This window comes from Chloroflexota bacterium (assembly GCA_034717495.1).
In the GTDB taxonomy this organism is placed as follows: domain Bacteria; phylum Chloroflexota; class Anaerolineae; order JAAEKA01; family JAAEKA01; genus JAYELL01.
In genome coordinates this window covers 1-54,295 of the sequence record JAYELL010000006.1, presented here as the reverse complement: position 1 = coordinate 54,295, position 54,295 = coordinate 1, and the positions used below count along the sequence as shown (strand labels likewise).

The following is a 54,295-nucleotide window of genomic DNA, read 5'->3' as shown; positions in this document are numbered from 1 at the left end:
TCTCGCGTACGAGGATGTTCTGCATTGGTCGACAACCGACGCATTTCCTCGGCACTCTGATTCCATTTCTTGAAGTTGGGTCGTAGCATGCTTTGTTCTCCTTGGCATTTGTTTTTCGACTGCGTTGAAGATTAGCACATTATCGATCCTTGCAAAAGTTATGATCTCGTCGTGACTTCAGTTTAGTCGTCAATGTCCCGTGGCTCCATAAGCAGAAGAATGCCGTCGAGTATCTGTCTCACCCGCTTACGAGAAAGCCTACCTATCCTTTCCACCAAGTCCCCTCTGTCCACCGTGAATATCTGCGTAACATTGACCACGCTCTGCTTGGACAAATTCGCCTCACCCTTCTCCAACAACACATTCCCTGGCGCCTTGGCCCGTTTGAGATTCGATGTCAGCACGCACACCACCACTGTATTGAGCCGACTCCGGTTGAATATGTTGTTTTGAACCACAACGTGGGGATGACGATAGCCTGGCTCTGGCCCTGATGGCTCTTCCAAATCGACCCAGTACACATCTCCCTGCTTGATCACCATTGCCCCTCTACCAATTGTCTGTGCTGCTGACGCATCTGGTGGCGAAGAGAACGTTCTCCCGCATCTGGTAAATCATCGTAAGCATCGTTGATGGCTTCCAGCAGTTTTTGATTTTGGTGACGTTGGATGAACGCCTCGGCTGCCAACGCAAACAAGCGACTTCGAGAGATTTGCAGTTCTTCGGCAAGAACCTCGATTTGTTCGAAGAGAGACTGTTGCACAGAAATAGCCGTCTTGACAGTTGCCATTGGTTATACCATCCTTTCTGTTTTTAGTATAACCCAATGACTAGCGCTTGTCAATACCTGCATGGTGACAATGGGCGGACGGGACAAGAGTTTCATGTGGCGCAGGGCACAACAAATATGTCAACTACTTCGCTGAGGTTCCTCACAACCCTCGGGGATGGCAAGTACGACCGGCAACGATCCTCCTGGATTGGAAGGGAAAAGGTCGCAAACCTTCGCAAGAATGCGTGCAAGAACAAGAAACGGCCGGCCCGAACCAAGGCATCATTGTAGTGTCAGTACGATGACATTGCGGCATGTTGACATGCTGACATCACCCACCAGTGACCGCCTCGAACACCCGCAGGAAATTGAGTCCGAGGATCTTGCGGATGGTGATCTCATCGTGGCCGCGTGCCAGCATGCCGGTGGTCAAATTGGGATAATAGGTCACATCGGGTAAATCCTTTGGCGGTGTACAGCCGTCGAAGTCGGATCCGATCATGATATGATCCGGTCCAGCAACGCTAACCAGGTAGTCGATCTGATCCAACACATGTTCGATAGAGGCTTCTGCCATGGGGTGGTGCAAAAAGGCATTGACAAAGGTCACACCGATCAAGCCGCCATTAGCGACAATACCCTCGATCTGGCTATCAGTCAGGTTTCGTACATGATCGAAGCAGGCACGCGCGTTGCTGTGGGAGGCGACGATTGGATGTTGGCTCGTTTCCAGGACATCGCTGATGCCCGCAGGTGCCAGATGGGACACGTCGATCATCATGCCCAGGCGGTTGCACTCCTCAATGACCTGGACACCGAAACCGGAAAGGCCGGCGGCCTTGGGTCCTTCCATGACTCCATCGGCCACTGCATTGCGATGATTCCAGGTCAGGCCCAGATTACGGACCCCCAATCTGTAAAAAGAGCGCAGCACCGCCAGGCTTCCCTCCAGGGACTCAGCCCCCTCCAGGCCCAGGATTCCTGCTACCTTTCCCTCCCCCTTTGCCCTGCGGATATCGGCCGAGGATGTGGCGAGCACAAGCTCCTCGGGATAGGCTTCAAGAGCTTCGAGGAAGGCATCCACCCGGGCAAGAGCATGACGGGTTGCCCCCCGCCGATATTCGGAAACGGGCACAAAACAGGCGAATATCTGGGCAGTAACGCCGCCATCGAGCAGCCGGGGCAGATCGATATGGCCCTTCTCCGATCGTTCGCCCAGACTTCGAACGCCTTGTTCTACAGCCCCGAGGGTGTCGCAATGTCCGTCGACGATGATGGAATCGATGTGCAGTGGGTCGGCTTGCATGCTGTTCTGAACCTTTCTGTTCTCTTACCAGACTTGCAGACTCTTGTTGGCTTTCCACGGTGTCCTAAGAAATCGTGCAAATAAGCAAATGCAAATGGCCAATGGCTGAATCGGCGGAGATTTCTTTTAACCCTCCGACATTCCGATCCTCCGCCCCTCTGTCCCGGCATTCTGACATTATACGCTTCCGCACCGCGGATTGCCAACCGGTTCACGATGCCCTTACCTCTCTTGTATGGTATAATCAGCGGCATTATGCTTGAAAGCCCGCGTTCACCGAAAGATCGTTTGGACGCCTGCCGGTTATGCCTTGATGCCGGATACTCGGTGGTCTCTCCTCCGATCTTCAGCGGACCGGACAGCGCCAGCTTGATGATCGTCGGACAGGCCCCGGGGCGGGTGGAAACAATGCAGACACGGCTCCCTTTCAGCGGTCCTTCCGGCAAACGACTCTTTCAATGGCTGGCCCAGGCTGGATGGCAAGAGCAGGACTTTCGTGCCACCAGCTACATGACCGCCGTCACAAAATGCTATCCCGGCCCCCACGCCAACGGGCGCGGCGATCGTGTACCCATCCGGGCAGAGCAGCACCTCTGCCGGCCATGGTTGGAACAGGAACTGGCCCTGGTTCAACCCGCGGTCGTGCTGCCCGTTGGCCGGCTGGCCATCACCCGGTTTATTGGTGGCAAGGTAACATTGGCAACGACGGTCGGACGGACGATTGAGCGCCCCGCTGACGATCCTGCGCTGACAGAGTGGGCACGCAACCACCTGCCGGCAGAGACCTGTCTCGTCCCCCTTCCCCATCCGTCGGGTGCATCCCAATGGGTCAATCAACCATCGAACAAGGAGCTTCTCCAGCACGCCATCAAAGAGCTGTCACGGCTGCGCGGGAAGATCCGAAACAGTTGAAATCACACACATCCAACCACTTCAGAAAGGCACACTATGCAAATCCACGTCAAACAAGGTCTGATCCAGGAGGAAGACACCGAACTGGTGGTCGTCAATCTGTTCGAGGGCGTATCGACGCCTGGCGGCGCACTCAAAGCGGTCGACCAGGCGCTCAACGGACTCATCACACAGCTGATTGAGGAAAAAGACTTTAGGGGGCGTCTGGGCGAAACCCACCTGATCTACAGCCAGGGAGCGATGCCCGCGCCGCGGGTGTTGATTACAGGTCTGGGAAAGGCGGAAATTTTTGACCTCGACCGGGCTCGCCAGGCCGCGGCAGCCGCGGCACGCCGGGCGCGAAAGCTTGGCGTTTCCCGCTACAGTACCATCGTCCATGGCGCGGGACAGGGCGATCTCGATTACGGACGGGCCGCCCAGGCAGTCGTGGAAGGCACTTTCCTCGGCCTCTACCGCTTCGACGGCTACGATCGCGATAACAAACCTGAAGAAACGGGATTGGGCGTCAGCCAGGTCACTGTCGTGGAAGTGGACGACTCCAGGCTGGACTCGTTGCGAGAGAATGCCAGCATAGGGCAGGTCTATGGTGAAGCAACCAATTGGGCCCGGGATCTTGCCAACGAACCCAGTAACTTTCTCACGCCAGGAGAATTGTCCCGGCGCGTCAGCGAACGAGGCCAGCAGGCCGGTCTGCGGGTGGAGGTTTTGGGAGAGGCCGAAATGGCCGAGATGGGCGCGGGATCTTTCCTCGGCATCGCCCAGGGCAGCGACCAGGAAGGACAGTTCATCGTCCTGGAGCATCTTCCGAAGGGCAGGAACGCTGGCGACCTCACCACCGTGGTATTGGTGGGCAAGGCCATCACCTTCGATACGGGTGGCATCAGCCTCAAGCCCAAGACGAACATGTGGAAGATGAAAAACGACATGGGCGGCGGCGGCGCCACCGCGGCCGCTCTGGTGGCCACGGCCTTACTCAACCTGCCCATCCACGCGGTGGGGATCATCCCGGCCACCGAGAACATGCCCAGCGGCAGAGCCATCAAGCCCGGCGACGTGTTGACCGCCATGAACGGAAAGACTGTGGAGATCATCAGCACGGACGCCGAGGGACGTCAGGTTCTTGCCGATGCCCTCTGCTACGCGCAACGTTTTGATCCGGCAGCCGTTGTCGATATCGCGACGCTGACAGGGTCGATCGGGATCGCGCTGGGCCGCAAGATAGCCGGTTTGTTCTGTGACAACGACGAGCTGCGCGGCCGCCTGAGCGATGCCGGCCAGCTGGCGGGAGAGCCGCTCTGGCCGATGCCCATCTACAAACCCTACCGAAAGCTGATCGATAGTGATGTAGCGGACATGAAAAACAGCGGCGGTGCCTACGGTGGTGCCATTAACGCTGCCCTCTTTCTGAAGGAGTTCGCTGAAGGTTATCCCTGGGCACATCTGGACGTGGCAGGCGCTTCCTGGCAGGATGAGCAGGGTCCCTACTCGGTGCGTGGCGGCACGGGTTATGGCACGCGGTTACTGATCGAATTGCTGAGAGGTTATGGTCAAGAGTAAAGATTGGAGTGGGAAGCAGGAGGAGGAAAGGTCAGCGATAGCGGTGGATGAGAGCAAAAGCGTGGAACCGTTTCGTTTCAGACAGATCCGGCCAGGCGATTTACCCCATCGGGTCGGTCTCATGACCTCTCCCTCTCCCAGTTTGGGAGGGGGCCGGGGGGTGGGTTAAACCCATAACCTGCATCAGCGAGCCAGCAATAGCATAACATGAGTTATGAACGCTTCATCCGGTCAGATAGTCAAGCACATCCCGGACTGTATAGCTGTGATGGCCAGGTTTGATAAATTTGCCGATGTCTAGCAGCCCATCCCCGGCAGTGATTATCGACGGTTCTACGTAACCATCTTTTCGATGCTGAGGAAAGCCTGCAATGGCGGCTAGACTGTTGCACAGGCAGCCTCTTTCGACTGTATCCTCCAGTTCCCCCCCTTTTGCCAGGTATTGCTCTACCGGTTCGGCCGGACAGCGTAACCCAACCTTTCCATCCGCTCGTTTGTAGAGATGTCGCAGCATCCCGACATCGCACACCCGAATCCGGTCCTGGTAAATCTCCGTATCTGACAGGGTCCCTTCCAATTGGACCACTTTGAAGGGGTAGCCGGTTGGCGAAACGAGGGGATCGGTGCGCACTTCTATGGTTTGATCGAGGACTTCTTGGATAACGCGGTTTTTGAGTGTTTCATCCATGGCCGATTCGGCGCAATAGCCAAAAGCGGTGCCGACTTGAATACCGGTCGCTCCAACATCCAGTGCGTACTGCAGTTTCTCTGGGCTGTCGTAGCCGCCGGCCAGCCAAAAAGGCCGGCCAAGCTGTTTGATCTTGTTGAAGTCTACCGCATCTTTCTTCCCGTAGATCGGCTCGCCCCCTTCATCCAGGTGCATCGGTCCCCTGGGGGGAGCGTTGTGCCCGCCAGCTGTGGGCGCTTCGACGACGAAACCGTCTATCTTGCCCGTTGCCCGTTTGATCAGGGCCTTCCCCAGCACCACCGAGGAGATGATTGGCAAAAAATAGGGGCGGGGCAGCCGGCCTATCTTTTCCACGACGCCGGGAAAAACAACTTGGGGATCAAAGTGAAGGCGAACATCATCCCCCGGGGCCGCGCCCTGCACATCGAGTCGATAGCTGACCGCCTGGTGGTCGGCCAGCTTGTCCAGGATGCCGGGAATTTGCACCGGGATGCCGGCTCCTATGATCACGAAGTCTATCTCCGCCAGCATCGCCCCGTAAAGAGAGGCCATCATCGGCATCTGTAACTTCTCCAACAGGTTGAGCCCCACCGCGTTCTGGTGCCCCTCCTTTGCCAGAAATACCTCGACGAAATTGCCAATGACGGTCAGCTCGTCGAGCGCTTTGGACGGGTTGAGGGTCCACATCGGCGGGTGTTTGTAAGGCGACCGTGGAGTTTTGGGTTCGGGGACAAAATACTTATCCAGAATGCGTTGAACCGGCTCTTGAAAGGGAAAACGACTCAATGCCCGCCGAGTATGCCCTTCTTTATCCCCTTCCATCAATCGCGAAATCATGATCAGGGCAATCCCCGTCCCCGAAACGACTCCCAAATGGCCCTGCATCGACACCGTTCTGGCCAGGTTCCAGTCGGAGATGGCAACGCCCATTCCGCCTTGAATGATCTTCGGTAGTTTCATACAGATGTCAGCGCGATAAACGCCTTCGCTCCTTTTCGATTCTGATTGGATTAGCTCTAACCTGGACAAGCCAGAACAGGTACTTCGGCTTTACTCAGCACAGGTCCCTTCGACTGCGCTCAGGACAACGCTGCAGTTATGGTTTTTTCTTTTTACCGCTGATTTACGCAGACCTTCGGCGCAGAGGTCGCTGATCTTCTAGCTCACGCACCGTCTGCTGACGTCACGCACCACTTGCTGCCTCTCGGCACGCCTGCTGGCGTAGCGTGCTGGCGTGCTACTCTTGTTTGGATTGATCAGCGTCCATCAGCGAGTATCAGCGTTTGTCAGCGTCACACTTCGGCTACGCTCAGGACAGTGCTGCGGCACATCCTTGGGTGGGGCCACATTTTGGTCAGTGTAGCATCTGAGATGGAGGATGTCAACATTTTCCTCCTCCTTGCGAAACCCCCAGGGCTGCCCATACCCTGGGGGTTCGTTTATCCAGATGTTCACGGCCACGGCACGAAGCCCAACATCGTTCGTGGATAGGTGTCGGTTACCAATAGGAAGCCTCGATCATCCAGCCGCACGATGCCCTCCCAGTTGCGCGCACTCATGTCGCCCAGAAGCTGCAGCTGAAGCGGGGGCCTCTCGACAAGCGCTATACCGTCGTCCGCTACTTCGAACTCCAGTAAACGCTCAACGGCAATATTCCGACCATGGCTATATCCCTCGCCATACCTGATCACTAGTGGATCTGGCGCCGGGTCGATCTTGTTGACATCTCCCGGAAAGAAGAAGTTGATGGCCCAGAAGCGGTCCCTGTCATCCAGGGCAGTCGCGTCGGTGACGCGATACTCGACGTTGGGAAAGACAAGCGTTCCTCTATCCTGCAAACCGCTGTCGAACAGATGGGCGGCCGGCTGGGGATTCACGTTGGCGCCATTGGCTTCATAGACCGTTGCAACAAGATTGTCACCGACGACCAGGGTCTCATCGCTGAAATTGCCGATCCGCGCTTGCGGTTCGATGGACACAGCCGATGCCACATCGAGACGCAATTGACTCAAATCGGGCGCGGCGTCGCCCCGAATCAGGTAGCCAAGCATGCCCGACCCCAGGCGCGCTTCGACTGTCACATAGACATTGGAACCATGAAAGCCGATTGCTTCCGTACCCTCGTAGCCGGGAAGCGCGACCAGGCCTGGCGCCAGCAGGGGAATCTGCATGGGTGTCAACGGTTCGCTGGAGCGGCTATCCAGATTCGCCAGAATATCGGCCTTCGAGAGTGCAAACACGCCATCATAGAGATCGGGGTATTGGGGCAACAAAACCAGGGTGTCTCCATACCAGGCCAAACCGGAAAGCTCCGCCCTACGTTCGGAAGCGGGACCAGTCAGAGCTAGCTCCACCACAGCCACCTCGGTGGCTATCGCCGGGGTTACCATGGGCTCCTCGGTCGCGGCAGGTTCAGGCGTGACCGCAGACGCGGGCACCTCCCGTTCCGGTTTGGGCGTTGCCATTGCGGAAAGTGCCCTTTGCCCTACCGCCGGCGCTGCTGTTCCAACTTGACCGGAAGAGGATGGTAAAGAACCGGCACAGCCAGAAACCGCAATAGCCAGAATCAACAACGGAATCATCCATCCCGTCCGTATTGAATGGGGTTTCAATCGATTGCCCTCCTGCAGCGGTCCTGCGGTTCGGAAAGCCCGGGCCACCCCTTCCTCCCGCCTGCCTGGATAACCAGGTTGCGGCAGGAATCCAACTGGGCAGGTACCACTTCCAGACGTGAAGCTCAACTGTGAGACCGCAAATGAAAACGGATTGACGGTCCCGGTATTATGGGTTAGAATGCAGGCAGAGTCAAACTGATTCCTGGAAAGATAATTCATCATGGGTGATTCGCTCACCGTGCAGATTCTACCCGACACCTTTGCCATTTGTCGCCTATCACCCCTGACACCGCTGCCAGAATGGTTCCTGGACAGCGAGTTCTTCAGCGTTACGAAAGGCGAAAAAGAGCTATCGGTGGTTTGCTCTGCAGATATCCTGCCCGAGGGTTTGACCTGTAATAGCGGTTGGCGCTGCCTCAGAGTGGTTGGACCGCTCGATTTTTCGCTGACAGGCATCCTCTCCTCTTTGGCATCGCCGCTGGCCGACGCTGCTATCAGCATCTTCGCCATCTCCACCCATGATACCGATTATCTAATGGTTAAATCGGAACAGTTTGACGAGGCAATCCATGTACTTCAAGACTCCGGCCATCAGATTGCGCCGGTAAAATAAACACCGTTCGCGTCATCTAAGGTAAAAACGAGAAAGCGCTTGAGCGTCATTTCGGAGAAGAAAGGAGCGGTTAGAGATGGTCACCGCGATCAATACACAGAGAAAAATAGGATACCTATCCGACATGGAGGTGTTTCAGGATCTCTCCTCCCGGGAGATGGAAGAGTTGGACCGAATCACGACCATGAGCACCGTCAGAAAGGGAAAGGTCTTCTATCGACCAGAAGAAACAGGCGAGGTGCTCTTCATCCTGAAAACAGGTCGTGTCCAGCTTTATCGCATTTCCCCGGACGGTAAAAAACTGGTCATCGCCTCGCTGGGCCCGGGGACCTTGTTCGGCGAGATGGCGCTACTGGGGCAGCGAATGCACAACACCTTCGCGGAAGCCATGGAGGATTGCCTGATCTGTGTGATGAGTAGAAGAGATCTGGAGCGCTTGATCCTCAACAAGCCTCAGGTTGCCTTGAGGGTGCTGGACATCACAAGCCGGCGCCTTCGGGACGCCGAACAGCGGCTCGAAACGATGGCCTTCAAGGGCATTCCAGCCAGGTTGGCCACCCTACTCCTGCAATTGGCTGAGGAAGACGATACACTTGAGGTCACCGGGTACACCCATCAGGATTTGGCGGAAACCGTTGGTACCTATCGCGAGACAGCAACCCAGGTGTTGAACGACCTGAAAAAGCAGGGCCTTATCGATATCGGCCGGAAGCGCATCGGAATTTTGGACCCCGATGGTCTGTTGATCGTGGCCGAAAGCTAGCTCGATCCACCTCGTTTCAAAAAGCCGGCATCCAGCCTTTTTTCGGCCAGCTGGTCAGGGTTTTCGGCCATCTCTGGAATCTTCTTCGGGGTCGCCGGTTTTTGCCAGGTTCAAGGAGATTTGTGCTGTTTTGCGCGATCGATTCGCTTTTTGACAATTGATAGGACTGCGGGTAAAATCGGTGCGGTTCACCGCACCAGGTGCGGAAACCAGTCGAAACAATCCACATTGTCGTTAGTGGCACACATCCTCACCACCAGGAGGGCGAAGTTTTATGACTCACGTAATCTTTGATCTCTGCATCCGCGACGGGGCCTGCGTTGACGTCTGCCCGGTCGAGTGCATCATTCCAGGCATTCCCGAGGAAGAATGGCCCTGGTTTTACATTGACCCCGAGACCTGCATTGACTGTGGCGCCTGCGTACCCGAATGCCCGGTCGAGGCGATTCTTCCCGAGGAAGACCTGCCCGCCGAGTATGAGCCTTCAATCGCGCTGAATGCAAATTTCTTCACCGAAGGTCCTGGCTACGACGCACTGAACGCGGCCTAGACCAGTCCCTCTCGGCCGGCTGCCCGGTCAACCTACAATTCAGTAAACACGACAGCCCCTGCTTGAGCGGGGGCTGTCGCATTTTTTGACAAGTAACCTTCGCCGGGAGGGCTCACTACCTCAGTCGGAGATCAATCTGGCTCTTCCCTTGTATCGATCTCCGCCAACACTGGATAGTGATCGGATGCATGGGGGTATCTGATCCGAAACGGCTGACCAGCGTAGATCATTGGCACGTCTGCATCGCGCACCCAGCCTACCGGCATGTTTTTGGAATATATGATATGATCGATCCAAACATGATGATAGGTGTTATTGAAAATTGGATCGCGGAAGCTGGTCGTCGACAGGTTGGAAAAGTCCAGCTTCTCCTGCTGCCTCTCCGTCAGAGAGTCGAACAGGGCGTTACCGAGACATAGTTCAGGTTTCCACACTGTGCCCATGAGCCGCTCGACGGCACTGCCATACAAGCGTTTTTCACTGGCGTCAAGTCCCGGGCCATCGTTGATATCACCACAAACGATTATCGGCGTTTTGCCGGTCCTGGTAGACGTCAAATAGGGATCAAGAAACTCCAACCGTAACTGAGTCGCCTGAGCCAGTATCTTCCGGCGGTTGGCGTCCGACATGGACCACCATTTACTCCACTCGTAGGCCTTGAAGATTCCCTTGCTCTTGAGATGAAGGCCAAGAATGCGGAATTTCCTGCCCTCCTTGGGCCTGATCTCAACATAGAGAGGCCGCCGGTCAAAATGATAGTTTTCGGAGATTTCGTCGTCGTCGGTATCCACCGTGAAAGGATCGAAGGCGTCCAGGTTGTTGGTGTCGAAGTACCTGAAGGGTTTATCGTCAAATTTGCCTTGGTCAATACGAACAGCAAGGCCGATGTTCTGGGATTGTCCCTTGGAGTATTGAACCTGAGTTAGCCACTCCCCCTTGATGTCGGTATCGAAAAACAGCTGAAGCTCACCCGTTCGGTTGGGACCCTCGACAATCACCATCAGGTCAGGCGCCAGGTCGTCGATAACACCGGCAAGATTGTTGCGCCGCTCGCGGATGGTTGTCCCGGCAAAGTGGATCGGCTTTTCATCATCTGGCCGAAATGCCGGCGGCAGATTATTGGGACCAAACAAGTCATTCATCCATTGCATGTTCCATACAACAAGCTTTTGTGGTGCCATGTAGTCCTCCGTGTGTGCTTGAAGATGTCACCATGAGATTAACGGTGCAGGAGTCTGTCTATTCTATCAAACGCTCCAAACGGTCGATCATGTCCGACAGTACGGCAAACGCAGCATTGACCGGTTCCGGCGATGTCAGGTCAACTCCAGCCAAAGACAACGCATCCAGCGGGTACATAGAGCCTCCCGCCTTCAAAAAACTGAGATAATCGTCAACAGCACCAGGCTCGCCAGCCCGAATCCGGTTCGCCAGGGCGTGGGCGCCGGAAATGCCCGTTGCATATTGAAAGACGTAATAATCGGCATAGAGATGAGGAAACGTCGCCCAATCGATGCCGACCCGCTCGCGGTCCAGGTGCATCTCGCCGCCAAAAGCCTCACCATACAGATCGGCCAGCAAGGCGATCATGCCGTCGGCCGTCAGGCCCTCCCCATCTTCCACGCGCCGGTGGGCTTCCAACTCAAAACGAGCCAGCGTCGGCATTATCAGGAAGTAGCGGTGGAAATTCTCCATCGCTTCCTCGATGATGGCAATCTCCAGCTCTCTGGAGGGATTGCTGTCGAATAAGTGCCCCCGTACCATGGCCTGATGGAAGTTGGAGGCTACTTCGGCAGCGAAAATGGTATAGTCACCATAAACCACCGGTTGGTTTTCCCACGCCAGATAGGAGTGCATGGAATGTCCCAACTCATGGGCCAGCGTACCCAGACTGGCAGCATCCCCGGTGTAATTCATGACAATGAATGGATAGGTGCCATGGCTGCCCGAAGAGAAAGCGCCCGATCCCTTGCCCTGATTGGGAAAAATGTCGATCCAGCGCTGCTCAAGACAACCGCGGCGCAACGTCTCCACATACGAGTCACCCAGGGGCATCAAGCCCTGGCCTATCCAATCAACGGCTTGCTCAAAGGCAATGCCGGGCGGATTGTCGGTCAGTGGCGCCCAGATATCGTATGGATGCAGCGTTTCCACCCCTAAGGCCTTGCGTCGCACCCGCCAATAGCGGTGCCAGGTGGGCAGATTCTTGCGAAAGGTATCGATCAGGTTGTGGAATACCTCGACAGGGATATTGTCCTCGAAAAGTCCCATCTCCAGCGTCGTCGGGTAATTGCGCGCACGCATCCGGAAAACATTTTGTTTGATCGAGGTACTCAAGTTGGACGCGAAAGTGTTCTTGAATGCCAGATAGGAATCCCGGTAGTTTTCCCAGGCGCTGCGCCGTGCCTCCCGGTCCGTGCCATGCAGGATTCTGTCCAATGATCCCTGGGATAAGGGGATTTCTTTGTCATCCTGGGCAACCGCAGGCGCGAAAGTCATGTCCGCATCGCCGAGTACTGTGTAGGTCACAAACGAGCCGGAGAAGGGATCGCTCACCATGCCGAGCAACTCTTCAACCTCCGCAGAACGAACATGCCCTTTCTTGCGAAAGAGATCATTGAAGTAATGCGCGTAAACGCCAAGACCAGGTTCTTCCGCCATCCATGCTTCAATTGGTGATTGGCCGACTGCTAACAACTCGGCGTCGAGAAATGCTCCCGCCGCCAGACCCTGGCCCATCAACCCCCGGGCCATACTTGACCTCTGAGCCGCTGTCTGATCGGTGCTATCTACAGATTGAGCGATGCTGGCATAGACGACGACCTTCTCAATTCGGTTTTTCAGTTCTTCGAATGTTGCCAGGGCATCGGCCAGCACCGATGGACCCTCGCCAAGCCGTCCCTGAAATCCACGGATTCGATCAAGGTCGCCGGAAAGGGTACGATACTCCTTTCCCCACGCTTCATCCGAGGGAAACACGCTGGCTGCATTCCAGGTAAACTGAGGATCAATCTCACTGCGTTCAGGCACTTGCTGTTCTGTCACTTTTCATCCCTCTGATGTGATAATGAAAAACGTGAGGCAGAGATTCTCTGTCTCACGTTTATTGCCGAGGTAATTTCAGAATGATCTATCTAGCTCCCGGGAATACCAGGAAAGGGAACGACTAGGTGGCTTTCTTCAAAACAGGCAAGCCGTTCTTGCTCTCGGAAACGACGTAGCCTTCGGGAACGGCATCCAGAGCATCATCCTCCCTCACCGTCTTGGCGAAGAAGAAGATTTTCTGCTGGCGCCCGCCCTTGAGCGTGGTTACCTTACTATGAAGGTAATAGGTCGAACCTTTCGAGTTGGTGTAGCTGTAGGCCATAGCATTGCTCCTTTCTCGTAGTTGTCTTACCACCGAGGTGATCTGTGGTAACTATGTTAGTTCAATGGTCATCCCCGGCATTGACGGGAACATTGTACCCTGCTCTGGCAATTCTGACAAACAGAGGTGAAGAAGCGAAAAACAGGCGTTTTTACCGCTTCAGGCGCTTTTATGAGCCATTCAAAAGGCGATGACGGTGGTCTCCGGTCGTTGCACAGCCGGAAACTGGCCGAAACGGGGTTTTTGCCGATGCGGTCACCTCTGAATTGGCTACCCGCTGGCCGATGTCAACGGCAGGTAATATCTCAGATCGCAGGATGAATTGGCAGCCAGCACGGTTTCCGAGTATTGCGTCTCCTGTCCCTGGTTATCAATAGGCATCACACGAAAATAGCAATAGTCGTCGATCAGATCGGAAATATCGATCTCTGTTTCGAAACCACTTTTGTCCACGAGACCGACCGGCACAAATGTGTCGGGGTTGGCGGATAAGCCCGCATCGACCCGGTAAGATGCGATTTCCGTGGCACCATTCCAACTCACATACAAGGTTGAACCCGATCCTGCCGGCAGGTTGACAAGTGTCGGAGACCAGGTGGGCCAACCTTGCCAGGGAACCCGCTGGGCCCGATAGCTGGTAGCCCGGTCAAACATCATCTCCAACGCGGTGCTGCCGTCGGGCCTGAACTCGGTGAGTACGGTAAGGTTGGCACCCCAACCGATGATCAAATTGCCGTTGGGCAATCGCCGCGTGCTGCCCATGCCCATCGCGAAAATATCCGGCGTATGCCGATAGGAGTCAACAACACGCGCCGTTCTGGCAGCTTCGTCCAGCTCGTACTCCAACCCCCGGGAATAGGGCGGATCCAGATCGTTTCCATTATCGAACAACGTGTAGTGTCCATTGGGCAGGACGACGATATCATGCTGGTGGGAAAAGGGCCGATGGTCATTCAGAACCGTGAACTGGTTGTTTTTACCCCCGAATCGCCAGATCATCTCCCCGGTCTGCCGGTCGATCTTGGTGATCTCGTCTAAATTCCGGCTGGAGATGAGTATGTTGCCATCCAGGTCCCTTTCGAGTGCATTTCCATGAACGTATCTGATCGTGGGAGCGGTCAGACTAACAGTGGTGTCAGTGATGTTGAAATGGTCCCAACTGCGCCACTCGAAGACCACGTTGCGTGAAGGATCCAACTCCTGGACAATCAAGCCTATGACCGTCGCCGTGGGTACTCCGCCCGGCACAATCTGGCTCATATCGATCTGCTGCTCGTCGTAGATCAGGTACATGGAGTCCCCGCCAGGTGACAGCCAGAAATCATGGAAATCCCCCCAATAACCGTTGCCAGGCCGGTAGGTGCCTACTTCCTGATAGTCGGCATTCATGACATGATGGAGGTGGGTCACCTGATCATAGTAGGAAAGCATGCCGTTGGGCTGCTTCTGAAAATCCCACAACATCTTGCCGGGGGTTGATGCTTTGTAATAGACCGGTTCACCCTGGTCATCCAGAATCAGGAGAAACGTTCTATCTTCCCAAAATCGAAAGGTCATGTGGCTGACCAGGATCAAGCCCTCGGCAGTATTCGAAGCGGGCACAGTCACCGATATGTTTGGAAAATCGGCGGGTAGGGTCACGTGGGCCGGGGAGGCACTCACTGGCATTCGCTCGACCTCAAGCTGCTCGCCCGGCAGTTCAGATAAGATCAGGTCCTCCATCAGCCTATCGTTTGGCTCGGTCATCCGTTTTGCTGAGACGCTAAACCGCCATGAAAGCCCATGCACGCGTTCCCCATAGATGGTTCTCAGCCCGGATCGCAATGTCACCGAAACCCTCTCCCCCGGCGAAAACGGCTTATCGGGTGCGAAAATCACAGTTCTGCCGTCGTCGGCCAATATCGTTTCCCCATCGAGCAGGCCACTTTTGGCACCTTCAACCTGGAAGAGCCCGTCGATGACCGTTCTCCCGGCAATCGGGTCGCCATGCCGGACCGAGATTGTGGTCTCCCGCGATACCAGCATGGCACCCGGGCGGGGAGAAAGGTATTGCAGCGAGGCCATTTCCCGTGACAGGGAAAGGCTCCCTTGCGAAAGAGAGGCCCACAGCAGCATGACCAACAGCCCGAAGGTGCCAATCGATAAGATGGCACGCCCCGAGGCTCTGACAATGGAAAGCGTCGCAAACGCAGCCTCTTCCTGATCCTGAAATCGACCTGACTTCACCAGCGTGCCAGGCTCGTGCTGAGCATCCGGAACCAGGCCACATTGCTTACAACGGTCATTGCGGTTCATTTGTCCCTCCTTGCATTGATTTGGGTGACAAAAAGTGAGATGTTTCTGCTCGAATTATAGGATGTTCGAACGAAGCTGTCAAGGGTCTGACGCCCACAGTGGATACTTTTTTCCAAGAGTGGTATAATTCGGTACGGAAACATCCCGATCCGCGAAAACCCAGACATCACTGCCAACAATGACCAACTCCTCCTTTCTTTACGGCATCCACGACCCTGGCGGCGAACCGCATATGCTGGATCGGGGCGTGCCAGGTTGGGTATTGATCACCGTCGCCATCGGTCACAATCCGGGTGAACAATCCCCGGGCGACGACACACGTTTTTGGGGCAATTATAACCAGTTGAGCGATCGGGGTCTGGGAGTCATTGTTCGCCTGAACAATGGTTACGCTCCCTCGGGTACCCTGCCCCACGAACGGGACTACGATGGCTTTGCCCAGCGTTGCGCCAATTTCGTGCGCAATTCCCAGGGCGCCAACATCTGGATAATCGGCAACGAACCCAATCATCCCATTGAATGGCCCGGCGCAGACTGGGACTGGAACGCCGTGCCTCCCAGGCCCAAAAACGAGCACACCGCAGGGGAAAAGATCACGCCGCAGCGCTACGCAGCCTGCTACCGCAAGGCACGAGCGTCTATCCGCAGCGTCAGCGGGCACGAGCAGGATCAGGTGCTGGTCGCTGGGGCAGCGCCCTGGAATACCCTGACCACCTACGCCGGCAACGAGAGCGGGGACTGGGTTCAATACTTCTCGGAGATACTCCAGTTGGTGTCTACCACCGGCTGCGACGGGATATCCCTGCACGCCTATACCCATGGCATCCATCCCAGCCTGATCACATCGGACGCCAGGGTGGGTGATGCCCGCTACAACAGCTATCATTGGCACTTCCGCTGCTACCGGGATTTCATGCGAGTCATCCCCGACCGCCTCCGGCGCGTGCCCGTTTATATCACTGAAACCGACCAGGGAGACGATCCCTGGCACAATGAGAACAGCGGCTGGGTGCGGGAAGCCTATAAAGAGATCGATCGCTGGAACCAGGCAGGCAACCAGCAGATCCGCTCCTTGATCCTTTATCGCTGGCCCAGGGTAGGAAATGACCGCTGGTGGATCGAAGGCAAACAGGGCGTGATTGAGGATTGGCAGCAAGCCCTGGAACACCGGTACCAGTGGCAGGAGTCACCAGGCCTGGATCTGGCCGAACTGCGGCGTCAGGTCGAAGAGCTCGCCGCGGCAGTTGCAGTCCTTGAGCCAGCGGTTCTGGACTTCCGCGATCTGGCCCTCCAGGCTTCCGAATTGGAACGCGAGGTCATTGCCCTTACCGACCAGGCAAGTGAAGCGACGTCGTTGCGCCAGGAGGTCTCCCGGCTGACCAGGGAGGTGTCCCGGCTGGAGACCACGGTCCAGACCCTGGTGGCAGGAGACGTTCCCCGGCCTGCAATGACCGACCTGCGCGCCAGTCTGGCCACCCATCCCACAGCCCAGTATCCGACACGACCCCTGGACGACATCCGGCAAATCATCATCCACCACACGGCAACCCGCAGCAACATCCCGCCGGAACAGGTGGCTCAATTCCAGGTCAGCCAGGGTTTTGCCGGCATCAAGTACCATTACCAGATCAATGGCGACGGCACCATCGTCTGGACTCAATCGCTGGACACCGTTACCGAGCAGACAGCCAATGGCGAGCTTAATCGGCTGGGCATCGCCGTGGCCCTTGCCGGAAACTTCAATAATAGGACCCCCTCCACCCAACAGATGGACAGCGCCGCTCAACTGCTGGCGTGGCTCCTGGCCGGTTTTCGCCTGACAAGCGACGCGATCGTCGGGCGAAGCGAAGTCGATAGTTCCGATCCCTCCGGATCGCCCGGCAGGCAGTGGCTGGAAGGGGACCGCTTCGGGGAACAACTGCTATCCCAGGTAGAGACCATTCTTGCCGGGGCAGAACAGGAGCTGGTCGCCCGGCTGCAGGCCCGTATTAGCCAACTGGAATCGTTGATCGTCGAACTGCAGGCGCAGGCAGGTCAGGTCGAACCATTGCAGCAGGAGGTGCAAGCGCTCCGGTTACAGGTTGACCAACAGCAGGCACAGATCTCGCAGTTGGCAGGCGAGAAGGATGCGCTGTCAGCGGAGAACGCCCGGCTCTGGACGACCATTCAGAATATGCAGGGGGGCGCGATCGCTCAGCCCTCCACGGTGGATCTGGTGGATGCTTTGCCCAGGCACCCGTCGCTGCCACCCTATGAACGGCGCACCCATCCCATTTCCCGGGTGGTCATCCATCACACCGACACGCCACTCAACTTCACCGTCGAACAGATTGCCCATTATCACGTGTACGGCCAGCGTTGGGACCAAAATGGAAATCTCGTGAAAGCCCAGTGGCCCGGCATCGGTTATCACTACGTGATCACGCCCGACGGCACGATCCACCAGTCGCAGCGACCGGAGACCCGCTCCTATCATGCCGGCAACGCCAACAACGATAGCGTGGGTGTGAGCCTGATTGGACGATTCCTGCGACGAAATTGGGGCGGCACCCCCATTCCAGTGGAATTGCAGCTCCCTACCGCCGAGCAAATGGGCAGTGCCAGCCATCTTGCCGCCTGGTTGATGCAGGAAAACAATATCACCGCCATCGATCGCATTGTCGGGCACAAGGAGGTTTCCGATACCACCTGCCCCGGAGACCAGTGGCTGCGGGGCGCGACCTGGAAGCAGATTTTGCACGCCCAGATCCAGGCCGTGACCCAGGGTGTTTCCAGATATATCGAGTACACGCTGCTCTTCTGGGACCATGGCCTCTCCTGGGCGGAGGCCGATTGGCGTGGCGCTCAGAACTACATTGCCCACTTCCGACCCACCGTGAGCTTCAGCACAGCCCATGCCTTCTCCGCCAGACACGTCGTGATTATCGGGGGCGACGCGGGTGTCAGTGGCGACGATGAAGCCCGTTTGCGCGCGGCAGGTGTTGATGTCCATCGTCTGGCCGGCGCCGACGAGGCCGAAACTACGGCCATGCTCGATGCCCTGGTCGAGGCCAATACGCCGTGGCCCGGCGCGCCGCCTGATCGCTCGCGACTGGAATCGCTCTTGACTTCCGTTTTGCCACCGCCGAGAGTCCCCGAGGATGGAGAGCCTGATCGCTGGACCGTGCCCGACGACTACCAGCCAGGTCAACAGGAACTGGAGGACGCCAGGAGTCCTGTGCCGCCACACCGAATCAAGGTCGAGTCCCTCTACCCACCAGGTTTCGCCGGTCAAGGCTAATCGCTTGAGGCAATCATGAACAAGTTAGGTTTCTACATCGAAAACAGCACCATCCCCCACTTGCGTGATGCCATTCGTCAGGTCAAACCCCCGACGATTCTCATCCACGCCGGTGATAGAGGCTTGCTGCGCGACATTCGACGGGAATACTCGCCCAATTCATTTATCATCGCCCGGATGTTTGTCGAGCAAGGGGTTCAACGGGCCTGGTTGGACAGTTCCGATCCTGCCGGACGGGGAAGGGCCTTTGCCGAACGGATCATCTATTACGACTTTGGTCTGGCCTCGGAGGAAGGAGCCAACGGACGTCTTCTGATCGACGCATGGATGGGACTCAACGAGCCATTGCGCGGTCCGGCATCCTTCCCCAATGACGAGGTGAATGACGACTTCCGGCGACGTGCCGCTGCTCTGGACAGCTTTCAGGTCGCCTTCCTGGAACGCCTGCGCCAGCAAGGGCTGGAAGGCGTGGCCTTCAACTTTGCCGCGGGCAACTATGTCCGTCCACGCCATTACCTGGACTGGTTTCCGGCGTCCCTGGAAAGCTACACCTTCCTGGGTTTCCATGAATATGGATGGCCCACGCTCATGGAAAACGAGTCGCTTGGCACTGCAACGGCAGCCCTCTTCTACCGCCGTTGCATGACCGGCATTCGAGACCTGTTCGGCGATCAACATGAGGCGATCATTACCGAGGCAGGCCTGGCGCGCATGTATCGCCATCCCCTCGACTCCGCGGGCGATGTAGGTTGGCTTTACCCGGGAGAAACCATCTCCGAAGCCCGGTACTGGGAATCATTGCGCTGGTATAACGATCGTATGGTCGAGGATGCCTATGTCCGGGGCGCCTGCCTCTACCAGGTAGGACATGCGGGCCGCTGGGCAACCTTCAGGCACCTGGGGCAGGATAATCAGAGGAAGCCCATCCTGTTGATCTCGAAGATCGCCACGCTGAACGAGCCGTCGGCACCGCTGCCTCCTGAACCCACCGCGCCATCCCCGACCGAACCCGGCCTGGCTGCCCTCCAGCAACAGTTGGCCGATATGATAGCCATCCTGATGCAGGCCGATCAGCTGCTCGCCGATTACGTGGCCCAACTGGATCGCATTGAAACCATGCTGGACGGCATGACACCTGTGGCAACTCAGGCAGCAAGCCTGCCAGGCGACCTGGAAGCGCTTCTGGAGAGGATTCAGGAAGTCAAGCGGGAACTGGCCGGCCTCCAGGCGGTCGGCAGCGTACGCCCCAGCCTGCTGGAGGAATTGCGCCAGCAGACGGACGACCTGGAAAGCCAGATTCGCTCGTTGCAACCGGGCGCCGATAAGGCCGCAACCCTGGATGATCAGGTCTCCGATGCCCGGCAAGTCTTACGGCCCCTGGCTGAACATGCCGGCGCAGCCCGGTCCTTGCGCTCAGATGTGAACGCACTGTTGATTGAGGCCCGGCGCCTGCAGGAGATCGCCGGCCTGCCACCTGCCAGTCTGGCCCAACCGCCGCTCAATGACGTGCGCCTTTCACTGGGTCCTGTTGCTTCGCCATCTGGCCGGCCTCGAGCTGAACCAGAGGCCTATCCCCTGCGGGAGTTGCAGGACATCAGTCAGATCATCGTTCACCACACCATGACCAAGAGGGATGCCTCGCCAGAAACCATCGATGGCCTGCACCGAAAGCGAGGGTTACCCGGGATCGCCTATCATTTCCTGGTCAACGAGGATGGCACCACCCACTGGACCCAGCCACTTGAGGCAGTTGTGCCCCAATCCAGGAACCGGGAGGCCAACCAAAAAGGGGTTGCCGTTGCCCTGGCTGGTAACTTCTCGCGGTCCTGCCCGGGCGACGCCCAGTTAATGGGCGCTGCTCAGGTGATCGCCTGGCTGTTGAACGAACTTGGATTGAACAGGAGCGATGTCGTTGGCCGGACCGAGGTTGATCCTTCTGTGATTTCGCCAGGCTCCCAATGGCTGCAGGGCGTCTGTTTCAAAGAAGTTCTCCTGGAGATCGTCGATGACATCCTCGCTATTTCCCGTTAGCGCGACGGTTAGCGTTCGCTATCGTGACCTGGACCCGCTGGGCCATGTCAACAACGCCGTCTACGCCAGTTACCTGGAGTGGGCGCGGGTGGCCTACCGCTTGAAGCTGGCAGAAATCGAGGGACGTGAAGTCCCCCGCGAATTGGCCGCAACCGACATCGAATACGTGATTGCCCAGCTCACCATCAATTACAGATCTCCTGCCTTCCTGGGTGAACAGCTGGATATCGGAATCAAGGTCAGTTCGATCGGGCGCACCAGCTTCGTCTACGAATATTCCATCACTGAACGGGACTCGGGCCGTCTGGTGGCAACCGCACGCAGCGTTCAGGTCATGGTAGACAACGAAACAGGTGACAAAAAACCTGTTCCGGATGAATTCCTGAACGCGATAGAAACGCTGGAGGATAGGCCAGTCCCCCGGCATTGAGAGGAGAGATGATCCTAATGCCAGCAGAGATCCGCACAACCCAGGTTGGCCCCTGGGGAATGAACACCTACGTGATCGTCGATCCAGCGGCCGGCCGCAGCGCTATCGTCGATCCAGGCGCAGACGCCGAGACTATTCTGGCCCTGACCGCAGATACCACCGTCGACAAGATCCTTCTCACCCATGCCCATCCCGACCATTGGGGCGCACTTGCCGAGGTCAAAGAAGCAACAAAGGTGCCCGTCTACCTTCATCCAGCCGAAACCGCGGCCTACGATGTACCCTTCGACGTGCCCCTGGCTGGCGGCCAGATCATCGAGTTGGGCGAACTGCAGCTGCAAACGGTGCATACGCCAGGCCATACTCCGGGCATGATCTGTTTCAAGATCGATCATCGAATCATCGTCGGGGACACACTCTTCGTGGGCGGTCCGGGGAAAACCTGGTCACCCGAAGAATTCGTTACCACTTTGCGCACCCTGCAGGAGATTGTTTTCGTCTGGCCCGACGAGACCGAGTTCTATCCCGGACACGGGTCATCGGGCACCATCGGACAGGAACGTCCTGCCTTTGAAGCCTTCGTGGCCCGCGGCTGGCCCGCTGATCTCTACGGCGACGTGACCTGGGAATAAGGGCCAGTGCGACTATTTTCCCTGGATTTGACAAAAAGAAATGCGAAATTCTACCAACTTCGTAAGCGTCCATACTGAAAGCAATGCGAATCGATCTTATACTGTTGTTGGGTTGAGATGAAGTGTATAGTGGGTTTCAGAGAGTTGTGGATGGTTAGTGGGTGTGTGAGTTGAAGCCGCTTCTTCGGAAGCGGCTTCAACGCGTTTCGTACCTGAACGCTTGTTTTCCTGCCCGGCGAAAGAAAGGCATTGCCATGTCCCGGAAATATCCCAGTCATCCCCTGGTAGGAGTTGCAGCCGTTGTGTTGCGCGATAGACAGGTGCTTTTGATCCTGCGGGGTAAGGAACCGGCCAAAGGCCTTTGGGGACTGCCCGGCGGGCTGTTGGAACTGGGGGAAACCCTGGCGCAGGGTGCCCGCCGCGAGATCCAGGAAGAATGCAATATCATCGTCGAACCGGGGCCGGTCGTGGGTGTGTTCGAGCCTATGGACCAGGATGGCGATGGGCGCTGGCGCTATCATTTCGTCGTGGTTGACCTGCTGGCCCGTTATGTGAGCGGCGATTTGCAGGCCGGCGACGATGCGGCTGACGCCCGCTGGGTTGCGCTCGAAGCCATGGACGAATTGCCGATGACCGCCGAGACCCAGGACATTATCTGGAAAGCGGTCGGGATGTCGCCCTCGTCATGACTTCCCAGGTATAGACGATTCGCACGATTCGCTCAGTCAACCTCGCTACAGTATACTGTTTTCCCAACAACCCTGCATTCTGGCGAGGTGACCCAATGACCGTCAATACCCAATCCATTGCGATTCGCACCGGTGGCAACGCCGATATGATCGACATTACCCGCCAGGTGGCCGAGGCCGTTCGGCAATCGGGCCTGCAAGCGGGCACCGTAACAGTGTTTTGCCCCAGCGCTACCAGCGGGCTGACCACCATCGAATACGAGTCAGGGGCCCTGTCCGACCTGGGGCGGCTCTTCGATGAGATCGCCTCACCCGACCAGCCCTACCAACACAATCTGCGCTGGGACGACGGCAACGGTCATAGCCACGTGCGAGCAGCGCTGCTTGGCCCTTCACTGACCGTTCCCTTCGTCGACACACATCTGACCCTCGGTACCTGGCAGCAGATCCTCTACATTGATTTCGATAATCGTGCGCGTAGCCGCGAGTTGGTTGTGCAGATTATGGGGGAGTGAATGGATTCCTCACCCATTGAACTTTTCGGCAGATCATCTTCTGAACCGCTTTCTCTGCGGGAAGTCACTGCGCGGCTCCACCCTGAAGACAATGTGGCCATCGCCAAGCGAAGCCTTCAGGCCGGTCTGGTTCTGCAGACGACCTCCGGCAGGAAGTTGGCCGTGCAGCAACTGGTGCCGGCAGGACATAAGATCGCTCTTCGCGAAATCGGGGCTGGAGATGCGGTCCGCCGCTATGGCCAGACCATCGGGTTCGCCAGGGAGCCAATCTCGCCGGGCCAACACGTCCACAGCCACAACGTGGGGCTAAAGGACTTTTCGAGAGACTATGCCTTTTGTCAGGACGCTCGTCCTACCGCTTACATCCCGGAAGCGGACCGGCGCAGCTTTATGGGCTTCCAGCGGGCGAGCGGGCGGGTCGGCACGAGAAACACCATCGCCGTCATCGGCAGCGTGAACTGTTCGGCCCATGGTTGCCATGAAATCACCCGCCATTTCACCGCCGAGCGGCTGGCGTCCTATCCCAACGTCGACGAGGTCATCGCCCTGACCCATGACGAGGGTTGTGGCGGTGTGCATAGCGGCACCCGGGACTATGCCATGCTACAACGTACCCTGGCTGGCATGGCGCGACACCCCAACGTGGGTGCCACCGTTCTGGTGGGCTTGGGCTGTGAGATCAACCAACTGAACGATCTCATCGAGCGCCAGCAACTGGACGATGAAACCGCTGTGGCGCCAGAACTTGTGAGCCTGGTGATTCAGGACCTGGGTGGCATCGGACCCACCGTGCAGGCCGGCATTGCCGCAATCGATGATCTGCTGCCAGCGGTCAACGCCGTCCAGCGCTCTTCCCAGCCGGTTTCTGAGCTGACCATTGCCCTGGAATGCGGGGGCAGCGACAGTTGGTCAGGCATTACAGCCAATCCCCTGGTGGGGCTGGTCTCGGACGCGTTGATCCGGCAGGGTGGCACAGTCGTGTTGGCGGAAACCCCTGAGGTTTACGGTGTAGAACATTTGCTGACGCGGCGGGCCATCAGCCCGGAAGTTGGCCAGAAACTGCTGGACAAGATCGACTGGTGGCAAGCCTATCTGAGGGATCGGGGCGTCGAGTTCGACAACAATCCTGGACCGGGCAATAAGGCGGGGGGATTGAGCAACATCGTCGAAAAATCATTGGGCGCCATCGTCAAGAGCGGCAGCACCAATCTGGTCGATGTCTACGACTACGCCGAACAGATCGAGCGCCGGGGGTTCGTGTTTATGGACACGCCCGGCTACGATCCCGTGTCGGTCACCGGCATGGTGGCTGGCGGGTGCAACCTGGTGTTGTTCACCACCGGGCGTGGCTCTGTGTTCGGGTTCAAGCCTGCGCCATCGATCAAGATAAGCACCAATTCACCCACCTTTGAGCGCATGCCGGGCGACATGGACTTCGACGCCGGGCGGGTGCTGGAGAAAGATGGCAGCCTGGAAACGCTGGCCGCCGAACTCTTCGACCTTATCGTTGATGTGGCCTCGGGAGCGCCTTCCCGGAGCGAGGCGCAAAACGTGGGCACCCTGGAATTCGTCCCCTGGCGTAGCGGCCCGATTGTCTAGACTTTTCACGAGTTTCACCGCTGTCGTCTATGGACCACTGACCGCCGACATCGAGCGATCGCCCACGAGGCAGCGGCCGACCAGGTTTTTTCTACCCCCATCAAAGCCCGCTACCGGGAAACCATCCAACGCCAACGCGAGGGAAGATTCCCCGCTATTCGTATTTTCGTAGCCCCATTCATCGATGGCCCGTTGCGGAGAGTCGGTCTGGAATGCCCGCATAGTATGATCTACAGTCGGGTCGGACGGTTTACCCCTTGTCAGGAAAGTGGGATGGCACAATTTATGAACAGCTCGAAACCCATATCATTTCCTCCGAGTCGCCGCTCAATGCGCCTCGCAGGAAATCGCCGTAAATTGCCTCCACTTCATAACCGGCCAGGCTCAACAGGTGCTGCATCTCAAACGGAAAAACACAGTGCAATCGAACTGGCCCGCTTTCCCTCCGGTTAACGACCTGTCCCTGTTCATCGATCTCCTGCCAGACCGTCTCGGCAATCGCCGTCTGGCTCGCTGGCTCGTAGGACCAGGCCCGCAAAGTCTGAACTTGCCGGCCTGTTTGCGGATTCTGGAACTGCTCCGCCTCCTGGAAAACGCCTCCCTTGTCCTTGACAAGACCGCCGAGCCAGTCTACGTTTTGGTGATCCAGATGAACGACGAGAATCCCGTCATCGGTGAGATGCCGCCCGATCGATTCAAGACAGGCCAGTTGGTCCTGGGGCGTCACCAGGTTCTGAAAGGCGTGCCCGGGAATGATGACCAGGCCAAAGGTCTGGTCGAGATCAAAGGCTCTCATGTCCCCCTCCACCCAGCGGATCGCTGGCAAAGCCCGGCTCTTTTCCCGGGCAATCGCCAGCATCGCCGGGGACCGATCCAGGCCAACGATGTTGACACCATCATCAGCCAGCCGTAAAGCGATACGACCCGTCCCGCAGGCAACCTCCAACACCGCTCTGCCCTGCGCGCGGGCTGCCGCAGCCAATTCCCGATAGAAATCGACTTCGCCAGGCCAATCTGCGACGGAGAGATCATAGGTTTGAGCGTAAAAGCGGGCGATCTCCTCAGAATCATTGCTGCTCATGGTCTTGGTGCTCCTCCAGCCGTAAACGATCGATGGATGTTCACGCTGCGCGTGCCACAGCGATCAGATGGGTTCCCATATCGAGCGTACCTTCCTCTGCACATGCTTCAAGTTCCGTGCGCAGGAGCTCTGTCCATTTCTCTTCATCGGCCCTGATCTCCTCCAAAAGACTCTCCCAACCCAATGACAGACAATTGGAAGCCGACAATGCCAGCAGGGAAAGGCCTGCCTGCAGCAGCCAGTCACGCAGTTCACCAGAACGGTAAAGATGCATGTAGTTGCCCCGCCCCGGCACCGTGGCCGGCGAGATATCGCCTACCAACACCGTTGCCCCCAGACCGGCCAGCATCATCGTGAAACGACCCGCGCCGGCGCCCACCTCCAGCACACGTGCATCCTCTGGCAGGAACTCCTTCAGATAGTGCGTGTGGATAAACAGACTCACCTCGTCGACCGGAGTCTGGGTGAGCCGGTCCCATTCGCCGATGCCAAACTCATCGAAGTTTCGGGTGATCTCCTCGGCGTCGTAAAACGATTCTTTCATCATGACTCTCCACTCTGCTGGACTTCTGGCCAGGTAGGGGACGAGTTTCCCAGCCCCTACCTGGCATTATACAGGTGGAAGAATGATCGGACAATCGCTGCATCCAGTCCAAAACCGCCGACCGGTGTCAACTTCCTTCGTGCCCTTCGTGCCCTTCGTGCTTCGCATCCTTCGCGTCCCTTCGCGCCTTCGTGGTCCAAACCGCCCCGCGTCCCTTCGCGCCTTCGTGGTCCAAACGCCCCGACCGCTGACCGCCGACCGGTGTCAACTTCCTTCGTGCCCTTCGTGCTTCGTATCCTTCGCGTCCCTTCGCGCCTTCGTGGTCCAAACCGCCCCGCGTCCCTTCGCGCCTTCGTGGTCCAAACGCACCGACCGCTGACCGCCGACCGCTGTCAACTTCCTTCGTGCTCCGTATCCTTCGCGTCCCTTCGCGCCTTCGTGGTCCAAACCGCCCCGCGTCCCTTCGCGCCTTCGTGGTCCAAACCGCGGTCTTCTGTCCGCCGTCTTCTGAAAGCCGTGCCCCTCCAACTTCTTGCCTTTATTACCCGGTGAGACTACAATCAACCCCACGCCCCTGAAATTGGCGGGCAACTAGATGCCATTCCGCCAGGATCACGTTCAGGGACATCTTAACAACAGTCACCCCTATCCGGAAGAATCGGCATGGCTCAAGGATATCTATGAGTTCTCTCCCGTGGCGACGCTGCAATACGAATAACCCCGGCCACCGCCGCAGGAAATCACGGTTCCCTGCACTCAACCAGTCGATACTGGCTGTGCTCAGTATCCTTCTAAGTGTTGGACTACCCGGCAGCGCACTGGCAACGCCGGCCAGGCTCTCCCTGCCAGCTTCGAACGACTCCCCGGAAGTCGTGTATGCAGCGGGAGAGGTATTGGTCACCTGGCACGAGGCCACGCAACTGCGAGACCTTGAACCCCTGTTCCACCAGGCGAATTGGACCGTCGAACACACGATTGAGCCGATACGCACAGCGGTACTGCTCGTGCCGCCAGGCCAGGAATCGAACGCTATCAAGATCCTCCAGGCGGATGCCCGGATAGACGCGGCCGAACTCAATTATCAGGCCACCGCTGCCCCGGCCCAACCCCCCACCCCCGCGGGCGATCCGGCGACTCGTAAAGTACAGCCAGGCGTCGAAGAGATGCCGGCCCAGGAACCACGGATGCGAATCTCTGACGCTTCAGGGATAAGCACACCCGGCATCCAACCCAATGACACCTATTGGCTTGAGCAATGGGGACATCGTCGCGCCTTCGCGCCCCAGGCATGGGAAATCACTACCGGCGAGAGTTATATCGTCGTATCGGTGGTCGACTCAGGTATTGATCTGGATCATCCGGAGTTTGGCGGGCGATTGTTGTCGGGCTATGATTTTGTCGACGACGATTCTGAGCCGCAGGACACCTTTGGACATGGCACCCACGTCTCTGGAATCATTGCCGCTACAGGTAACAATGACGTGGGCATTGCCGGCATGGCCTGGAACATCAGGATCCGGCCTTTCCGTGTGCTGGATTCCGTTGGCGTCGGTTACGCCGACGATGTGGCGGACGCTATTGTCAGCGCCGCCAACCATGGCGATCCTGTTATCAATCTCAGTCTGACCTTCGATAACGACTCAACCGCGGTGCGAACAGCCGTAACATTTGCTGCCAGCAAGGGAACGGTTCTGGTCGGATCCACCGGAAACACCAGCCAGCCCGGTCAACCACCTGCTCCCGTAAAAACACCAGCATCCTATCCCGAGGTCGTCGCCGTTTCGGCGACAACCCACTGGGACAACTGGGCTCCCTACGCCAACGGTGGCCCGGAGGTTGAGTTGGCCGCACCGGGTGGCACCCATGACGACCCCATTTTCAGCACTGGTCTCGGGGGTGGATACGCCCTGCAGTATGGCACCTCTTTTTCCGCTCCCCACGTGTCTGGACTGTTCGCCTTGATGCGCTCCCTGCGCGCAGACCTGAGCCCAAATTCCCTGTTGGGCATTCTGCGCAACACGGCTGACAAAGTCGACACCTATCCCTATCTGAACGGTCGCAACGATCGTCTGGGCTATGGTCGTATCAACGCAGCCAAGGCGCTGCGCCAGGTGCTGCCACCTCAGCTCACCTTTTCTCCGGCAAGCCCCGAGTTGCTGGCGGCGCCCGGGCAACTGCCCCCCCCTGTCGATATCACCATCCATAATCCCAGCAACCAGCCCCTCTCCTGGCAGGTGATCGAAACGACTCCCGCATGGCTTACCGCCGACGAGCCAACCCATGGCACGTTGAGCCATCCGGCTTCCGCAATCCTGCGTCTTCGGCTCCTTTATGTGCCGGGGCTGGGGTTGAATCTGGGCCAGGTACGCGTGCGTGTCACAGAGATTGGTGGACAGCAGACCACCTATGTCTTGACCGTCAGGGTGAGGGTTGTGGAGACCCTCTTCCACAGTTTTTTGCCCTCCCTGGAAGTTGGCAACCAGACAACCGGCTGGATCGACACGTCGGCCGGTATTCCCCTGAGCCTGAGCAGTGACGGCGCCGTTCTTGTTTCGCTGCCATTCGGCTATCCCTACTTCGGGCTGGAATACGACCATGTCTGGATACATGCCAACGGCTTTCTGAGCTTTGGGGACAGCTATGCGGGTAGCCAATACAGCCAGAACCACTGCGTGCCCGCTATCGAGACACCCAATGGCGCCATCTATGCGCTCTGGGACGATCTCGATCCATCCCAGGATGGACAGGTCCTCTATCGCCAGGTAAACGACAGGACGGTTGTGGTCGAATGGCATGATGTGCCGCCGCAGGCAGGCGCTGGATTCAACACCTTCCAGGTGATCCTTTCGCCCGACGGCAAGGCGGTCATCAACTACGGCGCCATCGATAACATCCTGAGCAGCACCGTAGGGCTTGAGAACTGGGACGCGACGATGGGATGGCAGACCGCCTGCAACGGCCTTGGCGATCTGCCCGCTGAAGGACGGTCGGTTACCTTCCGGACAGCGTTGAATTGATCGTTAAAGGAGACTACCATGAACGGTAGCAGCGCCACCAATGAGCGAGAACGATTGCTGACATTGCTCGCCGCCGAAAGGGCCAACCTGTTCGCCTTGACCACCTGCGTCAACGAAGAAGCTCTCACGGACAAACCGATTTTCGACGATTGGGATGTGCAGGATGTGCTCGCTCATATCGCAGCGTGGGACGAACTCTTCGCCGAGCGGTTGACTCTGATCGCGCAGGGCCGCGAGCAAGAGATCGTTGGCATTACTCCCGAGGATATGGACCAGCTTAACGCGGCCACCAAGGCCGAGCGCGGCAGTTGGTCCATGGAAAAAACGTTTGATGCCTGTATGGCTGCCAGGGTGGGCCTGCTTGACGCCCTTGAGCTCTTGGCCGACGAGGATCTGGTACGCCCCTTGCAGCTGCCCTGGGGCGAGGCAACCGTGGCTCAATGGATGGAGGGACAGGCTGGCCATGATCGCAGCCATGCCGACTTGATCGCAGCGTGGCGCCAAAACAGGGATCTGCCGGCCGCAACAACGGGCAAAGCGGTTTACCTGGCACAACTGCAGGCAGAACGCGCCGATTTGCTGGCCCAGTTGGTCCATCTCGACGAGTTTACCCTCTGCGAAGAGCTGGTCACCCATCAGCAGACCATCAAGGAGTTGCTGGGCCATGTTGCATTCTGGGATCGCTGGGTACTGGAAACGGTACGGGCGATCCAGGCTGGCCAAGACCCTGACCTTTCCCTGCTTCAGGACGTTGCCGCCGTCAACCCGAAAGTGGCCGCTGCCAGCCGGGCGATGAGTCTGAACGCTGTCCTGGCAGATCTGACGGAAGCCCGCGCCAGCCTGATGGCCTGGTTGTCGGTTCTGCCAGACGATGCCTTTTTTGCAACACGCATGGCCGGTGATCAGGACATTTCATTCCCCGGCCTGATCCGTTTTCAATGGCAGCATGACGCCGAACACGCCGGGCACATCGCCGCCTGGCGGGAAACTGCGCAGCCGCCGCGCCAACCTGGACCAAAGGTGGTCCTTGTGGCGGCCCTTCAAGCCGCTCGGCAAGGCTTATTGACCACCGCATCTCTGCTGCCGGTCGACCTGCGCACCACCTACCCGGTGACCGATCAATGGACCCTCAAGGATCTGCTGGGACATGTTGCCGACTGGGAATGGTGGGTCGTGGATGCAGTCAGCCAGATCGCAGCCGGGGAGCCGCCGAAGGTCGAAGCGTTCACAAGCATCCAGGCCTGGAACGATACGCACGCAGCCCTTCGTGTGGATCACACCTGGGAAAGGGCTTATGGGGATCTCAAAAAGGGACGGATGGCGCTCGACAGCGTCCTCGAAACCATGAGCCAGGATCAGTTGGAACAACGCTTTCCGGCCTCCTGGACTGAGCGGGAAATCCCGGCCTACCTCTGGCTATCGGTGGTACTTCTGGATCACGATTTGGAACATACCCACGACCTGCTGGCCTCGGCGCTGAAACAATAGGGCTCGATCGTCACCGCAATGAACGCTCTATCACAATGGCAGCCATGGCTCGTCGATAGTCGGCGCTGCCCCGGAAATCGGACAATACCCCTTTTTCTGTCACAGCAGTTTCAAGGGCCTCTTTCCAATCCTCTTTTTTGTTGAGATCAATCACCAGCGGCTGATAGCTCAGCCCACCCAGGGCAATCCGATAGGTTTTGCCATCCCCTACAGCTACCGCTGCTATTATGGCGCTGTCCGAAGGCGTCCTGGCAATGCGCGCGGCGCCTCCCCGTAACGTCTCACCACCCAGCGGAATTCGAATCTCCGTGATCAATCCCTTGCCAATTGCGGCAGCTGGATTCGCGACAAGATCGGTCAACGACTGCACGCGAACCATGCCATCATTCACTTCGACACGAGCATCCAGGGCCAACAGGGCCAGCAACAGCTCAGACTCACTTGCGCCCTGCACGATGCACCCTCCAACGGTAGCGGCGTTTCGCAGGTTGACAGGCCCCTCGCGCCCGGCACCCTCCGCCAGCACACCATCGGCTACTGTCCGGCAATCGGCGTGCTCGAACAGATCTGTCAGGGTGGTCGTTGCGCCAATCGTCAGCCATTCACCATCTGGATCGCTGCGACGCTCGATGCCGTTGAGGCCGAGATCCGCCAGATCGACCACGGCGTCCACCTGATTGTCGACTGACCAGGGCAGGTCCCCGCGCAATCGGGGCACCAATCTGGTGCCACCAGCCAGCGGCACGGTGACACAATCCGATCGCTGCAGCAATGCAAGGGCCTCCTCCAAACTGGATGGCCGGTAGTATTCCTTAACTCGTGGCATATTGATTCTCCGTTGTCTTGGATGAAGGCGATTCTGTCACATCGGTAACCAACAGAAATCGGGGATCGCGATAGAGTTTGTTCACCTGGCTCGAAAATACCAAAGAACCGGTCATCACCTCGCGCGTCGGACCATCGAGCACGATCTCTCCATCAGCCATGAGAATGACCCGATCGGCGCACGTGGCGGCCAGTTCGACATCATGGGTTGCCAACAGGATCGCTCGCCCCTCCTGTTTCATATCCAGCAGAATATTGCTCAACACTTCCTTCTGTTGATAATCCAGGCCGCGGGTTGGTTCATCCAGCAGCAGTACCTGGGGATCAGCCACGAGAATCGCTGCCAGAGCCACCCGCTGTCGCTGTCCCGTGCTGAGATCGCGCGGATATCGTTGGGCCAGGGCCAGCAATCCCAGCCGGGCCAAAAGCCGCCTGTCAGCAGCCGGGTCGGGCGGCAATCCGTGTCCCTGCCGGGTAAAGGCCAATTCCTCCATGACTGTATCGCGGAATAATAAAGCGCCTGGATCCTGAGGCACGTAACCCACCACCGAAACAAGCTCGTCGGTGGCGTTCTGGCGGGTGTTCATGAGCGACTCGCCGCTCACCGAACGATCGAGGAAAAGGGACACCTGGCCGTGGGAGGGCTTCAGAAGACCGATCAATTGCTTGAGCAGCGTCGTCTTCCCCGAACCGTTGCGACCCATCAAAGCGACGATCTCGCCCCGCCCAAGGCTCAGATCGATGCCCTTCAACACCATGCCTCCACTATCGTACCCAAAGAAGACATCCTCCACCCGGGCGGCCACCGAAGCACTGCTCGACGGCTGTGAAACCCCGTTGGACAGGCTTGCCAACTCAGCCTCCACGCTACGAGTCAGCGAGCGCTGGCTCCGCGGCACAAACCGCCTCGCCTCTTTGACAGTCAATGGCAGTGGCTGCCATGCCCTGGCCTTTCCCAGCCTGACCAGGGGTGGCGCCAGCGGCACTTGCGCCATCACCGCCCTCGGCTCATCCAGAATGGCGGGGCCACCGTTTCCGGGCAAGTAAAGCACCTTATCCACGAACTGAACCACCCGTTCCAAGCGATGCTCGGCAAGGATGACAGTCAAGCCCAGGTCCTCGTTGAGGCGCCGGAGGGCAACCAGAACTTCCTCGGCCGATTGGGGATCGAGCTGGGAAGTAGGCTCGTCCAGCACCAATACCTCGGGATGCAGAGCCAAAACCGCCGCGATGGCAACCCGTTGTTTCTCCCCTCCCGATAGCGTGCTCAAATAACGATCCCTCAACGGGGCGATGGTCAGTTGGTCCAGGACCTCTTCGACCCGCTTGCGCATCAGGGCCGGAGGCAGAGCCAGGTTCTCCATGCCGAAAGCCAGTTCATCCTCCACCCGGTCGGTGACAAACTGGGTTTCGGGATTCTGGAATACCATACCGACCAGCCTGCTCATTCCCTGCGGGCTCTCGACCACAGGATCCAGGCCGGCCACCCGGATTCGACCGGTGAGCGTACCACCGCTGAAATGGGGAACGAGGCCATTGAGGGCACGCAGAAGAGTCGACTTACCGGCGCCGGACGGCCCGACCACCAGCACCATATCCCCTTCCTCGATGGCCAGAGACACGTCGTGCAGCACAGGGGAAACTGCGCTCTCTTCAGTGGCGCCGGGATAGCTATATGAGATCCGGTCGAAGGTAATCATGGCCTCGGACATGCCTGGCGGAATTTGGGCAGGTTGTTCACTCGCCTACCCTGCCTGCCTTCGAGTATAACACCTGTCAACAACAGCGTCAAAGGGGCTTGGTCGGTTGTAGCAATTCTGTTAAGAAACTTCGGTTATGTCATGCTGACGCAAAGCGTGCCGAAGCATCTCCAAGTTCCTTGCAGAAAGAAAAAAACATTAGCGCTGACCTGTCCTCAGCGGTGTCCCGAGCTTGTCGAGGGGCGTAGTCGAAGGGTTAACGCAGAGAAACGCTGATCAGACATCAGAGAAGATCGGCGATGATCTGCGCCGGAGGTCTGCGTAAATCTGTGTTCCTCTGGCTTTTCCAGGTTAGGGAAAGGCGATTCATCAGTTGTACTTGCGCAAGATCAACCCGGCTGACCCAAAAATGGGGACTTCGTACAGCCTCGACTCCCCTCCATATTGAGAATTGCCGGGTTGGTTGAGGGAAGGATCACTGGCGACTCGGGCATCGTTGTGATAGAATGAAAAACCGCAGTTGAGGCAGATCAAATTTGACAAATCAGCGGGAATCTGCGTAATCAGCGGTTGATCCCCGCCAACTTCGATTGACATGAACCGTAGCCAACTGATCGAGCGAAAACACCAGATCATTGCCGAGATTCGACAGACACGGCGGGAACTTGCCGCGGCCCACCAGCGTGACGACCACCGAAATGCAGGGCGAGCCCGCTATCTGGAAGGCCGGCTGGAAAGACTGATGGCCGAGGAATATCGCCTTCGGCTCGCCATCGACCGGAGTCGCTAGCATATCGCTGGCATTTGAGGAGAGATGAGTCACATGCGTGGTGGCTGGGGCAGCTACATGAGAGCTGATCCGGATATGGCGAAGCCCAAGGTTGACCGCAACCTGTTGCGCCGGGTGTTTGCCTATGCCCGGCCTTATTGGTGGCAGATACTCCTGGTGCTGGCGTGTATCCTCATAGTTTCGCTGCTGGGACTCGTTCCTCCTCTCATTATTCGGGATCTTATCGACGTTGTGCTTCCCAACGGCGATGTGGCTCGCCTCAACCTGTTGGCACTGGCGTTGGTCGCAATTCCGATTCTCTCGGGCCTGATCGGCGTGGTGCAGCGCTATTTCAGTGCCAGGGTAGGCGAAGGAATCATCTTCGACTTGCGCAACCAGATGTTCGAGCACCTGACGAACATGGCACTACGCTTTTTCACAGCAACCAAGTCTGGTGAGATCATCTCCCGTTTCAACAACGACGTCATCGGTGCCCAGAACGCCGTCACCGGCACGATTCCCAACGTGGTAACCAGTCTGGTGACGCTGGTCTCGACTCTGATAGTCATGATTTCCATCGATTGGCGTCTGACGCTCCTGTCGGTGATGATATTGCCCCTTTTCCTCCTGCCGGCAAAACGAGTCGCCCGTGTTCTTCGCGATGTTCGGCGGGAAGCGTTGGACTACCAATCGGACATGAGCAGCATTATTGCCGAGACCCTGGGGATCAACGGCGCCCTGTTGGTAAAGACCTTTGGCCGGCAAGATGAGGAGATAGAGCGATTCTCGCAAACCGGCGCCAACGTTCGCGATATCGGCATTCGGCGAGCTCTGGTCGGCCGGTGGTTTTTCATGGGATTGAGCATCGCAGCCGCCATCGGAACTGCCCTGGTTTATTGGGCTGGTGGCCGGATGGTAATTGCCGGCACGTTGACCATCGGTACCATCGTCGCCTTCGTCGCCTACCTGGGCCGGCTGTATGGGCCGATTTCCTCCCTTTCCAACGTTCAAGTGGAGTTCGCTACCTCCATGGTCAGTTTTGAGCGCGTCTTCGAATATCTGGATAAGCCTCTGGAGATCGTGGACAGACCCAATGCAATGGCGCTGAGCAACGTCGATGGCCAGATCAGGTTCGACAATGTATCCTTCAGCTATTTGACCGACGAAGAGTGGCAAGAGATGCAGGAAAAACAGGCAAGGGTCGAAGAGCAGACCTCAGAGCCAATACCCGGTCGCGACAGAGGCGGCGGGGCGTCTGACGAGAATGCCGCCAACGCCGATGAAGGTGTCGCTGAGTTGACGTCGCCCATCGTCCCCATTATCAAACGGCGCTGGGCCCTGAGCGATGTGTCAGCCGAGATACTGCCCGGTCAACTGGTAGCGCTGGTTGGGCGCAGCGGGGCTGGCAAGAGCACCATCACCTATCTGCTTCCCCGGCTCTACGATGTAACCGAGGGCAGGATTTCAATCGACGGCAATGATGTGCGCGACGTTACTCAGCAATCGTTGGCTGAACAGATTGGCATCGTTACCCAGGAAACCTACCTCTTCCATGATACGATTCGGCAGAACCTGCTTTACGGCCGGCCCAACGCCAGCCAGGAGGAGATGGAAGCAGCCGCCAGGGCTGCCAACATCCACGATTTCATCATAAGCCTGCCCATGGGATATGATACCATGGTCGGCGAACGGGGTTATCGGCTAAGCGGCGGTGAAAAGCAGCGGCTGGCCATCGCCCGGGTCATCCTCAAGGATCCACGTATCCTGATCCTGGACGAAGCCACGGCACACCTGGATTCCCACAACGAGGCCCTTATTCAGGCGGCATTGGAGCCCATGTTCCATGGACGCACCAGCCTGGTGATCGCTCATCGTCTTTCCACAATCCTGGCTGCAGACCAGATCCTGGTGATGAATGAAGGCGAATTGCTCGAATCTGGCACCCATGCCGAACTGCTGGCACAGGACGGGCTTTACGCCGACCTGTACGAGACACAATTCGGTCACCAGCGACTCCAGGACGATAATTAGTCCCAGGAAAGTTGTTGCGGATCGCGCCTTGTGCTATGATGCCCGCTCCAGGAGAAAACTATGTCCACCAACGGAAGTTCAGTACAGAACGGTAATGACGCGCCAATACCCGATCCCTTCGATGGCGACGAGGGTCTGCTGAGACAGATGGCTGAGCAACTTCTTTGGGGCAGATACGTACCCTTCGAGCAAATGGTCAGCACCCTGATGTCCAGTGCAATGGAGGCCGGGCTGCTTGCTGTTGACGCCTCGAACTCGGTCGATACGAACAGCTTGATACGTAATTTCGAGGTCGCTCTGGCTCCTGGGGACTGGCCTTTCCCACCCGAGATGTGGGCGGAGATTCGTTTCGAGTGGCCGGTCGAGTACACGGTGCTTAGCACCACCGGCGATGGCATATTCTGTGACCTGTATCACCCGGATGAAGATGACTGTTCGCACCAGCTGCGTACGGCCCAGATATCCCTCGCCCTGGAAATCGACTATATCTTCCCGGTGGCCTTCGCTCAAAAAATCGACAGCGATGAGGGAATCGAAGCGACGGCAAAAAGAATCCGGCAGGTCTTCGAAGAAGAAGTAAATCATGAGAACATCGTTCGAGTCGATGTCATGGCCAGCTATTCCGACCTTGACCTCCACCTGGTCAACCTCAAAGCCCATCACGTCTGGATACTCGACGAAGAACTGACCGATCTGGTCCACCTGGTAGATATCCTGTTTTCCCTGTGCGTTGAGGTCCGTACAGTGCTGCTGCGCTTCTCACAAGAATTCGCAGGCGGTCCGGACGGGAACGGCAGCAAGTGAGCGACCAGGTTCTGCGCTTGGAAGCCCGGCCTGCCCAGGTTTTTGTGGGCGTCTATGATCGCCTGCCCCATCCTGGCCTTGGCGACATGCAGGAATTCTCCCTGGATATCGGCATCACCGCGACCAGAGCAGTCGTATTGACCGATGTCGTCTGGCGGGTGTTCGACCACGACGACCATGTCGCGTTCGTCCGTCAACGGCTTGGCGAGGCAGCAATGGAGGAATTGACCCGAGGACAATACGGGGTGGCTCCCGGCCTCGGTCTTGCGCTGCCCCGCTGTTATTTTCTGGAACAGGGCCTGCTACCCTTCGCCAGAGTTCGCATCAGCGTGGGTGGATTCGAATTTGACACCCGGGCTGCCGCCACAGCATCGCTGGACGTGCCCCTGGTCTACCATGAACAGCAGGCCACGTTAACCCTGCCCTTCGAATCGGGCGCCTGGTGGGCCATTACGGGAAACGATTGGACCGCCATCCATAAGGCTGAACCGGTCAGCTGGCCCTTCGCCTATGATTTCGTACGCCTGGGCCCGGATGGCAAGATCTACGATCGAGACGGCCTGCACAATGAGCATCACTACAGCTTCGGCCAGCCCGTTGTCGCCCCGGCGAGCGGCAAGGTCGTGGCCATCCGCGCTGAAATGGCCGACCAGCCGCCGGGCCAACCCCTGGGATCTGCCGAGCTGGCAGAGGATCCTACCCGGATGGCCGGCAACTATGTTGTCATTGCCCACGGCAAGGGAGAGTTCAGCTATCTGGCCCACCTCCAGAGCGACAGTGTCCTGGTTCGACAGGATGAATCGGTGACTCGTGGTCAGACGATAGCCTCCGTTGGCAATACAGGCCAATCGCCCGGTCCCCACCTCCACTATCACTTGCAGAATGGTCCCAACCTTTTTGTCGACCAGGGACTACCCATTCGATTTAGCCGTTTCGAGGCAGCCGGCGACCAGGTTGACAATGCGACAATTCCGCCTAGAATGATCGTAAGTCCTGGATGACCCAGGAAAAAGGAGGACCTGATGACCTCTGTCAACGGAACTTCGGCCATCGAGGAGGCATCCACCAGCGATTTTCAGGTTGAGCTTAGCGACGAAGCGTTCGAGGCGTTGGCCTCGCTGAAAGGCAGCGCCGTGGTTGGCGTCAGCTTTTGGGATAGTTCCCTTGCCGATGAACTGACTGAGCAAGTGCCGGCAGCCGAATGGCGATCGATCGTCGATATGGACCTTCGCCTGGACAACGGGATTCTCCTGGAGTTGTACGGTGTATTGCTCTATCCTTCCATCGGAGATGACCCGTTGCAGGGAATAGACAGGATCGAGGAAACCCTCATTGGCCTGGTGGACAATGAAGGGGTTCTTGTCGAGGTTGCCGAAACCCAGGAAGGTGGTCTTGCCCTGGTTTTCGGCCCCGAAACGGTCACCGAGGTGGTCCTGGCAGTGGGCGCCTGGGTGGTCAGCGAATGGCAGGATCTGGAGGAGGAGTAGAACCTGTCTTGTAGCCCATTGGGTTTGCCAGTGGGTCTTGATGTTGTGAAATAGTCCATTGCAGAGGCGCCTTGGGCGTGGAAGATTGCTAACACATCTTCCCGCAGCAGGCGCTTTTTTCTTTGGCAGTGGGCACAGTCTTTATCACAAGGAGAGAAACAGGAAATGTCTCACGACAAAGCAGCTGTGGAACGAGCGGCGGAGATCATCGCCAGGAACAATGTACGTTTCGTCAACCTGCAGTTTACCGACCTCGCCGGCATCGTCAAACAGATCACTATTCCCGCCGATCGCTGGGAAGTGGCTATCGATCACGGTATCTGGTTTGATGGATCGTCGATCGAAGGATTTGCCCGCATCGCCGAGAGCGACATGTACCTGGTTCCCGATCTGGATACCTTTGCAGTCATCCCCTGGCGGCGCGATGACATGCCGTCGGCGCGCGTGATCTGCGATGTGTACACCCCGGATGGACTTCCCTTTGAAGGAGACCCCCGCTACGTACTCAAGCGCGCCCTGAAAAAGGCAGAGGCTATGGGCTATGATTTCAACACAGGCCCCGAATTGGAATTCTTTCTCTTCCGGCCAGGTCCGCAAGGAGAGCTGCTGCCTTTGCGCACCCACGATCAGGCCGGTTACTTCGATGTCAGCACCGATCTTGCCCATACTGTGCGGCGCCAGATGGTGCAGGCCCTGAAGGAATTCGACATCGACGTGGAAGCTGCCCACCATGAGGTCGCCAGCGGACAACACGAAATTGACTTCAAGTATGGCAATGCCCTGCGCACAGCGGATGATGCCGTAACCCTGAGAACCACGCTCAAGGCGATCGCGCAGCTCAACGGCCTCTACTGCACCTTTATGCCCAAGCCTATCGCCGGCATCAACGGTTCTGGCATGCACGTCCACCAGAGCCTGGTTGATAAGACCACCGGAAAAAACGCCTTTGTCGATACAACCGGTGAGGGTATGTATGGCCTTGCACCTCTGGCCCTGCAATACATTGCCGGCCAGTTGGAGCACGCCCGCGCCTTTTCTGCCTTGATTGCACCCCTTGTCAACTCCTACAAACGGCTGGTGCCCGGCTATGAGGCCCCGGTATACGTCTCCTGGGCACGAATGAATCGATCTGCGCTGATCCGCATTCCGCTGGTCCGGGCTGAGCAGCCGGCGTCAACCCGCATCGAGTTGCGCTGTCCCGATCCCAGCGCCAACCCCTACCTGGCCTTCGCAGTCATGCTGCACTCCGGCCTGGACGGCATTTCCCGGGAGCTGGCTCCTCCGGCGCCGACAGAGGAGGATCTCTACCACGTCGATAAAACCCGTCAGTCTGAGCTGGAAACCATGCCAGGCAGCCTTGGCGAGGCCGTCGAGACCTTGAAGGCCGATCCGTTGATGCGTGAAGCCCTGGGTGATCACATCTTTGAACGCTACGCGGAAGCCAAGAGCCTGGAATGGGACGACTATCGCATCTCTGTCAGCCGTTGGGAATTGGACCGCTACCTGAGTATCTACTAACAAGGAGCCAACCTTGTCTTTTTCCTATCTGGTGTTGGGCGCCGGCCGGCAGGGAACAGCGGCTGCCTACGACCTGCTTCGTTTCGGTGACGCCCGCCGCGTCACGCTGGCCGATCATAACGCCGTTCAGGCGCAAAACGCCGCCGGGCGCCTCGCCAGCCTGGCGAGTCCCGATCAGCACGCAGTCATCGATACCATCATCTTCGATGCCGCCAACGAACAGGCAGCGTTCGATGTCATGCAAGGCTATGACGTCGTTCTGAGCGCGGTCCCCTATCGCTACAACCTGGGCCTGAGCCGGGCGGCCATCCGGGCGGGCGCATCGTTCTGCGATCTGGGCGGCAATACTGAGCTGGTTCGCCAGCAACACGCTCTGCATAAAGACGCCAAACAGGCAGGTGTGCGCATCGTACCCGATTGTGGCATGGGACCGGGCATGGGAAACACCCTTGCCGTCCATGCCATGAGTCTTCTCGACGACGCAACCCATGTCTCGATTTTCGACGGTGGTTTACCTGAGAACCCTCGACAACCCTGGCGGTACGAATCCACTTTCAACATCGAGGGGCTGGCCAACGAGTACTATGGCGGCATTACCGTGCTGCGAGATGGCAAGTTGACTCATCTGCCCTGCTTCAGCGAGCTGGAGATGATTACGGTTCCCGGAATCGGGACCCTGGAAGCTTTCGTCGTGGCGGGCGGGGTTTCAACCGCTCCCTGGAGTTTCCTCGGCCAACTGGAGACTTTTCAGCTCAAGATACTGCGTTACCCCGGCACTTTCACCCAGTTGAAAGCCTTCTCAGATTTGGGTCTCTTCAGCCCTGAGCCCATCACCGTCGAGGGCATGCAGATCAGCCCTCGGGCGGTATTCAAGGCCTTGTACGAACCTCAGGTGCGGTCTGATGACCCGCGGGATGTGTGTATCATCCTGGCGAGTGCAAGGGGAACTCATGATGGTAAAAGCGCTGAAGCGACGGTGCAACTGATTGATCGCTTCGACGAGGCGACTGGTTTCACTGCGATGGAGCGAACCACCGGCTGGCACGCTTCCATTGTGGCCATCATGTTGGCGCGGGGTGAGATCCCGGTGGGCGCCATTCCCCTGGAACTGGCCCTGCCTGGCGACATTTTCGTGAAAGAAGCCCGCCGCCGCGGGTTGACAATCGAAGAACGGCTGTCCTGAAGCGGCAGCAACAAACGGAGACCCACTATGCGCACATGGATTGCACGACTGCTTCTTCTTCTTTTTCTCTTGCTCACCCTTGCATTGCTGGTGATGTTCCTGACAGCGCGCAAGGCAGAGTCCTGTCTCGCCTGCCTGCCCGGCGAACCTCGTCCCTTGGTCATTGCCCATCAGGGCGGCGACGGCGTCTGGCCCGGCAACACCATGCTCGCATTTGAACGGGCAGCATCCATGGGCGTCGACATGCTGGAGATGGATCTGCACGTCACCGGCGACGGCCATCTGGTATTGATGCACGACGAAACGGTCGATCGAACGACCAACGGCAGTGGGATCATCGAGGAAATGACGCTGGATTCCTTCAAGAGCCTGGACGCCGGCTACGACTGGAGCCAGGACGAGGGCCAGACCTATCCCTATCGAGGCCAGGGTATCACACCTGCCACCCTGGAAGAAGTCTTCCTGGCGTTTCCCGATATGCCCATGAATATCGAGATCAAGCTGGTCGAAAACCAGCCGGTGGAAGAGCTCTTCTGTGATGCCATCAAAAAGCACGACATGACAGACAAAGTGCTGGCGGCATCCTTCCATCAGGAAGCTCTCGACCAGTTCCGGACCGCCTGCCCCGAGGTATCAACCTCGGCCAGTCAGGACGAGATCATCAACTTCTTTGTGCGACACACGGTGGGGCTCGCCGATACCTATTCCCCTCCGGCCCAGGCAGTGCAGGTGCCGGAAAGGCGCAGCGGAATCCACATCCTCACGCCCCGTTTTGTGAAGGATTCTCACTCCAGAGATATGGACGTCCATGTTTGGACCGTCAACGATCTGGCCGATATGCAGCGTTTGATTGACCTGGGGGTCGACGGCATCATCACCGATAATCCCGATCGCCTGCTGAAAACCCTTGGTCGGGAATAGGGGTGCTTGCATGTTTCCGGAAAACCGGTCATCCCCCGGCAGCCTGTTGCCGTGAACGAATCTGATCGCGCAATGGCCTTCCAGGCACCTGGATCACGCCGCATCGCCCTGCGCATTTCTCCCGAAGCGGAACGGGCAATCCGTCGCGGCCACCCCTGGGTGTTCGATCGCGCCATCCGGCGCCAGAGCCATCAAGGACTGCCCGGTGACCTGGCGGTGATCTTTGATCGCAAGGACCGTTTCCTGGCCATCGGATTGTACGATCCCACCTCCCCTATCCGGGTGCGCATTCTGCACCACGGCACATCGACTCCTATCGACCAGACCTGGTTGCGCAGGCAAGTAGCCACAGCAGTTGGTCGCAGGGCTGCTCTGAGCGAGACCAGCACAACAGGGTACCGTGCGGTACACGGCGAGAACGACGGGCTGCCAGGCCTGATCGTCGACCGCTACGAAGACAGCCTGGTGATCAAACTATACACGCCTGCGTGGGCGCCTCATTTGCCACAGATCCAATCAACCCTCGATCTCTGCATTCCCAACCGCCGTCAGGTTCTGCGCCTGAACAGGGCCCTGCAGCACCAGACAGATTCCCTGCTCGATCTGGAAGATGGTCAGGTTCTCAAAGGGCCGCCGATTACCGGGCCCGCGCTGTTCCAGGAGAATGGCCTTCGTTTCGAAGCCGATCTGCAACATGGTCAGAAGACCGGCTTTTTCCTCGACCAGCGAGACAACCGGCGCAGGGTCCAGGACCTGTCAGCGGGCAAAGAGGTGCTCAATGTCTTCGCCTACACCGGCGGGTTCTCACTCTACGCCGCCCGGGGTGGCGCCCGATCGGTCACCAGCATCGACCTGAACCAGCTTGCCCTGGATGGGGCGGAACGCAACTTCGCCCTGAACAGCCAGGTCCCGGCCGTGCGCCAGGCCCGCCACGCGATCATCGCGGGCGACGCCTTTCAGGTTCTAGCCTCGCTGGCGGCGAGCGGCCGGCGCTTCGACCTGGTCATCCTGGATCCGCCAGCCTTCGCCCAGCGAAGGGATCAGGTCGACGGTGCCCTTCGCGCCTACAGCCGTCTGACCCGGTTGGCCCTGGGCGTCCTCGAACCGGGCGGCACCCTGGTCCAGGCGTCATGCTCCAGCCGGGTGACCCAGGAAGCCTTTGTCGCAACCATACAGGAGACCGTCGAGCAAGAGCAATGGCGACTACATGGTATTACTCTTAGCGGACATCCCCTCGACCATCCCATCGGCTTTCCCGAGGGGGCTTATTTGAAGTGCCTGTTCGCCGCGGCTGCCCCATCGTAGGATCGCGGCGGTTCCGGCTTTTTGGGAAAGAGGTTCAGAGGATACCCACTCTTCACCACATCCCGACCAGTTGATTCGTATGTACCCTCAGCTGTCCGCAACTGTTGCCACCATTCCTGACACAATATGCCCGTTAGGGCAATTCCGCTCGATCATCGAGGTGGCTGGCCACCTCTCGCCCCTTTTTCAGCCAGTGGATCCCCGCCGACCGCCCAAAACACCTGCTACTCGCAACAACTGCTGCCGTTCGGGCGGTCGCGGGGATGACGGTTTGTCGACGGCATCATGCCCGTCCCACACGCGACCGGGCTGGTCGCGTGTGGCATGGGATCGATCCAGCTTTCTGGAAACGATTCGCCTTGACAAAGCTTTGCTCGAACACTATAATGCCTGCCACCGGTCTGTGTGACCAATGTCTCTTTCGCCACGATCCTGGCAAGGTTTCTTCCGTGGTGCTACCCAGGCACCGACCTGCCCCACCCAGACCTCATGAATCCAGCGTCGCTCCCTCCTGGCGCCAGTTGCTGCCAGGCGAGTCGACCTGTATTGGTACGGAATGTCCAAGTTCCCCCTATCAGTCCTTCAAAGGAGAAGACCTATGCGACATGCAAAACTGTTATCCCTTTTGGCCATCCTGTTGATTGCCAGCCTGGCCCTGACGGCCTGTCCGGCAGCTCAGCCAGCGGCCCCTGCCCAGGAACCCGCCGCCGAAGAACCTGCCGCCGAAGAACCTGCCGCCGAAGAACCTGCCGCCGAAGAACCCGCCGCCGAGCTTGGCACCGTCAAGATCGGCACCAATGCCGAGTATCCACCCTTTGAGTCGGTGGATGAAAGTGGCAACATCATCGGCTTCGACGTGGAAATCATGAACGCCATTGCCGAACAAGCCGGTTTCGACTTCGAATTCATCAACACTCGCTGGGATGGCATCTTCGTGGCCCTGGCCAGTGGTGAGTTCGACGGCGTGATCTCCGCGGCTACCATCACCGAAGAGCGTCAAAAAGCTGTCGATTTTAGTGACCCCTATTTCAACGCCGGTCAGATGATCGCTGTCCTGAACAGCAGTGGAATCCAGGGTCCCGATGATCTGGTTGCAGGTGTCAAGGTCGGCGTTCAGCTGGGTACCACCGGTGACATCTGGACCGACGAAAACACCGACGCCGAGGTGGTTCGCTACGATGAGATCACCCTGGCCTTCCAGGCACTGGGCAACGGCGATGTGGATGCAATCGTCAACGACGGCCCCACCTCCGCTGACATCATCAAGGCCAATCCCGAACTGAACGCTACCCTCGTGGGCCAGCCCTTCACTGATGAGTTCTACGGCGTTGCCATCCGCAAAGATTTTCCCGAACTTCGCGGTGCCATCAACGAGGGCCTTGCTGCCATCAAGGCCTCCGGGCAATACGAGGAAATCTACGATAAGTGGTTTGGCACAGAAGCCGTGGCAGCCGAAGAGGAAGCAGTAGCAGACGCCGACTGCGAGTATGGCGGCATCATCGCCAGCATCGATGCAGTCGACGATCTGACCGTCAAGTTCTCCCTCTGCCGCCCCGATCCCGCCTTCCCGGCCAAGGCCGCTTTCGCCGCCCTCGGCATCCATCCTTCCGAATACCTCGAAGCCACCGGCGGCGGTGGTGATCTCGTCGAAAACCCCGTCGGCACCGGCCCCTACGCCATGGATGAATGGCGCCGCGGCGACCAGATGATCCTCAAACGCTTCGACGACTACTGGGGCGATGTCGCCAGGACCGAAACCCTCGTCTTCCGCTGGAGCTCTGAGAGCGCTCAGCGTCTGCTCGAACTCCAGTCCGGTCAGGTCCATGGCATCGACAACCCTGGTCCCGATGACTTCGGCGTCATCCAGGCCAATGGCGACCTCACACTCTACGAACGACCTGGCACCAACATCTTCTACGTCGGCATGAACGACGCCTTCGAACCCTTCGACAACGAAAAGGTCCGCCAGGCCTTCGCCATGGCCATCGACCGCCAGCGCCTGGTCGACAACTTCTACCCCCCAGGCTCCCAGGTCGCCACTCAGTTCATGCCCGAGAGCATCTTCGGCTACTCCGACGGCGCCCAATGGTACGAGTTCAACCCCGATGAAGCGGTCAAGATCCTCACCGAAGAAGGGGTCCTTCCCGACTTCAAGACCACCATCTCCTACCGCGATGTCGTCCGCTCCTACCTGCCTGAACCTGGCATCGTCGCCCAGGACATCCAGGCCCAGCTCGCCGACATCGGCGTCGACGCCGAGATCGTCGTCATGGAATCGGGCACTTTCCTCGATGCTGCCGACGCCGGTGAACTCGATGGCTTCCATCTCCTCGGTTGGGGCGCTGACTATCCTGACGCCACCAACTTCCTTGACTTCCACTTCGGTCAGGGCGCCAGCGACCAGTTCGGCGCCGGCCACCAGGATATCTGGGATTCCCTCAACCACGCTGGCTCCCTGGCCGATCCTGCCGAGCGCCAGCCCATCTACGACCAGGCCAACGAGCTCCTCAAACAGCACGTGCCCATGATCCCCGTCGCCCACGGTGGCTCCGGCGTCGCCTATCAGGCCAACTGCGATGGCGGCCACGCCAGCCCCCTCGGCAACGAGTACTTCGCCGTCGTCCAGTGTGGCGATAATGACACCTTCGTCTGGATGCAGAACGCCGAACCCATCGGCCTCTACTGCGCCGACGAAACCGATGGCGAGAGCCTGCGTGCCTGCGAGCAGATCAACGAAGCCCTGCTTGCCTACGAAATCGGTGGCAGCGATGTCGTGCCCGCCCTCGCCGAAAAATGGGAAGCCAATGACGACCTCACCGAGTGGACCTTCCACCTGCGTGATGGCGTTACCTTCCACGATGGCTCGGCCCTCGACGCTCAAGATGTTGTCACCTCCTGGGAAGTTCAGTGGGATATGGCCAACCCCCTCCATGTCGGGCGAGATGGCAATTTCACCTACTTCCAGGCTTACTTCAACGCCTTCAAGAACGCCGAGTAACCTGCTCATCATGATACCCGGTCCCTGCCACCCTTCCTGGCTTTCCTGATGCCAAGCTGCTTCTGTCAGCCTGGCATCAGGACCGGGACCGGGTTCTCTGCTTGATCTCCTTTCCTATCCTGGGGCGCTGACTGCCTGATACCGGCACAGCGCCCCATCTTTCATCGTGCAGCCTGATGCCTGTCATGCGCAGTCGCGACATTGACCGGACATCCTGAAAGGGTATCGCCATGCAAAATTCCGCATCGACCACCCGTCGTTCCAGATTCACCATGCCCGACATCACTTCGCTGGCATTGTGGGCCTTCGGTCTCATTATTCTCATTTGGGTTATCTTTCGCACGGTTCAGACGGTCAGGAGCGGTGTCTACGGAATCGATACCTGGGCGTACCAGTTCGTCAATGGATCAGTTCAGGGCGCCATGTATGCGCTGATCGCCCTGGGGTACACGCTGGTGTATGGCATCCTCTTTATGATCAACTTCGCCCATGGCGAGATCTTCATGATCGGTGCCTACGCAGGCTACTTTGCCATCAAGGCCTTTGACGACGCCGGATATCTGGATAGCAATCCGATCCTGACGCTGGCAGTCTGTTTTTTTATCGGCATGCTGACACCCTTGATCTCCGCTGTATTCCTCGAACGGATTGCCTATAGACCCCTGCGAAGAGCGCCACGCCTGGTGCCCCTGATCAGCGCCATTGGCGCTTCCTTTTTCCTGCAACAGGCAGCCCGCCTGTTGTTCGGCATCCGTATCAAGGTATACCCATCGGTGCCGATCCTGGAGGGCAGCTGGCAGATCGGAGGCGTCATTATCCGGCACCTGGGTGTTTTTATTATTGTCGTGGCCATCGCCATGATGCTGGCATTACAGATCCTGGTACAGCGCACCAAGATCGGCCGTGCCATGCGGGCTGTTGCCGAGGACAAGGACACGGCGGCATTGATGGGTGTAGACGTAGATCGGGTCATCATGATCACCTTCGCCATCGGTGGCGCGTTGGCCGGGGCAGCGGGTGTCATGTGGGGGCTCTGGTTCAAACAGGTTATCCACACCATGGGCTTCATTCCCGGCCTGAAGGCCTTCACCGCCGCGGTGCTCGGAGGTATCGGCAACGTGCCCGGGGCCATGTTGGGTGGCTTCTTCCTTGGTTTGGTCGAGGCGATCCTGCCCACGGCTCTCGACATCAGCACACAGCTCAAGGATGTGATCGCCTTCGGCATGCTGGTCCTGGTATTGATCTTCCGACCAACCGGCATCATGGGCGAGGTGTTGAGCGAGAAGAAAGCATAGTCGGTGACTCATTATGAACTTTAACCATGCACTGCGCGTAGGTATTCGAACAGGTATCGCATTTGCCGTGGTGGCAATCTTCATCATCTTGACCGGCATGGTGGAATCCTTTGCCGACAGGGAGTTGTTGCTGGTTGGCACGCTCGGCACGGTGATTCTGATCATCCTTGGCATCCTGCCAGGATTGATGGCCGGCAGAACGGTTTTTCAGCAAGCCCAAAGCGAGGAAAAGGGAACATCGACCACCTCGGTCCTGCTCGCGGGTTCGATCGCCGGTTTTTTCGTCGGCCTGTCCGAGGCAATACTGGTCTTCCTGTTGGCCAATGCCAACCTGCGTACGGTGCTTGTTAATGCCACGCAAGACCTCTATGAAGTATTGACATTCGGGCTACCGACGACACAAGCAATGCTGTTATGGCTCGTCGCCGGTACGCTGCTTGGGCTGATGGGAGCAGCCCTCCAGATCGCACCGGGACGGGCACGCTTGATCATCCTGGCCCTGTTCAGCCTGTGGATCCTGGCGTCCCTGCTCGAAACGGAATTCCTGGTATTCCTGGCAGTGATCGCCTTGCTGGGCCTATTCACCCGCTGGTACACCGGGCGCCACTTGCCATCCGGCACCCCTTTCAAACAGGCCCAGTGGCGCCACAAAGTGTTTTTCGGGGTGGTCCTGGTAGTCTGGCTACTGGTCATGACAGTGGGGCCGGCCATTCTGGGTGACTATTGGGCCCGCGTGCTGTTGTTCGTCGGAATCTATACCATGTTGGGCCTGGGGCTAAACATCGTGGTCGGTTTCGCCGGCCTGCTGGACCTGGGCTACGTGGCCTTTTTTGCCATCGGTGCCTACACCATGGCCTTGCTTACATCAGCCGAATCCTCTCTGGGTCTGGAGATGAGTTTTTGGGTCGCTCTTCCCATCTGCATGGTTACGGCAGCCATCACCGGCATTTTACTGGGCTTCCCTGTACTGCGAATGCGCGGTGACTACCTGGCTATCGTCACCCTGGGCTTCGGCGAGATCATCCGTATCCTCTTGTTATCTGACATGGCGAAGTCGATCACCGGTGGTCCACAGGGGGTTCTGGGCACTGCTCCCCCCGAACTCGCGGGCTTTGTCTTCAACAAGCCGCTGCATTACTATTACCTGGTCGTGCTCGGCTGTCTGCTGGTTGCCTTCGTGTCGGCCCGTTTGGTCTATGCCCGCATTGGGCGCGCCTGGGTCGCCATGCGGGAAGATGAAGATGTGGCTGAGGCAATGGGGGTCAATCTGGTGCGCTACAAGCTCCTGGCCTTTGCCACCGGTGCTGCCTTCGCCGGCATCAGCGGCGGCATCTTCGCCTCCTTCCAGAAGGCGATCTTCCCGGCCGACTTCACCCTGTTTGTGTCGATCAACGTACTGGTACTGATTATCATCGGCGGCATCGGAAGCATCCCCGGCGTAATTCTGGGCGCGGCCGTGCTGGTCGGTCTGCCCGAGGTATTGCGAGAGGTTGACGACTACCGAATTCTGGCCTATGGTGCCTTGCTGGTGATCATGATGATCGTCCGGCCCGAGGGCCTCTGGCCAGCGCCGCGGCGCAAGATGGAGCTGCACGAATCTGACGAGACCGGACCCGATATAGCTCCGGTCAGCAGTTCGACCTAAGGAGCAAGGACAATGCCCCTGTTAGAGGCACAACAGGTCACCAAACGTTTTGGCGGATTAACAGCCGTCGACCACGTCGACCTGGTTGTCGAGCCCCAGATGATCGCCAGTGTCATTGGCCCCAACGGCGCCGGCAAAACCACATTCTTCAACTTGATCACCGGATTCTACACAGTTACCGAGGGAACGCTGTTATTCAACGACCAGGTCTTGAATGGCCGGTCACCCGACAAGATCACTCAACTGGGCATCGCCCGCACCTTCCAGAACATCCGGCTTTTCAACAACATGACCGCCATGGAAAACATCCTGGTTGGCCAGCACTCCCGGCTGAAAAGTGGATTCATTGGCGCCGTGTTCCACACCAGGGGCGAGCAGAAAGAGGAAGCCGCAGCTACCACCAAGGGACGCGAGTTGTTGCAGTTTGTTGGCCTGAAGGGCAAGGGTGATGTACTGGCTCGCAATCTACCCTACGGCGACCAGCGGCGGCTGGAAATAGCCAGGGCCCTGGCGACAGAACCCGAGCTTCTGCTATTGGACGAACCGACGGCAGGGATGAACCCTCTTGAGACGGAAGACCTCACCGCCTTTATCCGGCGCTTGAGAGATGATTTGGGTCTGACCATTCTGCTTATCGAACATCATATGCGGGTCGTCATGGGCATTTCAGATCAGGTCACAGTGTTGGACTACGGCAAAAAGATCAGCGAAGGCACTCCCTCGGAAGTCCAAAACGATCCCCGGGTGATCGAGGCCTACCTGGGCGTACAGCACGAGGCGATCTAACACCTTTCGTAACTACTCAGGTGCGACGCACTTTGTCTACAAAACCAAGCCGATTTGAAGTATGATCCAATAATGACACCTTTGGAGCCATTTGAGCAAGTGCGTTGCACCTTATGCCTGAGTGGTTACCACCTTTCATTCTTTCTCACAGTGACCCTATGAGCATCCTGGAACTTCGCAACGTACACACCTACTACGGCAATATCCACGCACTGAAGGGCGTATCGCTCCAGGTCGAACCGGGCGAAATCGTCACCTTGATCGGCAGCAATGGCGCCGGGAAATCGACGGCCCTGAACACCATTTGTGGCCTCCTGCAACCCCGTCAGGGGGAGGTCTGGCTTGAAGGCAATCGCATCGACGGCGTGCCAGCCCACGAGGTGGTAAAGAAGGGCGTCTGTCAGGCACCGGAGGGGCGCAAGATATTTGGCCGTCTGACGGTCATGGAAAACCTGGAAATGGGCGCCTTCACCCGCAGCGACAAGCAGGGAATCAAGCAGGACATCGACCGGGTTTTCAGCGTTTTTCCCCGGCTCGGGGAGCGCCGCAAACAGGTGGGGGGCACCTTGAGCGGTGGCGAGCAACAGATGCTGGCCATTGGCAGGGCATTGATGGCCAGCCCAAAACTGCTTCTGCTGGATGAGCCAAGCATGGGCCTGGCCCCGATGCTGGTCGAAGAGATATTCAACGTCATCGAGGAAATCAACGATCAGGGTACCACTGTGCTGCTGGTGGAACAGAACGCGGCGCAGGCGCTCCAGGTCGCCCAGCGAGGCTATGTCATCGAGACGGGGGAGATCGTGCTGCAAGGCCCATCAAAGGATCTTCTCGACAATCCAAGGATCAAGGAAGCCTATCTGGGAGCGTGATGGGGTGAATCTTCATTCCCCGCGTAGGTGCAACCCAGATGCCGGTTGATTAGAGAAGCAGGCTGCCCTCATGGCGCAGCAGCCACTCCTTGCGCCACAAGCCACTCCCATAGCCAGTCAGGCTGCCATCGCTGCCGACAACCCGGTGGCAAGGCACAATGATCGAAATCGGATTCTGGCCATTGGCAGCACCTACGGCACGTACCGCACCGGGATTATCCAGTGCGTTGGCGATATCCTGATAGGAAACCATCCGGCCATAGGGAATCCCCATTAATTGCTGCCACACAGCTTGTTGAAACTCGGTACCCTGAAACTGGAGGGGAAGATCGAATTCGCGCCGGCTACCCTGAAAGTACTGCGCCAGTTGATCGATGGCGCCATCGATCAATAGATTCCGCCGGTCAGCGCGCTGGCTCGCTTCGACGAACGACACAGAAATGAGCGCTTCCATGTCGGCCTCAACCTGCACCAGTCCGATCGGCGACTCGAAACGGCCTGAAAAAATCTCCATCGTGGCTATTCTGGCATTTCGAGCGATAGCCGGCAACAATCCATCTTATTCCGGGACATCCGCAAAGGCCGACTCAGGCGCGTAGGCAACGCCGACCATGCTATCGCCTGTATGAGCGCCCAACACCAGGGACATGGGCCCAACCGGCAGCCAGGTGCAATCAAAGCGCTGGTCAACTTTCTCACGCAGCTTTGCAGCGCCCTCGGGATTCCAGGAATGAAGTACCTGTACCCGCATCGCGCTGCCAGGCTTATGAGTCTGCTCGATTAGACCGACCAGTCCATCCATTGCCCGGTTGAATGTGCGCGACTGACCTAACTGCACGTAGGTGCCGTTAACCTTCTCCACACCGATGAGCGGTTTGATGTTTAGCACCGAAGCAATCAAACCCCTCATGTGACTGATTCGCCCACCATGGATCAGATACTTCAACTCGCTCAAGGTGTAGATGCTGTCGCTGGCATCCCCGATACCGGAGATCAATGCCAATATCCTGTCCAACGGCCAGCCGGCCCTGGCGGCGCGAGCCGCCGCCTGTACCTGCCACCCTGCGGCACCGGACAGGGTCTTGGTGTCTACCAGCATGATATTTGCCTCGGGCACCATGGCAGCACCTGTCTGGGCAGAATTGAATGTGCCGCTCAAGCCAGAGGTCAGGTGGATGGACAGGATGTCCGGATCATCGACAGCCAGACGCCGATATATCTCCGCAAATTCACCTGCCGACGGCTGAGACGTGGTCGGCAGATTACCGGAAGCCTCCAGCAGGTCGTAGAAGTCGCGGGGGTGGATATCGATTCCCTCCCGGTAGGACTTGCCATCCAGTGTCACCGTCAAGGGCACGACGTGGATATTCAGCTCAGCCAGTTCATCTTCGGGTAGTTGAACATCGGTTCCGCTGTCAGTCACGATTTGCATGTTTTTGCCTCACTGAAGGTTGGCGCTGCCTTTGGACAGCGCTGGCTCGGAAGCATCTTGTTTGATACAAGATTGATATCTTGAAAAAAATGCGTGAGCATGACCTGTCCATCGGGTGAAATTTCGCTGTGAAATCAATCGATATGGAGTAGGTCGGATTGTATCACGGATTCCCCGCAGGGAAAAGTGTCAGAATCACTGCTTGATTCAGCTCACCGGTTTTTCGATCCGCCAAAGTAGTGTCTCAACCGTTTCCTCGCGCAACAACATGCCAGCTATTTCCAGAACGCGGCTGGATGCCATGTTCTCTCTATCGACAGACGCAAACACCGACATGCAATCTTCTGCCGAAAACGCCCAGGCGATCAACGCCATCACCGCCTCAGTCGTATACCCCTTGCCTCGACAGGCCACGTCGATACCACAGCTGATCTCCACGGCACCATGTGCGTCGGGCAAACCCTTGAAGCCTGCGAGCCCCGCACCGAAACTGCTCTCGTCGATTACCATCAGCCAGTAAGTGAACCAGCAGTGATCTCCCTCGCCGACCTGGCTCATCTTATCGAGCTTCATGCCGATGGCCCACCGCACCCGGTCAGTCATGATGGAGCGGGATAGGGCTAGTCCCAGCTCCTTTTCCAGCACCACAGGACAATCTCGATAGAGAGCAAGCTGCCGGGCCATTAACGGAACAAGGCTAAGCCTTTCTGTTTCCAGAACGTTGTCTCCGGGGCCAATGACGACGAGTCGGGATTGCCCATTGACAATTGATCGTCGACCATTGATAATCATAGAATCCAGTGCGTTGCCCTCGCTCTCGCCAGCAAAGTGCCATCGGGGCTGCGCACATCCGCGGCGAAAGTGAGTGTGGACTCCTCGCGGGCCACGAGCCTGGCGGCCACGACGATCACCTCGACATCCATGGTGACTGGACGGCTGTATTTCATCTCGAGCCGGCGCGTCACATTGGGAGGCGCAACCAGCATGCTCAGAGGTCCAAAGGTATTGTCCACCGCGGCAGCAATGATTCCTCCCTGCACCATATGATAGGGGTTGAAGAATCGCTCCAGGACGGGAAAACGGGTGGTCAGGGTGGCTGCCTCCCTGTCAAAGGAGACAAACTCCCCCTCCATGATGGTAAAAACAGGTGGCGGCAGCAAAAACTCCGACATTCGATCGCCATGTTGTTCTTGCAGGAGTTCCAAAATCGTATCAAGCAGCATGGTATGAGTCCTCTTTCAGATATGGTTTGGCAGGTCCGGCCGTCTACTGGGGTCGCAAGCCGACCCAGTCAATATCGATACCAGCCTGCGTGCCCAGGCGATCGCCAAGTTCACCAACGTGGTGTTGCAAATGGCGAATATTGTAGAGCTGCAACTCCAATTTATCGAAGGGCAGCCACTCGAAGCCCGATTCGCCGCTGAGATCCAGACTGTCTACAGCGGCATCTATCTGACTCGCAACGAACTCAAGATATTCAAGAACTTCCGCCTGGCTATAGGGCTCGCCGATCTCCGGTTCCCGGTGGGGAGGCCAGGGCAACGGGCCCAAGAAGTGAGACTCCGCCCGGTGCTTTTCCCAGGGCACGAAATCGGCTTCGCTCGGTTGCAGGTAAAGATGGGTAAAGAAGAGCGTATGATAGGCCACACGCCAAAAGTCGTTGGTCGGAGCTGCCTGTTCCCAGAGAGGAACCGGGCACTTTGTGATCGTCGTGCGCATCATCTCCAGCGTTGCGTGGTATTGGGATTTGATTGTCTCTCTGATATCCATCGTTGCCTCCTTGGATATGATCAGCGGGGCCTCCCGGGGAGCAGGGATTCGCGGGCAGAGCGGCGCAACTATTCTATCACACAACGCCAGGCACCATCAACCGCTGCAACGTCGGTCCCCGCAAATCAACGTAGAGACGTTGCATGCAACGTCTCTACACGACCCTGACGCCTGCCCCACCATCCAGCATGCAACCTCTCAACACGACCCTGA

Annotated in this window: 47 protein-coding genes; 29 read left to right on the top strand and 18 right to left on the bottom strand. The window is 57.9% G+C overall.

The window, feature by feature from the left end; genetic code table 11:
- Positions 1–182 precede the first annotated feature (182 nt).
- The 3 genes from U9R25_02405 to U9R25_02395 form a co-directional block, all read right to left on the bottom strand.
- On the bottom strand, positions 183–542 hold the full coding sequence (locus tag U9R25_02405) for a type II toxin-antitoxin system PemK/MazF family toxin (protein ID MEA3334731.1): 360 nt from the start codon (positions 540–542) through the stop codon (positions 183–185).
- Positions 536–790, bottom strand: a complete 255-nt coding sequence (locus U9R25_02400) for a CopG family transcriptional regulator (protein ID MEA3334730.1) — start codon at positions 788–790, stop codon at positions 536–538. Before U9R25_02400 ends, U9R25_02405 begins: the two co-directional genes overlap by 7 nt.
- A 313-nt stretch (positions 791–1,103) precedes the next feature.
- Positions 1,104–2,078 carry a dipeptidase gene (locus U9R25_02395; protein ID MEA3334729.1) on the bottom strand — a complete coding sequence of 325 codons (975 nt, stop codon included), beginning with the start codon at positions 2,076–2,078 and terminating at the stop codon, positions 1,104–1,106.
- Between the two features lie 255 nt (positions 2,079–2,333).
- On the opposite strand from U9R25_02395, the gene U9R25_02390 reads away from it, so the two are divergent.
- Positions 2,334–2,990 carry a uracil-DNA glycosylase family protein gene (locus U9R25_02390; GenBank protein MEA3334728.1) on the top strand — a complete coding sequence of 219 codons (657 nt, stop codon included), beginning with the start codon at positions 2,334–2,336 and terminating at the stop codon, positions 2,988–2,990.
- A 36-nt stretch (positions 2,991–3,026) separates the two neighbouring features.
- Positions 3,027–4,547 (top strand): leucyl aminopeptidase, encoded by a 1,521-nt coding sequence (locus U9R25_02385; GenBank protein ID MEA3334727.1) that lies wholly within the window; start codon positions 3,027–3,029, stop codon positions 4,545–4,547.
- 223 nt (positions 4,548–4,770) lie between these two features.
- Here the strand turns inward: U9R25_02385 and U9R25_02380 are convergent, their stop codons facing one another.
- Positions 4,771–6,195 (bottom strand): nitronate monooxygenase, encoded by a 1,425-nt coding sequence (locus tag U9R25_02380; protein ID MEA3334726.1) that lies wholly within the window; start codon positions 6,193–6,195, stop codon positions 4,771–4,773.
- 491 nt (positions 6,196–6,686) lie between these two features.
- Positions 6,687–7,700, bottom strand: a complete 1,014-nt coding sequence (locus U9R25_02375) for a hypothetical protein (protein ID MEA3334725.1) — start codon at positions 7,698–7,700, stop codon at positions 6,687–6,689.
- Positions 7,701–8,070: 370 nt separating this feature from the next.
- Between U9R25_02375 and U9R25_02370 the strand changes: the two genes are divergently transcribed.
- From U9R25_02370 to U9R25_02360, 3 genes are all read left to right on the top strand, one after another.
- Positions 8,071–8,463, top strand: coding sequence for an ACT domain-containing protein (locus tag U9R25_02370; protein MEA3334724.1), 393 nt, complete (start codon positions 8,071–8,073; stop codon positions 8,461–8,463).
- A gap of 124 nt (positions 8,464–8,587) precedes the next feature.
- The gene (locus U9R25_02365; GenBank protein MEA3334723.1) at positions 8,588–9,226 is read left to right on the top strand and encodes a Crp/Fnr family transcriptional regulator; all 639 of its coding nucleotides are present in this window, start codon (positions 8,588–8,590) and stop codon (positions 9,224–9,226) included.
- Between the two features lie 274 nt (positions 9,227–9,500).
- On the top strand, positions 9,501–9,776 hold the full coding sequence (locus U9R25_02360; protein MEA3334722.1) for a ferredoxin family protein: 276 nt from the start codon (positions 9,501–9,503) through the stop codon (positions 9,774–9,776).
- A gap of 131 nt (positions 9,777–9,907) precedes the next feature.
- Here U9R25_02360 and U9R25_02355 read toward each other — a convergent pair whose 3' ends face one another.
- The 4 genes from U9R25_02355 to U9R25_02340 form a co-directional block, all read right to left on the bottom strand.
- On the bottom strand, positions 9,908–10,957 hold the full coding sequence (locus tag U9R25_02355; GenBank protein ID MEA3334721.1) for a hypothetical protein: 1,050 nt from the start codon (positions 10,955–10,957) through the stop codon (positions 9,908–9,910).
- 58 nt (positions 10,958–11,015) lie between these two features.
- Positions 11,016–12,821, bottom strand: a complete 1,806-nt coding sequence (gene pepF / locus U9R25_02350) for an oligoendopeptidase F (GenBank protein ID MEA3334720.1) — start codon at positions 12,819–12,821, stop codon at positions 11,016–11,018.
- Between the two features lie 121 nt (positions 12,822–12,942).
- Positions 12,943–13,143: a hypothetical protein gene (locus U9R25_02345; protein MEA3334719.1), complete on the bottom strand. Its 201-nt coding sequence runs from the start codon at positions 13,141–13,143 to the stop codon at positions 12,943–12,945.
- 270 nt (positions 13,144–13,413) lie between these two features.
- The gene (locus tag U9R25_02340; protein MEA3334718.1) at positions 13,414–15,438 is read right to left on the bottom strand and encodes an aryl-sulfate sulfotransferase; all 2,025 of its coding nucleotides are present in this window, start codon (positions 15,436–15,438) and stop codon (positions 13,414–13,416) included.
- Between the two features lie 178 nt (positions 15,439–15,616).
- Here U9R25_02340 and U9R25_02335 point away from each other — a divergent pair, with 178 nt between their 5' ends.
- The 7 genes from U9R25_02335 (at position 15,617) to U9R25_02305 (ending at position 24,614) form a co-directional block, all read left to right on the top strand.
- Positions 15,617–18,718, top strand: a complete 3,102-nt coding sequence (locus tag U9R25_02335; protein MEA3334717.1) for an N-acetylmuramoyl-L-alanine amidase — start codon at positions 15,617–15,619, stop codon at positions 18,716–18,718.
- A 15-nt stretch (positions 18,719–18,733) separates the two neighbouring features.
- Complete coding sequence (locus U9R25_02330; GenBank protein ID MEA3334716.1) at positions 18,734–20,749, top strand: N-acetylmuramoyl-L-alanine amidase; 2,016 nt, start codon at positions 18,734–18,736, stop codon at positions 20,747–20,749.
- Positions 20,724–21,179, top strand: coding sequence for a thioesterase family protein (locus tag U9R25_02325; protein MEA3334715.1), 456 nt, complete (start codon positions 20,724–20,726; stop codon positions 21,177–21,179). The genes U9R25_02330 and U9R25_02325 overlap by 26 nt, the downstream gene beginning before the upstream one ends.
- 17 nt (positions 21,180–21,196) lie before the next feature.
- Positions 21,197–21,811, top strand: a complete 615-nt coding sequence (locus U9R25_02320; protein ID MEA3334714.1) for an MBL fold metallo-hydrolase — start codon at positions 21,197–21,199, stop codon at positions 21,809–21,811.
- 254 nt (positions 21,812–22,065) lie between these two features.
- A complete protein-coding gene (locus tag U9R25_02315; GenBank protein ID MEA3334713.1) occupies positions 22,066–22,500 on the top strand; it encodes an NUDIX domain-containing protein in 435 nt (144 codons plus the stop codon).
- 95 nt (positions 22,501–22,595) lie between these two features.
- The gene (locus U9R25_02310; protein MEA3334712.1) at positions 22,596–23,015 is read left to right on the top strand and encodes a secondary thiamine-phosphate synthase enzyme YjbQ; all 420 of its coding nucleotides are present in this window, start codon (positions 22,596–22,598) and stop codon (positions 23,013–23,015) included.
- Complete coding sequence (locus U9R25_02305) at positions 23,016–24,614, top strand: altronate dehydratase family protein (protein ID MEA3334711.1); 1,599 nt, start codon at positions 23,016–23,018, stop codon at positions 24,612–24,614. It begins immediately after the preceding gene.
- A 283-nt stretch (positions 24,615–24,897) separates the two neighbouring features.
- Here U9R25_02305 and U9R25_02300 read toward each other — a convergent pair whose 3' ends face one another.
- Together U9R25_02300 and U9R25_02295 are read right to left on the bottom strand one after the other, a co-directional pair.
- Entirely contained in the window at positions 24,898–25,695 is a 798-nt protein-coding gene (locus U9R25_02300; protein ID MEA3334710.1) for a class I SAM-dependent methyltransferase, read from the bottom strand.
- 40 nt (positions 25,696–25,735) lie between these two features.
- The gene (locus tag U9R25_02295; GenBank protein MEA3334709.1) at positions 25,736–26,242 is read right to left on the bottom strand and encodes a hypothetical protein; all 507 of its coding nucleotides are present in this window, start codon (positions 26,240–26,242) and stop codon (positions 25,736–25,738) included.
- Positions 26,243–26,834: 592 nt separating this feature from the next.
- Here U9R25_02295 and U9R25_02290 point away from each other — a divergent pair.
- Genes U9R25_02290 through U9R25_02280 form a run of 3 tightly spaced genes read left to right on the top strand, consistent with a single transcriptional unit; the run spans position 26,835 to position 30,744 of the window.
- Positions 26,835–26,957, top strand: coding sequence for a hypothetical protein (locus U9R25_02290; GenBank protein MEA3334708.1), 123 nt, complete (start codon positions 26,835–26,837; stop codon positions 26,955–26,957).
- Between the two features lie 58 nt (positions 26,958–27,015).
- Positions 27,016–29,256, top strand: a complete 2,241-nt coding sequence (locus tag U9R25_02285) for a S8 family serine peptidase (protein ID MEA3334707.1) — start codon at positions 27,016–27,018, stop codon at positions 29,254–29,256.
- Between the two features lie 18 nt (positions 29,257–29,274).
- Positions 29,275–30,744, top strand: coding sequence for a DinB family protein (locus U9R25_02280; GenBank protein MEA3334706.1), 1,470 nt, complete (start codon positions 29,275–29,277; stop codon positions 30,742–30,744).
- A gap of 10 nt (positions 30,745–30,754) precedes the next feature.
- Here U9R25_02280 and U9R25_02275 read toward each other — a convergent pair whose 3' ends face one another.
- Positions 30,755–31,570, bottom strand: a complete 816-nt coding sequence (locus tag U9R25_02275; GenBank protein MEA3334705.1) for an FAD binding domain-containing protein — start codon at positions 31,568–31,570, stop codon at positions 30,755–30,757.
- Positions 31,557–33,269: an ATP-binding cassette domain-containing protein gene (locus tag U9R25_02270; protein ID MEA3334704.1), complete on the bottom strand. Its 1,713-nt coding sequence runs from the start codon at positions 33,267–33,269 to the stop codon at positions 31,557–31,559. Before U9R25_02270 ends, U9R25_02275 begins: the two co-directional genes overlap by 14 nt.
- A gap of 595 nt (positions 33,270–33,864) precedes the next feature.
- On the opposite strand from U9R25_02270, the gene U9R25_02265 reads away from it, so the two are divergent.
- The 14 genes from U9R25_02265 to U9R25_02200 all read left to right on the top strand — a co-directional run bounded on the left by U9R25_02265 (position 33,865) and on the right by U9R25_02200 (position 50,880).
- The gene (locus tag U9R25_02265) at positions 33,865–34,059 is read left to right on the top strand and encodes a hypothetical protein (protein MEA3334703.1); all 195 of its coding nucleotides are present in this window, start codon (positions 33,865–33,867) and stop codon (positions 34,057–34,059) included.
- A gap of 33 nt (positions 34,060–34,092) precedes the next feature.
- Complete coding sequence (locus tag U9R25_02260) at positions 34,093–36,069, top strand: ABC transporter ATP-binding protein (protein ID MEA3334702.1); 1,977 nt, start codon at positions 34,093–34,095, stop codon at positions 36,067–36,069.
- Positions 36,070–36,129: 60 nt separating this feature from the next.
- Entirely contained in the window at positions 36,130–36,873 is a 744-nt protein-coding gene (locus U9R25_02255; protein MEA3334701.1) for a hypothetical protein, read from the top strand.
- Positions 36,870–37,874 carry a M23 family metallopeptidase gene (locus U9R25_02250; GenBank protein ID MEA3334700.1) on the top strand — a complete coding sequence of 335 codons (1,005 nt, stop codon included), beginning with the start codon at positions 36,870–36,872 and terminating at the stop codon, positions 37,872–37,874. The genes U9R25_02255 and U9R25_02250 overlap by 4 nt, the downstream gene beginning before the upstream one ends.
- A gap of 21 nt (positions 37,875–37,895) precedes the next feature.
- Positions 37,896–38,360 carry a hypothetical protein gene (locus U9R25_02245; GenBank protein ID MEA3334699.1) on the top strand — a complete coding sequence of 155 codons (465 nt, stop codon included), beginning with the start codon at positions 37,896–37,898 and terminating at the stop codon, positions 38,358–38,360.
- 165 nt (positions 38,361–38,525) lie between these two features.
- Positions 38,526–39,878, top strand: coding sequence for a type I glutamate--ammonia ligase (glnA, locus tag U9R25_02240; protein ID MEA3334698.1), 1,353 nt, complete (start codon positions 38,526–38,528; stop codon positions 39,876–39,878).
- 13 nt (positions 39,879–39,891) lie between these two features.
- Positions 39,892–41,061 carry a saccharopine dehydrogenase C-terminal domain-containing protein gene (locus U9R25_02235; protein MEA3334697.1) on the top strand — a complete coding sequence of 390 codons (1,170 nt, stop codon included), beginning with the start codon at positions 39,892–39,894 and terminating at the stop codon, positions 41,059–41,061.
- Between the two features lie 27 nt (positions 41,062–41,088).
- Positions 41,089–41,982, top strand: coding sequence for a glycerophosphodiester phosphodiesterase (locus U9R25_02230; GenBank protein MEA3334696.1), 894 nt, complete (start codon positions 41,089–41,091; stop codon positions 41,980–41,982).
- 51 nt (positions 41,983–42,033) lie between these two features.
- Entirely contained in the window at positions 42,034–43,287 is a 1,254-nt protein-coding gene (locus U9R25_02225; GenBank protein ID MEA3334695.1) for a class I SAM-dependent rRNA methyltransferase, read from the top strand.
- Between the two features lie 598 nt (positions 43,288–43,885).
- Complete coding sequence (locus U9R25_02220) at positions 43,886–46,285, top strand: ABC transporter substrate-binding protein (protein MEA3334694.1); 2,400 nt, start codon at positions 43,886–43,888, stop codon at positions 46,283–46,285.
- A gap of 230 nt (positions 46,286–46,515) precedes the next feature.
- Complete coding sequence (locus U9R25_02215; GenBank protein ID MEA3334693.1) at positions 46,516–47,580, top strand: branched-chain amino acid ABC transporter permease; 1,065 nt, start codon at positions 46,516–46,518, stop codon at positions 47,578–47,580.
- 13 nt (positions 47,581–47,593) lie between these two features.
- Complete coding sequence (locus U9R25_02210; GenBank protein MEA3334692.1) at positions 47,594–49,225, top strand: hypothetical protein; 1,632 nt, start codon at positions 47,594–47,596, stop codon at positions 49,223–49,225.
- 12 nt (positions 49,226–49,237) lie between these two features.
- Positions 49,238–50,011, top strand: a complete 774-nt coding sequence (locus U9R25_02205; protein MEA3334691.1) for an ABC transporter ATP-binding protein — start codon at positions 49,238–49,240, stop codon at positions 50,009–50,011.
- A 158-nt stretch (positions 50,012–50,169) separates the two neighbouring features.
- Entirely contained in the window at positions 50,170–50,880 is a 711-nt protein-coding gene (locus tag U9R25_02200) for an ABC transporter ATP-binding protein (GenBank protein MEA3334690.1), read from the top strand.
- A 49-nt stretch (positions 50,881–50,929) separates the two neighbouring features.
- Here U9R25_02200 and U9R25_02195 read toward each other — a convergent pair whose 3' ends face one another.
- From U9R25_02195 to U9R25_02175, 5 genes are all read right to left on the bottom strand, one after another.
- A complete protein-coding gene (locus U9R25_02195) occupies positions 50,930–51,388 on the bottom strand; it encodes a methylated-DNA--[protein]-cysteine S-methyltransferase (protein ID MEA3334689.1) in 459 nt (152 codons plus the stop codon).
- 51 nt (positions 51,389–51,439) lie between these two features.
- Positions 51,440–52,312, bottom strand: a complete 873-nt coding sequence (locus U9R25_02190; protein ID MEA3334688.1) for a DegV family protein — start codon at positions 52,310–52,312, stop codon at positions 51,440–51,442.
- 207 nt (positions 52,313–52,519) lie between these two features.
- On the bottom strand, positions 52,520–53,104 hold the full coding sequence (locus U9R25_02185; GenBank protein MEA3334687.1) for a GNAT family N-acetyltransferase: 585 nt from the start codon (positions 53,102–53,104) through the stop codon (positions 52,520–52,522).
- Complete coding sequence (locus tag U9R25_02180; protein ID MEA3334686.1) at positions 53,101–53,535, bottom strand: PaaI family thioesterase; 435 nt, start codon at positions 53,533–53,535, stop codon at positions 53,101–53,103. Before U9R25_02180 ends, U9R25_02185 begins: the two co-directional genes overlap by 4 nt.
- A 43-nt stretch (positions 53,536–53,578) precedes the next feature.
- On the bottom strand, positions 53,579–54,082 hold the full coding sequence (locus U9R25_02175; protein ID MEA3334685.1) for a DinB family protein: 504 nt from the start codon (positions 54,080–54,082) through the stop codon (positions 53,579–53,581).
- Positions 54,083–54,295: the final 213 nt, after the last annotated feature.

Coding starts and splice junctions, on each gene's coding strand:
- U9R25_02325 (MEA3334715.1), top strand. CDS start 20,724: ATGACATCCTCGCTATTTCCCGTTAGCGCGACGGTTAGCGTTCGCTAT.
- U9R25_02320 (MEA3334714.1), top strand. CDS start 21,197: ATGCCAGCAGAGATCCGCACAACCCAGGTTGGCCCCTGGGGAATGAAC.
- U9R25_02265 (MEA3334703.1), top strand. CDS start 33,865: ATGAACCGTAGCCAACTGATCGAGCGAAAACACCAGATCATTGCCGAG.
- U9R25_02210 (MEA3334692.1), top strand. CDS start 47,594: ATGAACTTTAACCATGCACTGCGCGTAGGTATTCGAACAGGTATCGCA.
- U9R25_02315 (MEA3334713.1), top strand. CDS start 22,066: ATGTCCCGGAAATATCCCAGTCATCCCCTGGTAGGAGTTGCAGCCGTT.
- U9R25_02355 (MEA3334721.1), bottom strand. CDS start 10,957: ATGGCACCACAAAAGCTTGTTGTATGGAACATGCAATGGATGAATGAC.
- U9R25_02380 (MEA3334726.1), bottom strand. CDS start 6,195: ATGAAACTACCGAAGATCATTCAAGGCGGAATGGGCGTTGCCATCTCC.
- glnA (MEA3334698.1), top strand. CDS start 38,526: ATGTCTCACGACAAAGCAGCTGTGGAACGAGCGGCGGAGATCATCGCC.
- U9R25_02345 (MEA3334719.1), bottom strand. CDS start 13,143: ATGGCCTACAGCTACACCAACTCGAAAGGTTCGACCTATTACCTTCAT.
- U9R25_02205 (MEA3334691.1), top strand. CDS start 49,238: ATGCCCCTGTTAGAGGCACAACAGGTCACCAAACGTTTTGGCGGATTA.
- U9R25_02260 (MEA3334702.1), top strand. CDS start 34,093: ATGCGTGGTGGCTGGGGCAGCTACATGAGAGCTGATCCGGATATGGCG.
- U9R25_02255 (MEA3334701.1), top strand. CDS start 36,130: ATGTCCACCAACGGAAGTTCAGTACAGAACGGTAATGACGCGCCAATA.
- U9R25_02275 (MEA3334705.1), bottom strand. CDS start 31,570: ATGCCACGAGTTAAGGAATACTACCGGCCATCCAGTTTGGAGGAGGCC.
- U9R25_02180 (MEA3334686.1), bottom strand. CDS start 53,535: ATGCTGCTTGATACGATTTTGGAACTCCTGCAAGAACAACATGGCGAT.
- U9R25_02290 (MEA3334708.1), top strand. CDS start 26,835: ATGCCATTCCGCCAGGATCACGTTCAGGGACATCTTAACAACAGTCAC.
- U9R25_02370 (MEA3334724.1), top strand. CDS start 8,071: ATGGGTGATTCGCTCACCGTGCAGATTCTACCCGACACCTTTGCCATT.
- U9R25_02200 (MEA3334690.1), top strand. CDS start 50,170: ATGAGCATCCTGGAACTTCGCAACGTACACACCTACTACGGCAATATC.
- U9R25_02335 (MEA3334717.1), top strand. CDS start 15,617: ATGACCAACTCCTCCTTTCTTTACGGCATCCACGACCCTGGCGGCGAA.
- U9R25_02190 (MEA3334688.1), bottom strand. CDS start 52,312: ATGCAAATCGTGACTGACAGCGGAACCGATGTTCAACTACCCGAAGAT.
- U9R25_02360 (MEA3334722.1), top strand. CDS start 9,501: ATGACTCACGTAATCTTTGATCTCTGCATCCGCGACGGGGCCTGCGTT.
- U9R25_02330 (MEA3334716.1), top strand. CDS start 18,734: ATGAACAAGTTAGGTTTCTACATCGAAAACAGCACCATCCCCCACTTG.
- U9R25_02305 (MEA3334711.1), top strand. CDS start 23,016: ATGGATTCCTCACCCATTGAACTTTTCGGCAGATCATCTTCTGAACCG.
- U9R25_02340 (MEA3334718.1), bottom strand. CDS start 15,438: ATGAACCGCAATGACCGTTGTAAGCAATGTGGCCTGGTTCCGGATGCT.
- U9R25_02175 (MEA3334685.1), bottom strand. CDS start 54,082: ATGGATATCAGAGAGACAATCAAATCCCAATACCACGCAACGCTGGAG.
- U9R25_02270 (MEA3334704.1), bottom strand. CDS start 33,269: ATGATTACCTTCGACCGGATCTCATATAGCTATCCCGGCGCCACTGAA.
- U9R25_02230 (MEA3334696.1), top strand. CDS start 41,089: ATGCGCACATGGATTGCACGACTGCTTCTTCTTCTTTTTCTCTTGCTC.
- U9R25_02365 (MEA3334723.1), top strand. CDS start 8,588: ATGGAGGTGTTTCAGGATCTCTCCTCCCGGGAGATGGAAGAGTTGGAC.
- U9R25_02375 (MEA3334725.1), bottom strand. CDS start 7,700: ATGGCAACGCCCAAACCGGAACGGGAGGTGCCCGCGTCTGCGGTCACG.
- U9R25_02220 (MEA3334694.1), top strand. CDS start 43,886: ATGCGACATGCAAAACTGTTATCCCTTTTGGCCATCCTGTTGATTGCC.
- U9R25_02300 (MEA3334710.1), bottom strand. CDS start 25,695: ATGAGCAGCAATGATTCTGAGGAGATCGCCCGCTTTTACGCTCAAACC.
- U9R25_02395 (MEA3334729.1), bottom strand. CDS start 2,078: ATGCAAGCCGACCCACTGCACATCGATTCCATCATCGTCGACGGACAT.
- U9R25_02310 (MEA3334712.1), top strand. CDS start 22,596: ATGACCGTCAATACCCAATCCATTGCGATTCGCACCGGTGGCAACGCC.
- U9R25_02400 (MEA3334730.1), bottom strand. CDS start 790: ATGGCAACTGTCAAGACGGCTATTTCTGTGCAACAGTCTCTCTTCGAA.
- U9R25_02390 (MEA3334728.1), top strand. CDS start 2,334: ATGCTTGAAAGCCCGCGTTCACCGAAAGATCGTTTGGACGCCTGCCGG.
- U9R25_02405 (MEA3334731.1), bottom strand. CDS start 542: ATGGTGATCAAGCAGGGAGATGTGTACTGGGTCGATTTGGAAGAGCCA.
- U9R25_02280 (MEA3334706.1), top strand. CDS start 29,275: ATGAACGGTAGCAGCGCCACCAATGAGCGAGAACGATTGCTGACATTG.
- U9R25_02215 (MEA3334693.1), top strand. CDS start 46,516: ATGCAAAATTCCGCATCGACCACCCGTCGTTCCAGATTCACCATGCCC.
- U9R25_02385 (MEA3334727.1), top strand. CDS start 3,027: ATGCAAATCCACGTCAAACAAGGTCTGATCCAGGAGGAAGACACCGAA.
- U9R25_02295 (MEA3334709.1), bottom strand. CDS start 26,242: ATGATGAAAGAATCGTTTTACGACGCCGAGGAGATCACCCGAAACTTC.
- U9R25_02245 (MEA3334699.1), top strand. CDS start 37,896: ATGACCTCTGTCAACGGAACTTCGGCCATCGAGGAGGCATCCACCAGC.
- U9R25_02185 (MEA3334687.1), bottom strand. CDS start 53,104: ATGATTATCAATGGTCGACGATCAATTGTCAATGGGCAATCCCGACTC.